This window comes from Pseudomonas sp. LB3P58 (assembly GCF_054897895.1).
Map to the genome: position 1 here is coordinate 5,563,414 of NZ_JBUBVE010000001.1, position 56,147 is coordinate 5,619,560.

At 60.6% G+C, this 56,147-nt stretch carries 54 protein-coding genes and 1 riboswitch (2 of these 55 only partly in view); of the genes, 24 read left to right on the forward strand and 30 right to left on the reverse strand.

Annotation, left to right across the window (positions count from 1 at the left end; all coding sequences use genetic code 11):
* The 3 genes from metK to ACYZTZ_RS25960 all read left to right on the forward strand — a co-directional run.
* Positions 1-953 carry the 3' portion of a methionine adenosyltransferase gene (gene metK / locus ACYZTZ_RS25950; protein WP_282380640.1) on the forward strand. The gene continues 238 nt to the left of window position 1, outside the view, so the window shows 953 of its 1,191 coding nt (coding positions 239-1,191); its start codon lies off the left edge, out of view; its stop codon occupies positions 951-953.
* 252 nt (positions 954-1,205) lie between these two features.
* Entirely contained in the window at positions 1,206-2,879 is a 1,674-nt protein-coding gene (gene ligB, locus ACYZTZ_RS25955) for an NAD-dependent DNA ligase LigB (protein WP_462000080.1), read from the forward strand.
* 99 nt (positions 2,880-2,978) lie between these two features.
* Positions 2,979-3,374 (forward strand): DUF1090 domain-containing protein, encoded by a 396-nt coding sequence (locus tag ACYZTZ_RS25960; RefSeq protein ID WP_008151994.1) that lies wholly within the window; start codon positions 2,979-2,981, stop codon positions 3,372-3,374.
* A gap of 3 nt (positions 3,375-3,377) precedes the next feature.
* Here the strand turns inward: ACYZTZ_RS25960 and ACYZTZ_RS25965 are convergent, their stop codons facing one another.
* Complete coding sequence (locus tag ACYZTZ_RS25965) at positions 3,378-3,827, reverse strand: c-type cytochrome (RefSeq protein WP_462000081.1); 450 nt, start codon at positions 3,825-3,827, stop codon at positions 3,378-3,380.
* Positions 3,828-3,955: 128 nt separating this feature from the next.
* Between ACYZTZ_RS25965 and mltA the strand changes: the two genes are divergently transcribed.
* The gene (mltA, locus tag ACYZTZ_RS25970; protein ID WP_462000082.1) at positions 3,956-5,140 is read left to right on the forward strand and encodes a murein transglycosylase A; all 1,185 of its coding nucleotides are present in this window, start codon (positions 3,956-3,958) and stop codon (positions 5,138-5,140) included.
* A 146-nt stretch (positions 5,141-5,286) separates the two neighbouring features.
* Here mltA and ACYZTZ_RS25975 read toward each other — a convergent pair whose 3' ends face one another.
* Complete coding sequence (locus tag ACYZTZ_RS25975; RefSeq protein ID WP_462000083.1) at positions 5,287-5,670, reverse strand: MAPEG family protein; 384 nt, start codon at positions 5,668-5,670, stop codon at positions 5,287-5,289.
* 40 nt (positions 5,671-5,710) lie between these two features.
* Positions 5,711-6,544: an EamA family transporter gene (locus ACYZTZ_RS25980; RefSeq protein ID WP_095127118.1), complete on the reverse strand. Its 834-nt coding sequence runs from the start codon at positions 6,542-6,544 to the stop codon at positions 5,711-5,713.
* Between the two features lie 219 nt (positions 6,545-6,763).
* Here ACYZTZ_RS25980 and ACYZTZ_RS25985 point away from each other — a divergent pair, with 219 nt between their 5' ends.
* Positions 6,764-7,933: an MFS transporter gene (locus tag ACYZTZ_RS25985; protein WP_462000714.1), complete on the forward strand. Its 1,170-nt coding sequence runs from the start codon at positions 6,764-6,766 to the stop codon at positions 7,931-7,933.
* Positions 7,934-8,117: 184 nt separating this feature from the next.
* Complete coding sequence (locus ACYZTZ_RS25990; RefSeq protein ID WP_462000084.1) at positions 8,118-9,383, forward strand: cation:proton antiporter; 1,266 nt, start codon at positions 8,118-8,120, stop codon at positions 9,381-9,383.
* On the opposite strand, the gene ACYZTZ_RS25995 is transcribed toward ACYZTZ_RS25990, so the two are convergent.
* Together ACYZTZ_RS25995 and ACYZTZ_RS26000 are read right to left on the reverse strand one after the other, a co-directional pair.
* The gene (locus ACYZTZ_RS25995) at positions 9,384-10,271 is read right to left on the reverse strand and encodes a formate/nitrite transporter family protein (RefSeq protein WP_046045262.1); all 888 of its coding nucleotides are present in this window, start codon (positions 10,269-10,271) and stop codon (positions 9,384-9,386) included.
* Between the two features lie 173 nt (positions 10,272-10,444).
* Complete coding sequence (locus ACYZTZ_RS26000; RefSeq protein ID WP_033060418.1) at positions 10,445-10,849, reverse strand: acyl-CoA thioesterase; 405 nt, start codon at positions 10,847-10,849, stop codon at positions 10,445-10,447.
* Between the two features lie 198 nt (positions 10,850-11,047).
* Positions 11,048-11,150: riboswitch (S-adenosyl-L-homocysteine riboswitch) on the forward strand.
* Between the two features lie 23 nt (positions 11,151-11,173).
* Between ACYZTZ_RS26000 and ahcY the strand changes: the two genes are divergently transcribed.
* From ahcY to ACYZTZ_RS26020, 4 genes are all read left to right on the forward strand, one after another.
* The gene (gene ahcY, locus ACYZTZ_RS26005) at positions 11,174-12,583 is read left to right on the forward strand and encodes an adenosylhomocysteinase (protein ID WP_008152012.1); all 1,410 of its coding nucleotides are present in this window, start codon (positions 11,174-11,176) and stop codon (positions 12,581-12,583) included.
* Positions 12,584-12,672: 89 nt separating this feature from the next.
* Positions 12,673-13,518: a methylenetetrahydrofolate reductase [NAD(P)H] gene (gene metF / locus ACYZTZ_RS26010; RefSeq protein WP_462000085.1), complete on the forward strand. Its 846-nt coding sequence runs from the start codon at positions 12,673-12,675 to the stop codon at positions 13,516-13,518.
* A gap of 197 nt (positions 13,519-13,715) precedes the next feature.
* Positions 13,716-14,531, forward strand: a complete 816-nt coding sequence (locus ACYZTZ_RS26015; RefSeq protein WP_462000086.1) for a substrate-binding periplasmic protein — start codon at positions 13,716-13,718, stop codon at positions 14,529-14,531.
* Positions 14,532-14,754: 223 nt separating this feature from the next.
* Complete coding sequence (locus tag ACYZTZ_RS26020) at positions 14,755-16,638, forward strand: DEAD/DEAH box helicase (protein WP_462000087.1); 1,884 nt, start codon at positions 14,755-14,757, stop codon at positions 16,636-16,638.
* A gap of 139 nt (positions 16,639-16,777) precedes the next feature.
* Here the strand turns inward: ACYZTZ_RS26020 and ACYZTZ_RS26025 are convergent, their stop codons facing one another.
* The 3 genes from ACYZTZ_RS26025 to ACYZTZ_RS26035 all read right to left on the reverse strand — a co-directional run bounded on the left by ACYZTZ_RS26025 (position 16,778) and on the right by ACYZTZ_RS26035 (position 19,963).
* Positions 16,778-17,371 (reverse strand): YceI family protein, encoded by a 594-nt coding sequence (locus ACYZTZ_RS26025; protein WP_033060424.1) that lies wholly within the window; start codon positions 17,369-17,371, stop codon positions 16,778-16,780.
* A gap of 32 nt (positions 17,372-17,403) precedes the next feature.
* Positions 17,404-17,955 (reverse strand): cytochrome b, encoded by a 552-nt coding sequence (locus tag ACYZTZ_RS26030; protein WP_462000088.1) that lies wholly within the window; start codon positions 17,953-17,955, stop codon positions 17,404-17,406.
* Between the two features lie 262 nt (positions 17,956-18,217).
* Positions 18,218-19,963, reverse strand: coding sequence for a flavin monoamine oxidase family protein (locus tag ACYZTZ_RS26035; protein ID WP_462000089.1), 1,746 nt, complete (start codon positions 19,961-19,963; stop codon positions 18,218-18,220).
* Positions 19,964-20,185: 222 nt separating this feature from the next.
* Here ACYZTZ_RS26035 and ACYZTZ_RS26040 point away from each other — a divergent pair, with 222 nt between their 5' ends.
* Both ACYZTZ_RS26040 and ACYZTZ_RS26045 read left to right on the forward strand, forming a co-directional pair.
* Positions 20,186-21,592, forward strand: coding sequence for an adenosylmethionine--8-amino-7-oxononanoate transaminase (locus tag ACYZTZ_RS26040; RefSeq protein ID WP_462000090.1), 1,407 nt, complete (start codon positions 20,186-20,188; stop codon positions 21,590-21,592).
* A 146-nt stretch (positions 21,593-21,738) separates the two neighbouring features.
* Positions 21,739-22,458: a 16S rRNA (uracil(1498)-N(3))-methyltransferase gene (locus ACYZTZ_RS26045; RefSeq protein WP_462000091.1), complete on the forward strand. Its 720-nt coding sequence runs from the start codon at positions 21,739-21,741 to the stop codon at positions 22,456-22,458.
* A gap of 104 nt (positions 22,459-22,562) precedes the next feature.
* Here ACYZTZ_RS26045 and ACYZTZ_RS26050 read toward each other — a convergent pair whose 3' ends face one another.
* Entirely contained in the window at positions 22,563-23,465 is a 903-nt protein-coding gene (locus ACYZTZ_RS26050) for a transporter substrate-binding domain-containing protein (RefSeq protein WP_462000092.1), read from the reverse strand.
* Positions 23,466-23,572: 107 nt separating this feature from the next.
* A complete protein-coding gene (locus ACYZTZ_RS26055) occupies positions 23,573-24,814 on the reverse strand; it encodes a D-amino acid dehydrogenase (RefSeq protein ID WP_462000093.1) in 1,242 nt (413 codons plus the stop codon).
* Positions 24,815-24,921: 107 nt separating this feature from the next.
* Between ACYZTZ_RS26055 and ACYZTZ_RS26060 the strand changes: the two genes are divergently transcribed.
* The gene (locus ACYZTZ_RS26060; protein WP_462000094.1) at positions 24,922-25,830 is read left to right on the forward strand and encodes a LysR family transcriptional regulator; all 909 of its coding nucleotides are present in this window, start codon (positions 24,922-24,924) and stop codon (positions 25,828-25,830) included.
* 5 nt (positions 25,831-25,835) lie between these two features.
* On the opposite strand, the gene trhA is transcribed toward ACYZTZ_RS26060, so the two are convergent.
* Positions 25,836-26,453: a PAQR family membrane homeostasis protein TrhA gene (gene trhA, locus ACYZTZ_RS26065; RefSeq protein ID WP_415758773.1), complete on the reverse strand. Its 618-nt coding sequence runs from the start codon at positions 26,451-26,453 to the stop codon at positions 25,836-25,838.
* Positions 26,454-26,591: 138 nt separating this feature from the next.
* Here trhA and ACYZTZ_RS26070 point away from each other — a divergent pair, with 138 nt between their 5' ends.
* Positions 26,592-27,506, forward strand: a complete 915-nt coding sequence (locus tag ACYZTZ_RS26070; protein WP_462000095.1) for a LysR family transcriptional regulator — start codon at positions 26,592-26,594, stop codon at positions 27,504-27,506.
* A gap of 111 nt (positions 27,507-27,617) precedes the next feature.
* Here the strand turns inward: ACYZTZ_RS26070 and madM are convergent, their stop codons facing one another.
* The 11 genes from madM to ACYZTZ_RS26125 form a co-directional block, all read right to left on the reverse strand.
* Positions 27,618-28,382, reverse strand: a complete 765-nt coding sequence (madM, locus tag ACYZTZ_RS26075; RefSeq protein WP_046045247.1) for a malonate transporter subunit MadM — start codon at positions 28,380-28,382, stop codon at positions 27,618-27,620.
* A gap of 1 nt (position 28,383) precedes the next feature.
* On the reverse strand, positions 28,384-28,800 hold the full coding sequence (madL, locus tag ACYZTZ_RS26080; RefSeq protein ID WP_150658388.1) for a malonate transporter subunit MadL: 417 nt from the start codon (positions 28,798-28,800) through the stop codon (positions 28,384-28,386).
* Positions 28,801-28,865: 65 nt separating this feature from the next.
* Complete coding sequence (mdcH, locus tag ACYZTZ_RS26085) at positions 28,866-29,777, reverse strand: malonate decarboxylase subunit epsilon (protein WP_462000096.1); 912 nt, start codon at positions 29,775-29,777, stop codon at positions 28,866-28,868.
* Complete coding sequence (locus ACYZTZ_RS26090) at positions 29,774-30,394, reverse strand: malonate decarboxylase holo-ACP synthase (RefSeq protein WP_462000097.1); 621 nt, start codon at positions 30,392-30,394, stop codon at positions 29,774-29,776. Before ACYZTZ_RS26090 ends, mdcH begins: the two co-directional genes overlap by 4 nt.
* On the reverse strand, positions 30,388-31,191 hold the full coding sequence (mdcE, locus tag ACYZTZ_RS26095) for a biotin-independent malonate decarboxylase subunit gamma (RefSeq protein WP_462000098.1): 804 nt from the start codon (positions 31,189-31,191) through the stop codon (positions 30,388-30,390). Before mdcE ends, ACYZTZ_RS26090 begins: the two co-directional genes overlap by 7 nt.
* A complete protein-coding gene (locus ACYZTZ_RS26100; protein ID WP_462000099.1) occupies positions 31,188-32,039 on the reverse strand; it encodes a biotin-independent malonate decarboxylase subunit beta in 852 nt (283 codons plus the stop codon). Before ACYZTZ_RS26100 ends, mdcE begins: the two co-directional genes overlap by 4 nt.
* Positions 32,032-32,331 (reverse strand): malonate decarboxylase subunit delta, encoded by a 300-nt coding sequence (locus tag ACYZTZ_RS26105; protein WP_046045241.1) that lies wholly within the window; start codon positions 32,329-32,331, stop codon positions 32,032-32,034. The genes ACYZTZ_RS26100 and ACYZTZ_RS26105 overlap by 8 nt, the downstream gene beginning before the upstream one ends.
* Entirely contained in the window at positions 32,331-33,206 is an 876-nt protein-coding gene (locus ACYZTZ_RS26110) for a triphosphoribosyl-dephospho-CoA synthase (protein ID WP_462000100.1), read from the reverse strand. Before ACYZTZ_RS26110 ends, ACYZTZ_RS26105 begins: the two co-directional genes overlap by 1 nt.
* Positions 33,206-34,876, reverse strand: coding sequence for a malonate decarboxylase subunit alpha (gene mdcA, locus ACYZTZ_RS26115; protein ID WP_462000101.1), 1,671 nt, complete (start codon positions 34,874-34,876; stop codon positions 33,206-33,208). Before mdcA ends, ACYZTZ_RS26110 begins: the two co-directional genes overlap by 1 nt.
* A 415-nt stretch (positions 34,877-35,291) precedes the next feature.
* Positions 35,292-35,732 carry a hypothetical protein gene (locus ACYZTZ_RS26120; RefSeq protein WP_111452973.1) on the reverse strand — a complete coding sequence of 147 codons (441 nt, stop codon included), beginning with the start codon at positions 35,730-35,732 and terminating at the stop codon, positions 35,292-35,294.
* Positions 35,695-36,324 carry a transcriptional regulator gene (locus tag ACYZTZ_RS26125; RefSeq protein ID WP_462000102.1) on the reverse strand — a complete coding sequence of 210 codons (630 nt, stop codon included), beginning with the start codon at positions 36,322-36,324 and terminating at the stop codon, positions 35,695-35,697. The genes ACYZTZ_RS26120 and ACYZTZ_RS26125 overlap by 38 nt, the downstream gene beginning before the upstream one ends.
* Before the next feature lie 305 nt (positions 36,325-36,629).
* Here ACYZTZ_RS26125 and ACYZTZ_RS26130 point away from each other — a divergent pair, with 305 nt between their 5' ends.
* Positions 36,630-37,007: a DUF6124 family protein gene (locus ACYZTZ_RS26130; protein ID WP_462000103.1), complete on the forward strand. Its 378-nt coding sequence runs from the start codon at positions 36,630-36,632 to the stop codon at positions 37,005-37,007.
* A 114-nt stretch (positions 37,008-37,121) separates the two neighbouring features.
* Here the strand turns inward: ACYZTZ_RS26130 and ACYZTZ_RS26135 are convergent, their stop codons facing one another.
* The 6 genes from ACYZTZ_RS26135 to pilG all read right to left on the reverse strand — a co-directional run bounded on the left by ACYZTZ_RS26135 (position 37,122) and on the right by pilG (position 47,114).
* Positions 37,122-37,577, reverse strand: coding sequence for a chemotaxis protein CheW (locus ACYZTZ_RS26135; protein WP_462000104.1), 456 nt, complete (start codon positions 37,575-37,577; stop codon positions 37,122-37,124).
* Complete coding sequence (locus tag ACYZTZ_RS26140; protein WP_462000105.1) at positions 37,570-43,476, reverse strand: Hpt domain-containing protein; 5,907 nt, start codon at positions 43,474-43,476, stop codon at positions 37,570-37,572. Before ACYZTZ_RS26140 ends, ACYZTZ_RS26135 begins: the two co-directional genes overlap by 8 nt.
* Positions 43,477-43,528: 52 nt before the next feature.
* Positions 43,529-45,586 carry a methyl-accepting chemotaxis protein gene (locus ACYZTZ_RS26145; RefSeq protein ID WP_462000106.1) on the reverse strand — a complete coding sequence of 686 codons (2,058 nt, stop codon included), beginning with the start codon at positions 45,584-45,586 and terminating at the stop codon, positions 43,529-43,531.
* 156 nt (positions 45,587-45,742) lie between these two features.
* Positions 45,743-46,276, reverse strand: coding sequence for a chemotaxis protein CheW (locus ACYZTZ_RS26150; RefSeq protein WP_415758761.1), 534 nt, complete (start codon positions 46,274-46,276; stop codon positions 45,743-45,745).
* Between the two features lie 10 nt (positions 46,277-46,286).
* Complete coding sequence (gene pilH / locus ACYZTZ_RS26155; RefSeq protein ID WP_008068134.1) at positions 46,287-46,652, reverse strand: twitching motility response regulator PilH; 366 nt, start codon at positions 46,650-46,652, stop codon at positions 46,287-46,289.
* Between the two features lie 57 nt (positions 46,653-46,709).
* A complete protein-coding gene (gene pilG, locus ACYZTZ_RS26160) occupies positions 46,710-47,114 on the reverse strand; it encodes a twitching motility response regulator PilG (protein WP_008152601.1) in 405 nt (134 codons plus the stop codon).
* Positions 47,115-47,349: 235 nt separating this feature from the next.
* On the opposite strand from pilG, the gene gshB reads away from it, so the two are divergent.
* The 7 genes from gshB (at position 47,350) to ACYZTZ_RS26195 (ending at position 53,355) form a co-directional block, all read left to right on the forward strand.
* Complete coding sequence (gene gshB, locus ACYZTZ_RS26165; RefSeq protein ID WP_046045233.1) at positions 47,350-48,303, forward strand: glutathione synthase; 954 nt, start codon at positions 47,350-47,352, stop codon at positions 48,301-48,303.
* A gap of 77 nt (positions 48,304-48,380) precedes the next feature.
* Complete coding sequence (locus tag ACYZTZ_RS26170) at positions 48,381-49,277, forward strand: energy transducer TonB (RefSeq protein ID WP_462000107.1); 897 nt, start codon at positions 48,381-48,383, stop codon at positions 49,275-49,277.
* Between the two features lie 180 nt (positions 49,278-49,457).
* Positions 49,458-50,030 (forward strand): YqgE/AlgH family protein, encoded by a 573-nt coding sequence (locus ACYZTZ_RS26175; protein ID WP_046045231.1) that lies wholly within the window; start codon positions 49,458-49,460, stop codon positions 50,028-50,030.
* Positions 50,030-50,467, forward strand: a complete 438-nt coding sequence (ruvX, locus tag ACYZTZ_RS26180) for a Holliday junction resolvase RuvX (RefSeq protein WP_005792259.1) — start codon at positions 50,030-50,032, stop codon at positions 50,465-50,467. Before ACYZTZ_RS26175 ends, ruvX begins: the two co-directional genes overlap by 1 nt.
* Before the next feature lie 84 nt (positions 50,468-50,551).
* Positions 50,552-51,055 (forward strand): bifunctional pyr operon transcriptional regulator/uracil phosphoribosyltransferase PyrR, encoded by a 504-nt coding sequence (gene pyrR, locus ACYZTZ_RS26185; RefSeq protein WP_008152613.1) that lies wholly within the window; start codon positions 50,552-50,554, stop codon positions 51,053-51,055.
* A gap of 27 nt (positions 51,056-51,082) precedes the next feature.
* The gene (locus tag ACYZTZ_RS26190; RefSeq protein ID WP_462000108.1) at positions 51,083-52,087 is read left to right on the forward strand and encodes an aspartate carbamoyltransferase catalytic subunit; all 1,005 of its coding nucleotides are present in this window, start codon (positions 51,083-51,085) and stop codon (positions 52,085-52,087) included.
* The gene (locus ACYZTZ_RS26195) at positions 52,084-53,355 is read left to right on the forward strand and encodes a dihydroorotase (protein WP_008152614.1); all 1,272 of its coding nucleotides are present in this window, start codon (positions 52,084-52,086) and stop codon (positions 53,353-53,355) included. Before ACYZTZ_RS26190 ends, ACYZTZ_RS26195 begins: the two co-directional genes overlap by 4 nt.
* Positions 53,356-53,451: 96 nt before the next feature.
* Here ACYZTZ_RS26195 and ACYZTZ_RS26200 read toward each other — a convergent pair whose 3' ends face one another.
* Positions 53,452-53,883 (reverse strand): NINE protein, encoded by a 432-nt coding sequence (locus ACYZTZ_RS26200; protein WP_462000109.1) that lies wholly within the window; start codon positions 53,881-53,883, stop codon positions 53,452-53,454.
* A 250-nt stretch (positions 53,884-54,133) separates the two neighbouring features.
* Between ACYZTZ_RS26200 and ACYZTZ_RS26205 the strand changes: the two genes are divergently transcribed.
* On the forward strand, positions 54,134-54,754 hold the full coding sequence (locus tag ACYZTZ_RS26205) for a C40 family peptidase (protein ID WP_462000715.1): 621 nt from the start codon (positions 54,134-54,136) through the stop codon (positions 54,752-54,754).
* A 103-nt stretch (positions 54,755-54,857) separates the two neighbouring features.
* Here the strand turns inward: ACYZTZ_RS26205 and ACYZTZ_RS26210 are convergent, their stop codons facing one another.
* The gene (locus ACYZTZ_RS26210; protein WP_462000110.1) at positions 54,858-55,892 is read right to left on the reverse strand and encodes a type IV pilus twitching motility protein PilT; all 1,035 of its coding nucleotides are present in this window, start codon (positions 55,890-55,892) and stop codon (positions 54,858-54,860) included.
* 55 nt (positions 55,893-55,947) lie between these two features.
* Between ACYZTZ_RS26210 and ACYZTZ_RS26215 the strand changes: the two genes are divergently transcribed.
* Positions 55,948-56,147, forward strand: the 5' portion of a protein-coding gene (locus ACYZTZ_RS26215; RefSeq protein ID WP_429533151.1) for a YggS family pyridoxal phosphate-dependent enzyme. Its footprint extends 487 nt past the window's final position; the window shows 200 of its 687 coding nt (coding positions 1-200); it begins with the start codon at positions 55,948-55,950; the stop codon falls past the right edge of the window.

Genomic DNA, 56,147 nt, shown 5'->3' on the forward strand with positions numbered 1-56,147 from the left:
ACAGCTCCGATGTCGGCTTCGACGGCGCCACTTGCGGCGTGATGAACATCATTGGCAAGCAGTCCCCTGACATCAACCAGGGTGTCGACCGTGCCAAGCCTGAAGATCAAGGCGCCGGCGATCAGGGCCTGATGTTCGGCTACGCCAGCAACGAAACCGACGTGCTGATGCCAGCACCGATCACCTTCTCGCACCAGCTGGTTCAGCGCCAGGCCGAAGCCCGTAAATCCGGCCTGCTGCCTTGGCTGCGCCCGGATGCCAAGTCGCAAGTGACTTGCCGTTACGACGGCGGCAAGGTTGTCGGTATCGACGCCGTTGTACTGTCGACCCAGCACAATCCTGACGTGTCCTACAAAGACTTGCGCGAAGGCGTGATGGAGCTGATCGTCAAGCACGTACTGCCTGCCGAGCTGCTGTCCAAAGACACCCAGTTCCACATCAACCCGACTGGCCAGTTCATCATCGGTGGCCCGGTTGGCGACTGCGGCCTGACCGGTCGCAAGATCATCGTCGACAGCTACGGCGGCATGGCCCGTCACGGCGGCGGCGCGTTCTCCGGTAAGGATCCATCGAAGGTTGACCGTTCGGCCGCCTACGCGGGTCGTTACGTGGCGAAGAACATCGTGGCAGCCGGCCTGGCCGAGCGTTGCGAGATTCAGGTTTCCTACGCAATTGGTGTTGCTCAGCCGACTTCGATCTCGTTGAACACCTTCGGCACCGGCAAGATCAGCGACGACAAAATCGTCAAACTGGTTCGCGAAGTGTTCGACCTGCGTCCATATGCAATCACCACCATGCTCGACCTGCTGCACCCGATGTACCAGGAAACCGCTGCGTACGGCCACTTCGGTCGTACCCCGGCAACCAAGACTGTGGGCGAAGACACTTTCACCACCTTCACCTGGGAAAAGACCGACCGCGCCGATTCCTTGCGCGCTGCTGCCGGCCTGTAAGACTTCCCCGGCGGTACCAAAAGCCCTGCACGGCTCGCCGTGCGGGGCTTTTTATTGCGCGAAAGTCGAAAGATCGCAGCCTCGTTCCACTCGACAGCTCCTACAGGGATATGTGTAGGAGCTGTCGAGTGGAACGAGGCTGCGATCTCTTGATCTTCCTGCCTCTCGAAACACACCGAAAAACATCCTCGCTACCGACACCCGAATGCTGACTAACCTTGAAAGCACTCTCCCTGAGCAAGGACGCTCACGATGCTTCTGCGCCTGTTTTTCTGTTTTTTCCTGACCTTTCTTTGCCTGAGTTCAAACGCTGCCGAATGCCCCGACTGGCCACCCGCACGCGCCCTGGACGAAATCACGTCACTGCAGAAACAAATCGACCTCTGGGACGACAGCTATCACCGGGGCGGCCGTTCATTGGTCGCTGATGAACTCTATGATCAGTCCCGTGCGCGATTGACCGAATGGCGCACATGCTTCGACCTGGACCAAACCGCGGAACCGCTACGTACCGCGGGCGGCACGATGCCTCATCCCATCGCCCACACAGGCCTGGGAAAACTCCACGATGGTCGCGCCGTCGAAGCCTGGCTAAAAGGACGAAGCGATGTCTGGGTTCAGCCCAAGATCGACGGCGTGGCGGTGACGCTGATCTACCGCAAAGGCCTGCTAATTCAAGCAATAAGCCGCGGTGACGGGATAAATGGCCAGGACTGGACGGCTTCGGCGCGCCAGATCGCCGCCATCCCCCAACAATTGCCACAACCGCTGGACCTGCTGCTGCAAGGTGAACTCTATTGGCGCCTGACCGACCACGTACAGGCCCGTGCCGGCAGCCTCAATGCACGCGCCACAGTGGCCGGCTTGATGGCTCGCAAAAAGTTAAGCACTGAGCAAGCCGCCGGGATCGGCCTGTTTGTCTGGGACTGGCCCCAAGGCCCGGCCAGTTTGCCCGCCCGCGTCGCAGCCCTGGATGAGTTGGGCTTTCCGATCACCGCAGCTTACAGTCACTCGATCAAGGTATTTGCCGACGCTGAACGCTGGCGCGATCACTGGTATCGCTCGCCCCTGCCCTTCACCAGTGATGGCATCGTCCTGCGCCAGGATCAGCGCCCACCCGCCGAGCGCTGGCAGGCTAAACCGCCTTATTGGAGCGTCGCCTGGAAATACCCTTTTGCCCAGGCCCTGGCCGAGGTGCGCAAAGTCCATTTCAAGATTGGACGGACCGGACGAATCACCCCGGTACTGGAATTGACACCGGTAATGCTCGATGACCGGCAGATCAAGCGAGTCAGTGTGAGCTCGTTGCAACGCTGGGAGACGCTGGATATCCGGCCCGGAGACCAGGTCGCCATCAGCCTGGCAGGCCTGACCATTCCCAGGCTTGACGGTGTCATGCTGCGCAGCACCCAACGCGCTGAATTGAGCGTACCGCTGGCGGAGGACTTTCATCATTTGAGTTGCTGGCAGCCGACACCGGGGTGCGAAAGCCAATTCCTCGCCCGACTGACCTGGCTCAGCGGCAAGCAGGGACTGGCCCTGCCCCATGTCGGTCCTGGCACTTGGGAGAAACTTTTCGAAACAGGCCGCCTGAATGGCCTGCTGGATTGGTTGACCCTCGATGCTCAAGAGCTTGCTAACATTGACGGCTTCGGCGAACGCAGCAGCGCTCGTCTTTTGAACAGCTTCAATAGTGCCCGACAACGCCCTTTCGCTCGCTGGCTCAAAGCCCTGGGTTTACCGCCGACCGGCCAGGCGCGGCTCGCCGATTCATGGCAGGAACTGGCACAACGAAATATCGAACAATGGCAGGCAGAAGCCGGCATCGGCCCGGGACGCGCAGCGCAATTGAGCGCATTTTTCCGCGACCCGCAGGTCCTGGCCTTGAGTGAAACATTACGTGTTGCGGGGATTGACGGTTTTTAGCGGCCGGCGATGCCCGCCAACCCGGGAACCCAATGGTGCCGCCGGGCTCAAACACCCCATCGCCACATCGACCCGATCGCTTTTTCACATGGAGCTTTTATGAAACTTCTTTCACCGCTCGCCCTGTTGACCCTTTGCAGCGTGCTGGCCGCTCCACTGATGGCCGCCGAAGAAGCTCCAGGGCTGACCGGCTGCGCCGCAAAGAAGCAGGGCATCATCAATCAGATTGAACTGGCCAAGTCTCACGGTAACGCCGATCAGCAGGCAGGCCTTGAAACGGCACTGAGCGAAGTCACGGCTCATTGCACCGATGCTTCCCTGAAGAAAGAACGGGAAAACAAGGTGCTCGACGCCAAGCACGAAGTCAGCAAGCGTCAGGCTGATCTGGACAAGGCCATGAAGAAAGGCGACGCCGAGAAGATCAACAAGCGCAAAGACAAACTCGCCGAGTCCCGCAAGGAACTGCAGGACGCACTTGATGAGCTGGATAAGTAAGGATCAGTGATCCCGAAACTCTTTATGGCAAGCACTGCAGGCATCTTCGACCTTCTGCACCGCCGGCCCCAGGTTACTGGCCTTGTAAGGCTGAACCTTGCTGGCAATCACCAAGTCACCGGTGGCGGCTTCAAGGGTGCGAGCCATGTCCTGAAAGTGTTCCTGTTTCTGCCAGACATCGCTCTTGGCACTGGTGTGATCTTCTTCGCGCACCTGCGGAAAATGTTTCCAGGGTTCACGGGACAATGCATCGAGCTTCACGGCACCGTCAGCGAATTTCGGACCGTCAAACGGGATGCGGCCACGCAACATGCCGCCCAGGTCTTCGCCGGTCTTGAGCATTTGCTTGAAGATCGTCTTGCGCTGGCCCAGCGGCGAGTTGGGGTCGACACCACCGCAGGCAGACAACGTCAGGCAGGCCAGCAATACAACAGAAAGTCTTTTAAGAGTCATGGTGGCTTCAAGTCACGGGAAACGGCGGCCAGTATCCTCGCGTCATCGGCAAAGACCAATAGCCCTATTATCAATACGGGTTGTTTGAGCGCATGGAGCACTCAGGCAACCGACAAAGGAATTACTCCATGAACAGCCGTTTCAAGGCATGGCGTCACAACCTCGCCTGGACCCTTCCGATGGTGGCCGTGCTTGCGGGCTGCACCGGTGGCGACAACAACCAACCGAAAACCCACGCCCTGGCCACCTACTCCAGCGCCACGTGGGAAGCACTTCCGACGGTGTCCGACAACGACCTGGTCGCCGGCTTCGGTTCGTGGCGCAGCGCCTGCACCCGACTCAAAGCCGACCCGGTGTGGGGCTCGACGTGTGCGGCTGCCGCCAACGTGCCGCAAACCGCCAGCGACATTCGTGGCTTCCTCAAGCAGAACCTCGACGTTTACGGCCTGCGCGCCGCCAATGACAATCCCAGCGGCTTGATCACCGGCTATTACGAGCCGGTCTACCCCGGCAGCCTGACCCAGACCGACGTGGCGAACATCCCGGTGTACGGTGTGCCCGAGGACATGATCATCGTCTCTCTGGACAGCATTTATCCGGAACTCAAAGGCAAACGCCTGCGCGGACGACTCGAAGGTCGCGTGCTCAAGCCTTACGACGATGCGGCCACGATTGAAACCAAAGGGGTCAAGGCACCGGTTGTTGCCTGGCTGACCGATCCGATGAACCTGCAATTCCTGCAAATCCAGGGTTCGGGTCGTATCCAGCTCGATGATGGCCGCCAGTTGCGCATTGCCTATGCCGACCAGAACGGTCACCCGTATCGACCGATCGGCCGCTGGCTGGTGGACCAGGGCGAGCTGAAAAAAGAAGAAGTGACCATGGGCGCCATCAGCCATTGGGCCAAGGCCAATCCGACGCGCATTCCGGAACTGCTGGGCAGCAACCCCAGCTACGTATTCTTCACCCGCAATCCGGACAGCAATGAAGGACCTCGCGGCTCGTTGAACGTACCGCTGACCGCAGGCTATAGCGCGGCGGTGGATCGCAAAGTGATCCCGTTGGGCAGCCTATTGTGGTTATCGACCACTAAACCGGACGGTACCGCACTGGTACGCCCGGTTGCCGCTCAGGACACCGGCGGCGCAATTGCCGGCGAAGTCCGTGCGGACCTGTTCTGGGGCACCGGCGAGGCGGCCGGGCAATTGGCTGGCGACATGAAACAGCAGGGGCAAATCTGGATGCTCTGGCCTAAAGGCGCAGCCCTGCCTCAAGTGCCGCAGGTGGCTGATGCGGTGAAGACCAGCCCCTGATATCTGTATCGGCGGTTAAATAGCAATCGCGAGCAGGCTCGCTCCCACATTTGGATCTCCAGTGAACACAGCATACGTGTACGACCGAGATTCAATGTGGGAGCGAGCCTGCTCGCGATGAGGCCCTCACAAACACCGCCGTATTTTCAGACAGAAACCACAAAGAAACTGACGATCAACCCCATCCCCACCAACCACATCAGCGACCGCAAAATTGCCCAGTCCGCCAAATAGCAAATGATGTACAGCAGCCGACTGGTAATGAACAACACCGCCAGCACATTGATCGTCACCAGTTCGGCATTGCCGGCCAGGTGCGCAACGATCACCGCCGCCGCGAACGCGGGAATCACTTCAAGACTGTTCAGATGCGCCGTATATGCGCGGCGACCCAAACCATTCAGTGACTCGAGAAAGTCACGGGGGTCATGGTTGTCTTTCAGCCTGAACCCGCCACAGGCCCTGGCGATGCCCGTGCAGATATAGGGCAGGAAAATCGCGATCAAAATGCACCACAGAGCAACCGTCATATCGCAATCCCTTCTTCAAGTTTCAAGAGTCGAGCTCCAGTCAAAACTTCATCACCAGTATGCCGATCAGCACCAGCCCACAGGCTAAGAGCCGTGGCCTGCCGAAAGGTTCTTTCAGGTAACGCATGCCGAACAGCACCACCAGAATTACGCTGATTTCGCGCAATGCCGCCGCTTCGGCAATCGAGCCCAGCTGCATGGCCCACAGCACCAGAGCGTAGCTGAACAACACGCAAAACCCGACCGCCAACCCCAGTCGCCACTGTTCACGCCAGAACAACATGAAGGCCGGTCGCTTACGCACCAGCGCCAGTAACGGAAACGGCCAGGCGCTGAGCAACGTGACCCACACCAGGTAATCCAGCGGATGCGACCAGCGCCGCAACGCCTGACCATCGATGAAGGTGTAGCAGCCGATGCACAGGCCGATCAACGCCACCACCGGCAGCATCGACCACGGCAATCGCGCTCCGCCGCCGCCCTGCCAGAGCAGGCAAAGCATGCCGAACGGGATCAGCAGAATCCCGAAGATCTGCTGGTTCGTCAGCACTTCCCCGGCAAAAATCAGCGTCAGTGCCAGCACCACAAGCGGCGACAAGCCACGCATCAGCGGATAGACCAGCCCGAGATCACCAACCCGATAGGCCTGGATCAGCAAATAGCGATAGAGCAATTCAAACGCCGCCGACGCCAGAATCCACGGCCAGATGTCCAGGGGTGGCAGCGCCACGAACGGCAGCATCAGCGCGACAAACAGCATTGCCACGCTGTCCATGCAGGCCACCACCAGCAGCCGTTCCGCACTGAATTTGATCAGGGTATTCCACGCTGCGTGCAACAGCGCCGCTACTAACACCAGTGCTGTTGCAAGCACGGCACACTCCTTTATTTATTTTTGTTCCCTGCGGGAAGCGCCCAGATAATTGATTCGCCATATGTCAGCAGCTGTTTATACTGCAAGCGACCACGCCGCACTCAGTTGCGCACAGACTAATTCCAATAATTTTTTGCCACCGTCCGCTCTCGTCGAGAACGGGCGTCGGCATGCGTATGCCTGATCAGAGCGTCAAGACTACCGACAGAGATCATGCGCATGCCACTCGCCTTGCTTGCCCTCGCTGTTGCCGCGTTCGGCATCGGCACCACTGAATTCGTCATCATGGGCTTGCTGCCCGATGTCGCCCGCGACCTCGCCGTGAGCATCCCCCACGCGGGCCTGTTGATCACCGGCTACGCCCTGGGCGTGGTGTTCGGTGCGCCGATCCTCGCGGTCGGCACCGCCAACATGCCGCGCAAAGCCACGCTGCTGGGCATGACGTTGATGTTCATCCTCGGCAACATTCTTTGTGCATTGGCGCCGAACTACGCCACGCTGATGGCCGCACGCGTGGTCACCGCGCTCTGCCACGGTGCGTTCTTCGGCATCGGTTCGGTGGTTGCTGCCGGTTTGGTGGCACCGAACAAACGCGCCCAAGCAATTGCGATGATGTTCACCGGCCTGACCCTGGCCAACGTGCTGGGCGTGCCTTTGGGCACTGCACTCGGGCAATACGCCGGCTGGCGCTCGACGTTCTGGGCGGTGTCGGTAATCGGCGTGATTGCCGCGATCGCGCAGTGGGTCTGGTTGCCGAAGGACATCGCCATGGACAAGGCCAACCTCGCCAGCGAGTTCAAAGTGCTGGGCAAGGTCAACGTGTTGTTGGCGCTGGGGATGAGTGTGCTGGCGTCGACCAGTCTGTTCAGCGTGTTCACTTACATTGCCCCCATCCTGCAAGACATCACCGGCGTCAGCCCGCATGGAATCACCATCATGCTGCTGCTATTCGGGGTCGGGTTGACCGCGGGCAGCATGCTCGGCGGTCGCCTGGCTGACAGTCGATTGCTGCCGTCACTGGTGGGCATGGCGATGGCCGTGCTCGTCGTGCTGGCCGCGTTCACACAGACCAGTCATTCGGCAATTCCAGCGGCGATCACGCTGGTGCTTTGGGGCATCTTCGCATTTGCCCTGTGTCCGATTTTGCAATTGCTGATCATCGATCAGGCCCATGAAGCGCCGAATCTGGGCTCAACGTTGAACCAAAGCGCGTTCAACCTCGGCAACGCGGCCGGTGCATGGATTGGTGGACTGGTCGTCGCCAGTGGTGCGGATCTGGCGGACTTGCCGTGGACCGGCGCGCTGGTCAGTGGCTTGACGGTGCTGACGGCGCTTTTCTACATCTATCTGCAACGTCGCGGTGTCGCTGCGGTCAATGTGTCCGGCTGAATAACTGCACTGCTGCTGACACCGCCATCGCGAGCAAGCTCGCTCCCACAGTTGATCGATGTGAACACAACCTTTGTGTTCGGCACAGACCCTGTGGGAGCGAGCTTGCTCGCGATGAAGCTGACGCGGTGAACCTGCCGAATACTCCATCTCTATCTACCACCTCCTAATCCAAGGACCCCGGATGCTTGAACTTGTCGCTGCGTTTATCTGCCTCACCACACTCCTCACCTACGTGAATTTCCGCTTCATCGGCCTGCCCCCGACCATCGGCGTCATGGTCACCGCGCTAATGTTTTCCCTGCTGCTGCAAGGCTTGAGTTTCATCGGCTACCCCGGTCTCGAAGAACGTGTGCAACAGCTGATCGGCCAGATCGACTTCGGCGATCTGCTGATGAACTGGATGCTGTCCTTCCTGCTGTTTGCCGGCGCCCTGCACGTCAACCTGAATGACCTGCGCAGCCATCGCTGGCCCATCGGTTTGTTGGCAACCTTCGGCGTATTGATCGCCACCGCCGTAATCGGCAGCCTCGCCTATTACATTTTTGCCCTGTTCGGCTGGCACGTGAGCTTTCTCTATTGTCTGCTGTTCGGCGCGCTGATTTCCCCCACCGACCCTATCGCGGTGCTCGGTGTGCTGCGGACCGCCAACGCCTCCAAGCCACTGAAAACCACCATCGTCGGCGAGTCGCTGTTCAACGATGGCACCGCTGTCGTGGTGTTCACCGTGTTGCTGGGCATCGCGCAGCTCGGCGAAACCCCGACCGTCGGCGCCACGGCCATGCTGTTCGCCCACGAGGCGATTGGCGGCGTGCTGTTTGGTGGGCTGATCGGTTACCTGGTGTACCTGATGATCAAGAGCATCGAGCAGCATCAGATCGAGGTGATGTTGACCCTGGCGCTGGTGATCGGCGGCTCGGCCATGGCGTCGGAACTGCACGTCTCCGCTCCGATCGCGATGGTGGTCGCGGGCCTGATCATCGGCAACCTGGGCCGCAATCTGGCGATGAACGACATGACTCGCAAGTACCTGGACGGTTTCTGGGAATTGCTCGATGACATGCTCAACGCCCTGCTGTTCGCCCTGATCGGCATGGAGTTGTTGCTGCTGCCGTTCAACTGGTTGCACGTACTGGCGGCGAGTTTGCTGGCGCTGGCGATTCTGCTTTCGCGCCTGCTGACGGTGGCGCCGGCCATCGTGCTGCTGCGGCGTTGGCGTACGGTCCCGCGCGGGACGATCCGGATTCTGACCTGGGGTGGTTTGCGCGGGGGTGTTTCGGTGGCACTGGCCCTGGCCTTGCCGTTGGGTCCGGAGCGTGACTTGCTGCTGAGCATCACCTACATCGTGGTGCTGTCGTCGATCCTGTTGCAGGGTTTGAGCATTGGCAAACTGGTCAAGCACGTGACCAAGGATGAGCCTGCGCCAGCGGCACAGGCCGAACATCACTGACTACTTTTTGGTCTTCTGCGGGTCGGGCTCAGGGCCTTGATCCGTAGACTTCTTCGGCGGCCCGCTCTCGCTTCGAATCTGTGCATGGCTGATCAGCGCGAAGATGAAGCTGCCGCCGATGATGTTCCCCGCCAGCGTCGGCCCGGCGAACACCAGCCAGAAATCCTTCCACGGCAACTCACCGGCAAACACCAGATACGAGACCTCGGCCGAACCGACCACGATGTGGGTGAAATCCCCCAGCGCCATGAGGTAGGTGATGAGGATGATGATCCACATCTTCGCGCTCTCCATGGACGGAATCATCCAGACCATGGTGGCGATCATCCAGCCCGACACAATGCCTTTGGCGAACATCTGGCTGGCGTCGTTCTCCATGATCTTGCGCCCGATATCGAGGAAGGCCAGGTCGGTCTTGCTGTCGAAAATCGGCAGATTCAGCATCACATACGCCACCAGCAACGTGCCGCAGAGGTTGCCCACCAGCACCACCGACCACAGGCGTAGCAACCGACCGAAATTGCTCAGTGTGGGTTTGGTCATGATCGGCAGCACCGCCGTCAGGGTGTTCTCGGTGAACAACTGCTGACGGGCGAGGATCACCGCGAGAAAGCCTGCGCAGTAACCGAAACTGGCAATCACCTTGAAGCCTTCGCCGTCCGGCAGACGGGAATTGAGCAGCCCCATGGCCATCAGCGACAGGCCCATGGTCAGGCCGGCGGCCAGCGCCGACCACCACAAGGCGGCGACACTGCGCTCGAGTTCCTGATCGCCCTGGGTGCGGATGATTTCGTGCAGCACCGCCGCTCGCGGCGGCTGGCTCTTTTCGACGTCGTGCTGTTCTTCAGGCGAGAGGTTCGGGGTCTTGCCGTCTTTTTGCGCGTCCATAAAGCTCCTGAACCCGTGGCGTGTCATGTAGGTACGACACGCAGGGTTCAGGTTACGTTCTGTAGGAGCTGCCGAAGGCTGCGATCTTTTGATTCTGATTTTCAGCGGACAGTGACATCACCAGGATCAAGATCAAAAGATCGCAGCCTTCGGCAGCTCCTACCGGGCTCGCATTACTCGCTGGCGACATCATCCTTGAACTGGTCTTTGACGTACGTGATCTCGGTCCGGCCGTGCGGCGCAGGCAAGCCGTCTTCGCCCAGATTGACGAAGACAATCTTCTCCACCGTCAGGATGCTTTTGCGGGTGATCTTGTTACGCACTTCGCACTTCAGGGTGATGGAGGTGCGACCGAACTCGGTGGCGGTGATGCCCAGTTCGATGATGTCGCCCTGGCGCGAGGCGCTGACGAAGTTGATCTCGGAAATGTACTTGGTGACCACACGCTGATTGCCCAGCTGGACGATGGCGTAGATCGCCGCTTCTTCGTCGAGCCAGCGCAACAGGCTGCCGCCGAACAGCGTGCCGTTGGGGTTGAGGTCTTCGGGTTTTACCCATTTGCGGGTGTGGAAATTCATATTCACTCCTGAGCGTCTTGCCGAATGATGGTGGGCATCATGGCAGAGCCCGACCTAGAGCTCTATCAAGCATCGGCTATGGCCTCGATTACCGTTCAGACATTGACCAACAGAAACGCTTTGGAAGTATCGCTCACACGGCTATAATCGCCACCGTTTCAAAACGGTAACGTTCCATTGATACCGTTTTCCCGCCACCTGTCCGAGGGGCGCTGCAGCAGGTTCGACCTGTCAGGCTCGGATGGGGCGTTGCTTGACCGTTATCGGTCAGACACTAAACGCACAACGGCGCCCATTCGCATACATTACGAATGGAGGCTCATCATGAGCGCTGTTATCACGCCTGCAGATTTTAACGATTACAAAGTTGCCGACATGTCCCTGGCTGCCTGGGGCCGTCGCGAAACCATCATCGCCGAATCCGAAATGCCGGCCCTGATGGGTCTGCGCCGCAAGTACGCCGGTGAGCAGCCGCTCAAAGGCGCGAAGATCCTCGGCTGCATCCACATGACCATTCAGACCGCCGTGCTGATCGAAACCCTGGTTGCCCTGGGTGCCGAAGTGCGCTGGTCGTCCTGCAACATTTTCTCGACTCAAGACCAGGCCGCTGCCGCTATCGCCGCTGCCGGTATCCCGGTTTTCGCCTGGAAAGGCGAAACTGAAGAAGAGTACGAGTGGTGCCTGGAGCAAACCATCCTCAAAGATGGCGCGCCTTGGGATGCCAACATGATCCTCGACGACGGCGGCGACCTGACCGAGTTGCTGCACAAGAAATACCCGGCGATCCTGGACCGCGTCCACGGCGTCACCGAAGAAACCACCACCGGCGTTCACCGCCTGCTGGACATGCTGGCCAAGGGCGAGCTGAAAATCCCGGCCATCAACGTCAACGACTCGGTGACCAAGAGCAAGAACGACAACAAGTACGGCTGCCGTCACAGCCTGAACGATGCGATCAAGCGCGGTACCGACCACCTGCTGTCCGGCAAGCAAGCGCTGGTCATCGGTTACGGTGACGTGGGCAAGGGCTCGGCCCAGTCCCTGCGTCAGGAAGGCATGATCGTTAAAGTCTCCGAAGTCGACCCGATCTGCGCCATGCAAGCGTGCATGGACGGCTACGAGCTGGTTTCGCCGTTCATCGACGGTATCAACAACGGTACTGAAGCAAGCATCGACAAAGCGCTGCTGGGCAAGATCGACCTGATCGTGACCACCACCGGCAACGTCAACGTTTGCGACTCGAACATGCTCAAAGCCCTGAAGAAGCGCGCTGTTGTCTGCAACATCGGCCACTTCGACAACGAAATCGACACTGCTTTCATGCGCAAGAACTGGGCATGGGAAGAAGTGAAGCCACAGGTTCACAAGATCCACCGTACCGGCCCTGGCGCATTCGACGCTCAGAACGACGACTACCTGATCCTGCTGGCCGAAGGCCGTCTGGTTAACCTGGGTAACGCAACCGGTCACCCAAGCCGCATCATGGACGGTTCGTTCGCCAACCAGGTTCTGGCTCAGATCTTCCTGTTCGGCCAGAAGTACGCCGACCTGTCGCCAGCCCAGAAAGCCGAGCGCCTGACTGTTGAAGTACTGCCGAAGAAACTCGACGAAGAAGTGGCCCTGGAAATGGTTCGCGGTTTCGGCGGCGTTGTGACTCAACTGACCAAGACCCAGGCCGACTACATCGGCGTGACCGTTGAAGGTCCGTTCAAGCCGCACGCTTACCGCTACTGATTGGACCCGGCGGGCTTTGCGCCCGCCGATCCTGACCAGGCGGACCGGCCATCACCGGCCCGCCTTTTGCGATTGCAAAGGGTATTCCCATGTCCGAAGACCGTCGCTACAGCTTTGAGTTCTTCCCTACGAAGACCGACGCTGGGCATGAAAAACTGATCGCCACTGCCCGTCATCTGGCGACCTATAACCCTGACTTCTTCTCCTGCACCTACGGCGCTGGTGGTTCGACCCGTGATCGCACCCTCAACACCGTGTTGCAGCTCGAAAGCGAAGTCAAAGTCCCTGCCGCACCGCATTTGTCCTGCGTTGGCGACAGCAAGGACGACTTGCGCGGCCTGCTGACCCAATACAAGGCGGCCGGCATCACCCGTATCGTTGCCCTGCGCGGTGACCTGCCTTCCGGCATGGGCATGGCCAGTGGTGAAATGCGCCACGCCAATGACCTGGTTGAATTCATTCGTGAAGAAACCGGCGATCATTTCCACATCGAAGTCGCCGCCTACCCGGAAATGCACCCGCAAGCGCGCAATTTCGAAGACGATCTGACCAACTTCGTGCGCAAGGCCAACGCTGGCGCCAACAGTGCGATCACCCAGTACTTCTTCAACGCCGACAGCTACTTCTACTTCGTCGAGCGTGTACGGGCGATGGGCGTGAACATCCCGATCGTTCCGGGGATCATGCCAATCACCAACTACAGCAAGCTGGCGCGCTTCTCCGATGCCTGCGGTGCGGAAATCCCGCGCTGGATCCGCAAGCAGCTGGAAGCCTACGGCGACGACACCCAGAGCATTCAAAGCTTTGGTGAGCAAGTCATCACCGAGATGTGCGAACGCCTGCTGCAGGGTGGCGCTCCAGGGCTGCACTTCTACACGCTGAACCAGGCCGAACCGAGCCTGGCGGTGTGGAACAACCTGAAGTTGCCGCGCTAAAAGCAAGATCAAGAGATCGCAGCCTCGTTTCACTCGACAGCGCCTACAGGGTACGCAATCCCCTGTAGGCGCTGTCGAGTGAAACGAGGCTGCGATCTTTTGCTTTTAACGCCCTTTTATTGTGCAGCAACACTCTGAGTTAGAGCTTCTGGATCCCGTTTCTGGCTCTTTCCGGTTTCTCGTCGTAATCTCAAGCCATGCCTTTGATCACGCAGTTACTGACCGTGTTTCTTTTTACTTGCCTGAGCTTCGCCGCTCGGGGCGAGAAGCTGCGCATTGTCACTGAGCCCTGGGCGCCGTACGTGTATGAGCAAAACGGCAAATCCCTGGGACTGGACTACGAAACCACCGCCATCGTCTTCAAACGCCTGGGCATCGAAGTGGATTGGCAGTTCCTGCCGTGGAAACGCTGCCTGTCGATGCTCGAAACGGGCCAGGCAGACGGCGCGCTGGACATCTTCCACAGTGATGAGCGCGACGCCACCCTGCTCTACCCCGGCGAGCCGCTGTCAGAAGTGGAGTTCGTGATGTTCTACGCCAATGAGCGGCCCCACCCTTTTCACACCCTGGCCGACCTGAAAGGGCTGACCATCGGCACATCCCCAGGCTACCTGTACAGCCAGGACTTCAGCGAATCGACCCTGTTCACTCGCGAACCGGCGCCGACCCATGAAGCCAACTTCGGCAAACTGGTGCGCGGGCGTATCGACCTGCTGATCACTGATCGCAGGGTTGGTCAGCACTTGCTCGACGAATTGGGCATCCGCGACAAGATTACCGAGAACCCGACCGTCATCAGCCACCAGAGCCAGTTCCTGGCAGTGCGCCGCAACGCCGGCATGGACTTGTTGGTGCAGCGCTTCGGCGCCGAACTCAAACGCTTCAAGCGCGAGCCCGCGTACGCTGAACTGAGCGCCCGTTATGGCGCCGACCCGGCGGCCGAGGTAAAAACCACCAGAGCCACCGCCGCCAACGGAAAAACCGTTGAGCAGCAGGAAAGCGGCGCGCAGTGATTGCTCTGTTATACTCCGGCCTTCCCGCCAGGCTCACGCCCGGACGCTCGGACTTGTTCAAGGCATCTCGACCCCGCTACAGCGCAGCTTCTCAGCCCGCGCGAGCACTCCAGATGAGCCTTCTTGGCCGAGCAGGACCGGACGGGATTGCGTTCCTCATAAACGCCATTCGCGCCAGGCAAGACTCCCATTGGGCCAAGCCCTAACTAAAACAGGATTACTCATGTCCTTTGCTTCCCTCGGTCTCTCCGAGGCTTTAGTCCGCGCCATCGAGGCAGCGGGCTATACCGAGCCTACTCCGGTGCAACAGCGGGCCATTCCCGCCGTGTTGCAAGGTCGCGACCTGATGGTCGCGGCTCAGACAGGTACTGGCAAAACCGGCGGCTTCGCCCTTCCGATTCTGGAGCGGTTGTTCCCCAACGGTCACCCGGACAAATCCCAGCGTCACGGCCCGCGCCAACCGCGCGTACTGGTCCTGACCCCTACTCGCGAACTCGCGGCTCAAGTACACGAGAGCTTCAAGGTCTATGCCCGTGACCTGAAGTTCGTCAGCGCCTGCATCTTCGGCGGCGTCGGCATGAACCCACAGGTTCAGGCCATGTCCCGCGGTGTTGACGTGCTGGTGGCCTGCCCTGGCCGCCTGCTCGACCTCGCCGGTCAAGGCAGCGTCGATTTGTCCCACGTGGAAATCCTCGTGCTGGACGAAGCCGACCGCATGCTCGACATGGGCTTCGTCCATGACGTGAAAAAGGTCCTCGCCCGTCTGCCGAGCAAACGCCAGAACCTGCTGTTCTCGGCGACTTTCTCCAAAGACATCACCGACCTCGCCGGCAAGCTGCTGCACAACCCGGAACGCATCGAAGTCACGCCGCCGAACACCACGGTCGAGCGTATCGAACAGCGCGTATTCCGTCTGCCAGCCAACCACAAGCGTTCGCTGCTGGCCCACCTGATCACCGCTGGCGCCTGGGAACAGGTGCTGGTGTTCACCCGCACCAAACACGGCGCCAACCGTCTGGCCGAGTACCTGGACAAACACGGCCTCAGCGCCGTTGCGATCCACGGTAACAAGAGCCAGAACGCTCGCACCAAAGCCCTGGCCGACTTCAAGGCTGGTGAAGTGCGCATCCTGGTCGCCACCGACATCGCCGCTCGCGGCCTGGACATCGATCAGTTGCCACACGTGGTCAACTTCGAACTGCCAAACGTCGACGAAGACTACGTTCACCGTATCGGCCGTACTGGCCGTGCCGGTCGTTCGGGCGAAGCGATCTCGCTGGTTGCTCCGGACGAAGAAAAGCTGCTGAAAAGCATCGAGCGCATGACCAAGCAGAAGATTGCCGACGGCAACCTGATGGGCTTCGATTCCAGCGCTGTAGAAGCCGAGAAACCTGAAGTTCGCGAGCGTCCGGATGTGCGTAACCCGCGCAACCCACGTGGCCCGCGCGGCGACGGTCCGAACGGCACCGGCGGTGGCGGCGGTCGTAAAGACAAAGGCAAGGACAAGGGCGGCAAGGAAAAACCTGCAGCCACTGGCCGTGGTGATCGTCCGGCGCGTGAACACAAGCCACGTGAAGGCACTCCGGCTCGCGAGCAACAGCGTCCAGCGCCACGCGCTGCTGCTGCAGACCGAGCTCCGGACGAGTTCCTGGACGACGATATCGATAACTTCGGTAACCGCGTCGACTACGTTCCCCAAGCCAAACCGGCTCAGGGCCGTGGCCGCCGTCCGGGTGCTCCGGCACAAGGCACGACAGCTGGCGCAGGTGCTCCGCGCACCGGCGGCGCCAAGCCTCAGGGTCGTCAAAGCGGCCCACGCAGCAGCGATGGCGCCACCACCGGCACTCCGCCGGCCAAGCGCAGCGGCCCACGCAACGGTGCTCCACGTGACGGCCAGGCCCGTCGCGAAGAGTCCCGCAACCGCCGCCCGGCCCGCACCGACGAGCAGCCGCGTTCGGAACCGGCCGTGCAAAACCCGCGCGGCCCGGCACCGAAGATCATTCACAAGGAGTCGAAAACCGATCGTTTCCCGACTCCTGAGCAACTTGATCAACTGCCAGGCCGTCCGCGCGGCGAGAAACCAGCGTTGCTGACCCGCAATCGCTGATTTAACGCAGTAACAAAAAATGCCCCTGATCTCACGATCCGGGGCATTTTTGTTTGTGCTGCGAACTGCTTCTGTAGGAGCCTGCGATCTTTATAAGATCAAAAGATCGCAGCCTGCGGCAGCTCCTACTGTCTCAGCATTACTTCGCTTTCACACCTTCAAACGTCACGTACAGCTCGACCGCGTCGGACTGTGGGCCCAGGTCTTTCTGCTTGCCGAAATCGGAGCGCTTGAGGTTGGTGGTGCCTTCGAAGCCAGCACGGTAGCCGCCCCACGGATCCTTGCCTTCACCCAGGAAAGTGGCCTTGACCACGATCGGCTTGGTCACGCCCGCGATAGTCAAGTTACCGCTCACGTCAGCAGTGTCTTTGCCAGCGGCGTTTTTGCCGGTGGATTTGACGCTGGTGGAAACAAACGTGGCTTTAGCGAATTTGCTCGCGTTCAGGAAATCGCCGCTGGCGATGTGCTTGTCACGTTCGGCGTTGTTGGTGAACACGCTGGCGGTGTTCACATTGAACTCGATCTTGCTGTCTTCTGGCTTGGCAGCGTCGAAGCTGAACTTGCCGTCGATATCCTTGAAGGTACCGGTGATGAAGCTGTAGCCCAGGTGGCTGATCTTGAAGTCAACGAAGGCGTGCTGGCCTTCCTTGTCGACGACGTAGTCAGCCGCCATCACGTTGGCGGACAACAGAGCAGAACCGATTGCCAGAGCGGCGAGAGTCTTTTTCAACATGCTTTCTATTCCTTGGGAGTCGAGGTTGAACGTCAAGCTTTGCGCCCCAGCATTCGAGTGAGGGTCGCATCACGATCGATAAAGTGGTGCTTCAGTGCTGCCAACGCATGGAGACCGGAAAAAATTACCAGCACCCACGCCAGGTACAGATGAATCACACCGGCGGTGTCTGCCTGATCCGGTAGTCCGGAAATCAATGCAGGGACTTCAAACAGGCCAAACACCGGAATCCCGACACCTTCTGCGGTGGAAATCAGGTAACCGGCAATCATCACAGCGAACAGACTGAGATACAGGAACGAATGGCCGAGCTTGGCGCCAAGGCGCGTCATGCGGCTATAGCTTTCAAGTGCGGGTGGCGGCGGGCTGATAAAACGCCACAGGACCCGTAGGACCATGACGGCTAACAACACCAGGCCAATGCTCTTGTGCAAGTCGGGCGCGTCTTTGCGCCAGGTGCTGTAGTAGTCGAGACCGACCATCCACAAGCCCAACGCAAACAGACCGAAGACCGCCAGCGCCACACCCCAGTGCATGAAGATGCTGACCCAACCGTAGCGCGAAGAAGAATTACGTAGCTGCATTGCCCAAATCCTGTGAGAACTGCGAACAAGACTATCGAGTTATCTATCGAGTTAAAGCGGAAAATTTCGCTTTGAAATATCGAGAAATACGATCAAGAGTCTGAAATAGGTGAGTTAAGGAAAGATTAAAGACCCATGTGTAATAAAAAATGACGTCCAACTAAAGAACACCTGCGCCATAAGGTTTATTCGATTCTTGATTTTGGTTTTCTTCGGGCATAAAAAAACGCGGCATTTCTGCCGCGTTTTTTAGTCCCAAAGCTTACTGCGCTTTGGTATCCGTTGCCGGAGTCGCAGCAGGTTTGGCCGCTGGCTTCTTGGCCGGTTCAACTTTCTTCGCCGGGGCCTTTTTGGCCGCAGGTTTTTTCGCCGCAGCTTTGGCCGGGGCTTTTTTGGCGGGTTCGGCTTTCACCGGTTCCGCTGGTTTCGGTGCTTCGACCGGCGCTGGCGCTGGGGCCGGCGCAGGTGTTGGAGCCGGTGCCGGAGCAACCGGAGCCACTGGCTCTGGCGCTTTGACCGGTGCCGGTTTGTCGTCAGAACCAATGAACAGGTTGGTGAAGAAGTTGCCTTTCTTCGCCGCCACCGCGCCGGCCGCCGCAACGGTCGCTGCCGGAACAACTTTCGCCGGTTCAAACGACTTGCCGGCCGCCAGGTCTTCTACCTGACTGGCTGCCCGCTGACCGGTGCGCAATGCACCTTCCAGCGTGCCCGGGTACAAGGTGTCGGTGTGTTCGCCAGCAAAGGTTACACGCTGAATCGGACGCTCCCACAGACGCCAGTACTTGCTGATCTGGCCAGGACCGAACGCCAGGTAAGCGCCGCCCATCGATGGGTCGGTGCTGTAGCGGCGGATCTCATAGCCGGTGAACGAACCGCGCGCCTGTGGATAAAAAGCGTGCAGGCGAATCAACACCTGATCGGCCATCTGCTTGTCGCCGAAAGCCTGCATCACCCGGGCGTTGTCGCCGGAAATGTTGATCACCACGTTGGCGCCGCCCTTCAGCGCCGGCTCAACCCACAACATGCCCAGACCGGCGTTGCTGTAGATCTCGCCGGTCATGCGCGCCTTGCTTTCCCACACTGGCGTCTTGAACTTCAGCATGATCTGGTCGCGCCAGCCGTAGTTGGTGCCCTTGATCGCGCCCATGTGCTGGGCATCCAGCGACGGGGTCATCAGGATCTTGTTCAGTGCGCGCAATGGAACGGCCACGACGACGTAGTCAGCCTGATAGCCAACGCTGCCGACTTTGACGGTTACGCCATCCTTGTCCTGGGTGATGGACGAGACCGGGGAGCTGGTCTTGATGGTTTTCAGTTGTTTGACGAAAGCCTGGGCCAGCACCGGACTGCCACCCACCAAGCGCGAGGCGCGCAAGTCACGGTCAGCAACGCCACGGTAAACGCGGCTTTGCTGTGCGAAGTACAACAGCGACAGGCGCGATGGTTCGTCATAACGGGTACGAATCTCCTGATTCACCAACTGACGTGCCGTGGCCGGCAGATTCAGACGGTCGAGCCAGTTGGCCACGTTGATCTGGTCCAGGGCGAACAGTGTGCTGTTGGCCGCTGGGTTCTGCGGGTCTTCGATCGAGCGCGCCAGATCATCCAGAGTCTTTTCGTAGCGCTTGAGCGCGTCACTGGTAGCCGGCTGCTTGGTGGCCAGATCGGCGGCAGTGAAATACTCACCGTCAATCAGGTAGCCCGGGGTCCGCACGAACTCTGGGGCCGGCGTGGTGCTCAGTTTGAAGGTCGATACGTACTTGTTCAGAACCGGTTGGGTCTTGTCGTTGCCGATCCACTCACTGGTGGCCATGCCGGAGCGACCGCCCATGCCCGGTTTGGCTTCCAGCAGGGTGACCTGCCAGCCCTTGTTTTGCAGTTCGTAAGCCGCGGTGAGGCCAGACAGCCCTCCGCCGATCACGATCGCCGTTTTATCCTTGGCCAGCGCAGACACGCTGAACAGCCCCAACATCACCAGCGCACAGGCGCGCAGCCAACCAGCAGACATTCAGAGAACTCCGGAAATACACGAGGAAATAGCGGTTTTACGAGCCAGACGGCCCAAAGAACCGCGAAGAATACGTCAGCCATCAAAAGGCCGCCAGCGACGTCTATCCACCTATACAAAGTAGCTCAATCCACACAATGGGTTGTCCCCACGTCGCGCATTGCATAGGCTTGCGCGATTGTTTGCCCGCGCACGTCGCGAGCCGCCTCGAGGAGACTGAAAATGGGCCTGAATAATCAGTGGATGCAACGCGATCTCGCGGTGTTGTGGCATCCCTGCACCCAGATGAAAGACCACGAACAGCTGCCGCTGATCCCGATCAAACGCGGTGAAGGCGTCTGGCTGGAAGACTTCGAAGGCAAACGCTACCTCGACGCCGTCAGCTCCTGGTGGGTCAACGTGTTTGGCCACGCCAACCCGCGGATCAACCAGCGCATCAAGGACCAGGTTGATCAGCTGGAGCACGTAATCCTTGCTGGTTTCAGTCATCAGCCAGTGATCGAGTTGTCCGAGCGCCTGGTGAAAATGACGCCGGAAGGCCTGACCCGATGCTTCTACGCCGATAACGGTTCGTCCTGCATCGAAGTCGCGCTGAAAATGAGCTTTCACTATTGGCTCAACCGCGGCCAGCCGAACAAGAAGCGCTTCGTCACCCTGACCAACAGCTACCACGGCGAAACCATGGCGGCGATGTCGGTGGGCGACGTGCCGCTGTTCACCGAAACCTACAAGGCGCTGCTGCTGGACACCATCAAGGTGCCGAGCCCGGATTGCTACCTGCGTCCGGAAGGCATGAGCTGGGAAGAACATTCGCGCAACATGTTCGCCGCCATGGAACAGACCCTGGCCGAGAACCACGACACCGTCGCCGCAGTGATCGTCGAGCCGCTGATCCAGGGTGCCGGCGGCATGCGCATGTACCACCCGGTTTATCTGAAACTGCTGCGCGAAGCCTGCGACCGCTATGGCGTGCACCTGATCCACGACGAAATCGCCGTCGGCTTCGGCCGCACCGGGACGATGTTCGCCTGTGAACAGGCCGGCATCCGCCCGGACTTCCTCTGCCTGTCCAAGGCCCTGACCGGCGGTTACCTGCCGTTGGCGGCCTGCGTGACCACCGAAGATGTCTACAGCGCGTTCTACGACGACTACCCGACCCTGCGCGCCTTCCTGCACTCCCACAGCTACACCGGCAATCCGCTGGCGTGCGCGGCAGCCTTGGCGACGCTGGATATCTTCGAAGAAGACAACGTCATCGAGAACAACAAGGCCCTGTCTCAGCGCATGGCCAGCGCCACCGCGCACCTGGCCGATCACCCGAACGTTTCGGAAGTGCGCCAGACCGGCATGGTGCTGGCCATCGAGATGGTCAAGGACAAGGCCACCAAGGAAGCTTATCCGTGGCAGGAACGTCGCGGCTTGAAAGTGTTCCAGCATGCGCTGGAGCGTGGTGCTTTACTTCGACCGTTGGGCAGCGTGGTGTACTTCCTGCCGCCATACGTGATCACGCCTGATCAGATCGACTTTCTGGCCGAAGTGGCCAGCGAAGGCATCGACATCGCGACTCGTGACAGCGTTAGCGTGTCGGTGCCGAAGGACTTTCATCCGGGCTTCCGCGATCCGGGCTAAGTTATTTGGGATTCTGTGGCGTCCGGGCCGCCGCCTTCGCGAGCAAGCCCGCTCCCACAGTTGACCGCATTCCAATGTGGGAGCGGGCTTGCTCGCGAATGAAGTCGACACCGATTCAGATGATTAACACTTTCCAGAGACCCAAGATGAGACTGTCCCGCTTCTTTATCGACGCCCCCTTGAGCACCGGCGAACACGAATTGCCCGAGGCCCAGGCCCATTACATCAGCCGCGTGTTGCGCATGGCCGAGGGTGATGCGCTGCAACTGTTCGACGGTTCGGGCCAGGAGTTTCGCGCCACGCTGGTGGAGGTCGGCAAGAAGCGCGTCGTGGTGCAGATCGATGAAAGCTTCGCCGGGCAGGTTGAGTCGCCATTGTCGATCCATCTCGGCCAGGGCTTGTCCCGTGGCGAGCGGATGGATTGGGCGATTCAGAAAGCCACCGAACTGGGGGTGACTGAAATCACTCCGATCTTCAGCGACCGCTGTGAAGTCCGGCTGAAGGATGAACGCGCCGACAAACGCCTGATGCACTGGCGCCAGGTGGCGATCAGCGCTTGCGAGCAGTGCGGGCGTTCACGGGTGCCGGTGATTCATCCGCCACTGCTGCTGGCCGATTGGCTGAAGCAGACGGAGGCCGAATTGAAACTGGTACTGCATCCGGTGGCCGAGCCGCTGGTGAGCCATGCCAAACCTGGGACCTTGGCGTTTCTGATCGGGCCTGAAGGAGGGTTGTCCGACGCTGAAGTCGAGCAGGCCAAGGCTGGCGGTTTTCACGCCGCCCGCCTCGGCCCTCGCGTGCTGCGCACTGAAACCGCGCCGGTGGTGGCATTGGCGGTTGCCCAACAGCTTTGGGGTGACTTCTAGGGCCACTTCGCGAGCAGGTTCGCTCCCACATTGAAATGCATTCCCCTGTGGGAGCGAGCCTGCTCGCGAATGGCCGCGACGCAGTCTAGCGGTCGATCTGGCTGCTACTGAACCGGATCGCTCGTCGGCTTGACGATGATCGCCTTGAGTTCGCTGGTCATCGGGAACTCAAGGTTCAAGCCCTTCGGCGGGATCGGCTGTTCAAACCAGCGCTGGTAGATGCCATTGATCTCACCCGAACTGTACAGATCGGCGAGAGTCGAGTTCACCAACGCAAGAAACTGCGGATCATCCTTGCGCACCATGCAGCTGTAGATTTCCCGCGACTGCTCCTCACCCACTACAACCCAGTTATGCGGATCGCGGGCCTTGGCGCGTTCGCCGTAAAGCAGCGCGTCATCCATATAGAACGCCGCCGCCCGACCCGACTGCAGCATCTGGAACGCTTCGCCGTGGTCCTTGGCGCTGATCACGAACATATCGATCTTGTGATCGACGTTGTAGCTCTTCAGAAACCGCTCGTTGGTGGTGCCGGCGGTGGTCACGACGTTCTTGCCGCGCAGGTCGGCGAAGCTTTTGATGCCGCTGTCCTTCGCCGTGAGCAACTGACCCTTCACGTAGATAAACCCGTAGGAAAACGCCACTTGCTGCATGCGCTCGGCGGTCACGCCGGTGGAGCCGCACTCAAGGTCGACCGTGCCGTTCTGCACCAGTGGAATGCGCGTTTGCGAGGTCACCAGGTTGTACTTCACCTGCAGATCCGGCAGCTCGAGTTTTTGCTTGATGCGCTCGACAATCTTGCTCGCCAGGTCCACCGAATAGCCCATCGGCTGCCCCGTGTGATCACCCACGTAGGAGAACGGCACCGACGCGTCGCGATAACCCAGCGTGATGCTCTTGGCATTGGCGACCTTGTTCAGCGTGCCGGTCAGCGGCGCTTCGTTGGCCTGGACCTGACTGGCGAGCAGCAGGCCGAGGGTGCAGCCGATCAACGTGATTTTTTGCATTGTTATTCTCCGTTGTGGGTAGAGCGATTAGCGGCGGGCGGCGATCACGGTGATTTCCACCAGAACCTCTGGATTCGGTTGATGCTCATCAGTTTTTCCTTTTCAAGTCAGGCGACGCGGGGGGCGAGGCCCTGCATTTCGATTGAAGGTGTGCGCCGGGCGATCAACTCGCTGAGCACCCGGGCGCTGCCACAGGCCAGGGTAAAACCCAGGGCGCCATGGCCGAGGTTGAGCCACAGGTTGCGGTACGCCGTGGCCCCGATCAACGGCACGCCGCTGGGGGTGGCCGGGCGCATGCCGGCCCATTCGATGGCGGCATCGTAATCGCCGGCATTGGGCAAGGTTTCCTGCGCCTGGCGCTTGATCAGCGCCAGGCGTTTGGGGTCGAGCGCCGGGTCGAAACCGACAATGTCGACCATCGCCGCCACGCGCAGCTGTTCGCCGATGCGGGCGTAAACGATCTTGCGGTTGTAATCGGTGATGCTCAGTTCTGGCGCACGATGTTCGGCGCGGATCGGCAAGGTCAGGCTGTAGCCCTTGAGCGGATACAGCGGCAGGTTCATGCCCGGCAATGCCAGCGCCGGACTGCGATGACCGGCGGCAATCACCAGTTGCTCGACCGGCAGCACTTGCGAACCCATTTCGACGGCCTGCACCGCGCCGTCCGCGTGGCGAATGCCGGTGACCTTTTGGCCGAGTAAAAACTCGCAACGCCCCGACGCCTGGAGTCGAGCCTGCAGTTGCTGGCAGAAAGCATGGCAATCGGCGACCTCTTCGTCAGGGGTATAAATCGCGCCCACAAACGGCGCTTCGGCCAGTGCAGGCTCCAGCTGCGCACATTCGGCCCGCGACAGCACGTGCTGCTGTTGCGGATCGGCCAGGCCATGGCGAGCGTGTTCGAAACTCGCGGCTTCACGAAACGTCACCAGTTTGCCGTTGCGCCGCCAACCGAAACCGTCGAGGCGATCTTCGTCGCGCCAACCTTGCAGCGTGGACTGGCTCAGCAGCGCCAGACGCAGCAGGTGCGCACCGTTGCGCTGATTCACCGAACGACGGCAGGCCGCCAGGAAAGATGCCATCCAGCGCCATTGCGCCGGGTCCAGGCGCGGGCGCAGCTTCAACGGCGAGTCACCGCGCAACATCCAGCCTAGCGCCTGCAACGGTACGCCGGCATCGGCCAGCGGCGCGACGTAACGGTAGGACAACTGGCCGCCGTTGGCGAAACTGGTCTCGCTGCCCAGCGAATCCCGGGCCTCGATCAGCGTCACGTCGATGCCGTCGCGAACCAGTGCGTAAGCTGTCGTCAGCCCGATGACGCCACCACCGATGATGCAAACCCGCTGAGCCATGTCTGTCCTTAACCGTTGTTGAAACAGGCTTCAGGTTAGGACCAGGTGACAGGCGTTGAACAATGCTTAAAGATGCCTGACCCATAAACAAAGGTTATGGACTTGCCATGCGACTGCGACACATCGAGATTTTCCAGGCCATTCGCCAGACCGGTTCGGTCAGTGGCGCCGCGCAGTTGCTGCACGTATCGCAGCCGGCGGTAAGCAAAGTACTGCAACACGCCGAGCAGCAACTGGGCTTCCCGTTGTTCCTGCGGGTGCGCGGCAAATTGCAGGCTACGCCCGAAGCCCTGGAGCTTGAGCGCGAGGTCGACAAGGTCACCGAAAGCCTGCAAGGCGTGCGACGTCTGGCCCAGAGCCTGCGGCGCGAGCCGGGTCACAGCGTACGGATCGGTGCAATCCCGGCGCTGGCCCTGTCGCTGCTGCCGCCGGCCATCAACGAGTGGACGCAACGCTACCCAGACATTGTCTGCGAACTGTCCAGCGCCCACAGCCGTGAGCTGATGCAGAATTTGTTGATGCGTGAAGTGGATGTCGCGCTGACCTTGCAACCGCCGGATCATCCGGGCCTGAAGGCGCAAGTCCTGGCCTGCGGTGTTTTGGTGGCGCTGGCGCCGTTGGGCTATTGGACCGACGACGCCTTGAGCCAACCGTTGCCATTGATCGAACTGGCCGGTGCGCCGCTGATCGGCCTGTCCAGTGCCGACCCGTTGGCGGCCAGACTCGACAGCTACCTTGAAGCGGTCGATCCGCCGCCACGGGTTCGCATCGCGGTGCAGACCTATTCGCTGGCGCGGGCGATGGTTGAATCCGGTGCCGGACTGGCAGTAATCGATCCATTTACCGCACTCGGCGCGTCCCCCGCCACCACGGCGATTCGACCTGTGGCGCCAGCACTACCGATCACGTTGTATGCCGTCACTCGCGCCGACGAACCGCCGCCCCACACCCTGAGCGACTTGTTGCAGGTGTTCAGCCGACGGGCGCAGGCGCAGCTGGACCGCTTGATCCCCTAGAGGTCTCAAAGGACATAAAACAGAATCGCCACGAAGTGCAGCAAACTCCCGGCGATCACGAACAGATGCCAGATCCCGTGGGCATGGCGCAGGCGATGATCGAGGGCAAAAAAGATAATGCCCACGGTGTACAGCACGCCGCCCGACGCCAGCCAGGCGAAACCTGTACTGCCCAACGCTGCCAATAACGGTTTGACCGCCACCAGCACGATCCAACCCATCACCGCGTAAATCACGATCGACAGAATCCGCGCCTCCGAACGCGGTTTGATTTCTTGCAGGATGCCGATCAACGCCAGCCCCCAGACAATCCCGAACAGCGTCCAGCCCCACGGCCCACGCAATGTCACCAGACAAAAAGGTGTGTAGCTGCCGGCAATCAGCAGGTAGATCGAAAAGTGATCGACCTTCTGCATGATCGCTTTCTTGCGCCCACGCACGCTGTGGTAAACGGTCGACGCGCTGTAAAGCACCAGCAAGGTAAACCCGTAAATCGCCACGCTGACGATCTTCCACGGGCTGCCATCCATGCTGGCGATCACCAGCATCCACACCACTCCAACCACCGCTGCCACCGCCCCGACCAGATGCGTCCAGGCGTTCAATCTTTCCCCGTGATACATGTGTTGCTCACCTCAAGATTCGTTGCAACATCGCGTAAGGCTCACGCCTGAAGGTTAAAAGCGCAATGTTTCAAAACACAAATCCCCCAAGAACCCACATACGTGCACAATCGAGCCATTCGAATAAGAGTCTGCATCATGCTGATCGATGAAGAGTTGACCCTGAAAAAACTCGAGGTGTTCCTGGCCTTCATGCGCACCGGCAACCTGGCCCGTGCCGCCGCCGAATTGCAGACCAGCAATGTCAGCGTGCACCGGGCGATCCACTCCCTGGAAAGCGCCCTGCGCTGCCCGCTGTTCAAGCACGAAGGCCGCAATCTCACACCGCTGGAAAGCGCTTATGTGTTGGAAGAACGGGCGCAGAAGCTGATTCAGGACGTGGTCGAAACCGTGCGCCTGACCCGCGAAGCCGCCGGGTTCTCCGCCGAGCGCTTTAAGCTCGGTTCACTGTATTCGCTGACGGTGAAGACCGTGCCGCAGCTGATCATGGGCCTGAAGATCCGCCGCAGCGAACTCAACATCGACCTGATCCTCGGCTCGAACTTCGACCTGCTGTACAAGCTCAAGAACATGGAAGTCGACGCGATCCTGGTGTCGCTGGACGAGAGCGTCAACGACCCCGACTGCGAGCAGATTCAGCTGTTTTCCGACGACATCTTTCTCGCCACACCGGCTGATTCAAGGTTTGCTCAACGGACCGAGGTCGACCTTGCCGAAGTGCGCGACGAGACGTTCATTACGCTGACCCAGGGCTTTGCCACGCACCAGGACGGTAATCGGGTGTTCAAGCAGGCGGGGTTCGAACCGAAGGTGGCGATGCAGGTCAACGACATCTTCACCCTGCTGAGCATGGTCAGCTCGGGCGTGGGTTATGCGTTGCTGCCAGGGCGGATTGCGGCGGTGTATGAGAACCGGGTGAAGCTGATTCCGTTGCAGGAAAAGTATCGGTTGCAGCAGCACATTGGGGTGGTGTTCTTGAAGGCCAAGGAGCGGGATCCGAATCTGTTGGCGTTGCTGGCGGAGTGTCGGATGTATGCGAATCGCCAGAGCTGAGACTGCAGCGCGCCCTTCGCGAGCAGGCTCGCTCCCACAAGGGAACGCATTCCAATGTGGGAGCGAGCCTGCTCGCGAAGGCGTCGGTACAGTCAGCGATTATCTACCGGCTTACCCCACAATCCCGCGAACAATGAAGTACAGCAGCGAAGGCCCCAGCAAGCACCCAAGCCCGGTGTGGAACGTCGCGGTCAACGCGCCATAAGGCACCAACCGCCGATCCGTCGCCGCCAACCCGGCCGTCACACCACTGACAGTACCCGCCAACCCACCAAACACCATCGCCGAGCGCGGGTTATCCAACCCCATCCAGCGTGCGGCCATCGGTGTGCCGACCATCACAAAAATCGCCTTAATCAACCCGGTGGCAATCGACAACGCCACCACATCCGAACTGGCACCAATCGCCGCCCCGGTCACCGGCCCGACGATGTAGGTCACCGCACCCGCGCCGATGGTGGTCATGCTGATCGCATCGCGATAACCGAACGCCCAGGCCATGCTCGCCCCGACAATGAACGGCAGGATCGTGCCCAGCAGCAGCGCAATCACGCCGATCAAACCGGCCTTTTTCGCTTCGGTAGCCTGCACTTCGAACGCCGTGGCGACGATCGCAAAGTCCCGCAGCATGGCGCCGCCCATCAGACCGATGCCGGAAAACAGCGTCAGGTCTGCCAGGCCTTTTTGCCCGCCAGTCATGGTGCCGCCGACCCAGGCCAGAACAAGCCCGATGACGATGGCAATCGCCGAACCGTGAATCCGTCCGAACGTCAGGCGCTTGGACAACACCACCGACACCCACATGATCACGCCGACGAAGGCGAACGCGGTGACCAGACTGTTAGTGGCCAGACCCTTCTCAATGAGTTCCCACATATCAGCGACCTCCTACTGGAGTGCCGACCGGCGTTATGTCCGCCGGTTCATCGGGCAACGGTTCGCCTTTATGAGTCCGGCTGATCAGGGCAATGGTGCAACCGCAGATCACTACCGAACCGATTGCCGCCAGCACCGCCACCGGACCACCGTGCAGGGCGGTGACGACGTTCTGTTGCGCGGCCATCGCGACCACGACGGGAATGTACATGGCGCCCCAGAAACCGACGCCCATCTCGCAATCCTTGGTCATGCCACCGCGTTTTTGCATCCACAACCGCGCGCAGATCAACAGGATCATCGCGATCCCGACGCCACCGACGTTTGATTTCACGCCCAGCAACACGCCGAGCATGTCGCCTACGATCACCCCTGCCAGCGTACAAATCGCCAACAGCGCCACACCGTAAATAATCATTGTTGTTGTCCTCAAAGTGCATCGTCGAATGTTGTTTTTGTTGTTCGAAGGCCTGAGTCGGTGTTCTAGGGTTGGCGGCTTCCCTCCTCACGCAACAGCGCCTGCAAGGTATCGAGCCGCGCACCGTCGAAGGCAATCACGGTGCCCTGCTCGAACACCCGGCGCGCCAGCCCGGTCAGCACCGCACCGGGCGGCAGTTCGATCTGTAGACGTACGCCGCGCTCGTAAGCGCTTTGTACCGTGCCGCGCCAATCCACCACGCGGCACATGTTGAACGCCAGGTCGTCGCGCAAGGCTTCCGTGTTGATAACGGGCCGGGCGCGACTGCCGCTCAGGTAGCCCAGCGTCGGTGTTTTCAGCTGCACCTTGGCGAAGGCTTCGGCCAGGGTTTTCGCCGGTGTTTCCAGCAGCGGGCAGTGGGACGGCACGCTGACGGCCAGACGTTTGGCCAGACCTGCACCGCGACTTTTCGCCAACTCGGCGACCGCTTTCATCGCGCCATCGCTGCCGGCAATCACCACTTGGTTATCGGCGTTGATGTTGGCCAGGTAAACCGGCGTGGCATCGCTGTGAACTTGCGCCAGCAACTCTTCCACAGTGGCCAGATCCAGACCGATGATCGCGGTCATGCCATAGCCTTGTGGATAAGCCTGCTGCATCAGCTCACCGCGCAGGCTGACCAGATGCAACGCATCGCTGAAACTCAAGGCGCCGGCGACCACCGCTGCCGGGTAGGCGCCGATGGACAATCCCGCCACGTAATCCGCCGTCATTAACAACTGGCGTGAAGCCGCGACGCCGGCGATCAGCAGGCAGAGCTGAACAGCCCTTGTCGACTTCAACGACTCGGCAGAATCCAGCAGCAATGTATCTTCGCCAAGCACTTCACTCGCCTCGATCACCGTCTCGCGAGGCAAACGATGGAGCATGCCCGGCTGCTGCGCGCCCTGGCCGGGGAACACCAGCAAACTGCTCACGCTGCTTGCTCCTGCGGGTTCCAGGGATTGGTGACCAGACAGGCTTCACTGGCGTTTTTTAGCAGCACCCGTTGCGAAGGACCGGCCCATTCGCGCAGGGCGACAGCGCCGAACGGTGTCTGCAATTGCATGTCCACCTTGCAGAAAGACGCATCAAACACCCTCAGCATTTCCTGTGCCTGAGAACGATCCAACGGCTGCGGTGTACGCAGGATCAAGTCGAGGTCGCTGCCCTCATGCAATGCCTGAAAACCGCTGGCCAATTCAAACCCGGCGCTGCCGCTGACACCCCACACCCACTCGCAGGAATCGAGCATCGGCCGCAGTTGATTGAGGGCGCGCACTGCCGGCAAGTCCCGATCAATCGAGACATGGCAAAGAGCTTCCGGCCGTACGTGACGCTGGATCGCATCGACCGACATCACCGTTGCATACCGCTGTTCACGCAAACGTCCACGCACGCCGACCGCGATGTGATCCGCCGCGCTCAACGCACGCCGAACCACCACCGGTTGACCCGCACCGATCGACTCGATCACCCACGAAGGTGCATCCGCAGGCAACTGCTCCGGAGTCAGCCCCCAGAGCAGGTCGTGGGCCAGAAGCGTGTTCACCACTGCTCTCTCAGCAATTGGCGAACCTGACTCGACGCCGCACGGTTGCTTGCGCCCAAGCGGCTGCTCAGGTCTCGGCCACGGGTGGCGACATCGCCAATCGCCTGATTCAGGCATTCAGCCACCCGCGTCAGATCCGCCGCCGTCGGCTGCTCGATCTGTTCCACCGACAAGGTTTCCCAGAGCAAACCAAGGCTCGCGTAACTGTCGATGTCATACGCCATCGGCGGCACGCTGGCGGCCAGTGCTTCGAGTTCTTCGACGCTGCGCAACGTCACCCGCGCCGCCGAAGCCTTACCCATCGCATGAACCATTACACCCGGATCTCGCAGGGCAATCAGCCGATTGGCCTGATACCCATGAGCGAGAAACGCCCCGGACATCGCCTTGCCCACCAGCAAACCGATCACGGCATGGCCGGCCAGTCGGGCGCGGGCATAACTGTCTGCCGCACCGGCCAAGGCCTGATGAATGCCGAGCGCTTCTTCGCGCCGACCGTAGGCCTGACTCGGCACGTCGACAATGGCGATCAAGGCGCGTTTCTGCGGTTTATCCAGATCCGCTGCGATGACTTCATCCACGGCTTTGGCCAGTCCCCAACCTTCCAGCAAACCGACCTCGCCATTGCGGGCGCGGACAAAACGGTTGTCGGGATCAGCCACCACCGCGATAAAACGAACGGGCTGGTCACCCAAGACACCGTCGGCAACCTTCAATGAACCGGGCAAACCGTCAACCGGTTTCGCGCCCGCACTCAAGGCGTTGAACCAGTTCAAACCTCTCAGGGAATACGAACTCATGAGCGCTCTCCTTGATACAGATCGCGAACCGTCGACGGCTCGATTTGCGGCTCGGCGTCCAGACGGGCCAGCCGTTGCAGGAACAGCTCGGCCTGACGGCTGCGTTGTTGTTCCGGCAACCCTTGCTTAAGCAATTCACTGACCTGCTGCTGAACCTGCGCCACGTCGTCAGCGACAAAACGATCCACCAAACCGCTGGCGAAACGTTGCTCGCCACCGGTCAGGCTCCAGATGAAGGGACGATCACGGGAGTCGTATTCCTCAAGCCCGGCTTCCTGTTCGATCACTTGCGGACCGTTCAGGCCAAGCCGTGCTTCTTGCGTCACCAACAAATAGCTGCATAACCCGGCGGCAATCGACATCCCGCCAAAGCAGCCGACGCTGCCCGCCACCACACCAACCACTGGCTGGTATTGGCGCAGATCGACAATCGCCGCATGAATATCGGCAATCGCCGCCAGCCCGAGGTTGGCTTCCTGCAAACGTACGCCGCCGGTTTCCAGCAGCAATACGGCGCGGGTTGGAATGCCTTTGCGGTTGTCCTCGGCGGCGAGTTCCAGCGCGCCGGCAATCTTCGCCCCGCCGACCTCGCCGAGGCTGCCACCCTGGAATGCACCTTCGATGGCAGCGATCACCACCGGCAAACCACCGATGCTGCCCTTAGCGATCACCACGCCGTCATCCGCTTGCGGCACCACGCCCTGGCGCGACAGCCATGGCGACATGACGCGTTGAAACGGGTCGAGCAATTCGCGGAAGGTGCCGGCGTCGAGCAAGGCTTTCGCCCGTTGCCGAGCGCCGAGTTCGACGAAGCTGTGCTTGTGGAGGAGTTCTGCGCTGTCACTCATGGCCGATCTCCTCAAAGCCTTGTTCCAGACGCAAGCGCACCACGCCCGGCGTCGCGCCGAAATCGTGGATATCGATCGCCATCGCCGGCGGTGTCTGACCGTCGAACATCCGCGCAAACAGATGCTGCCAGCGTTGTTCGGCGCCGTTGACCGAGGTCTGCACCTTGATCGTCAGTTTGCCGGCCTGACCCGGTTCGATCAGCACTTCCAGATCACCCGAGCCGACACAGCCCACCAGCGTCCGGCCGCGTGGCGGCTGCCCGGCGGGGAATTCAAAAGATAAGGTTTCCATCAGAAAGCTCCCTGGATGAGGCCGTCGCCAGACTCGATGCGGTCGATGAACAGGCAGGCTGCGAGCAAGTCGGCAGCACCGCCGGGCGAGGCATTCAACGCGATGAGTTGTTGGTCCAGCTCATGCAAACGGCGGCGGCCGGCGAGGCTGGCACTGCCGCCCGCATCGAGCACGGCTTGCGCACCGAGTTGCATGGTCTGCAGGCCTTGTTCGCCTGCGCGGTAGAGCACGCAGGTGTCGGCCAGATTCGTCATGATCGCCAGCAAGGCATCAAGCCGGGCGTTCTGCTCGCCATGACCCGCGGCGCGGCTGCGTTTGAGTTGTGGCAGTGCGCGCTGGATCACTGCCGGGAAGCCGAGCTGCGCTTCTTCACGGGCACCGCGTGCGCCATAACGCTGAGCGACTTGCGCGCCGTGGCTCAGAGGACGCGGCGCGTAACGGTCGTCGAGCAAGGCCAGACGTGCCGCACGTAAAGTGATCGAGCCTGCAGCCGTGGATTCGGGTTCCAGTGCAGCCGACGCGACCAGCAGACCCAAGGCCCAGATGGCGCCGCGATGGGTATTTACGCCGCCCGTGGTGGCGAGCATCACTTCCTCCCCTTCACGACCGATCAAGCCAATGGCTTCGCGCAGCGGCACACCGACTTCGCCGAACTCGATGGCGGCTTCCGCCATTTCCTTGAACGCAGGCCACAGGGACAGCGCCGAAGCGTGCATCAGCCCAAGGTGCAAATCGGTGTGAGCGCCATTGCCGCGACGGTCGACCAATGCCGGTTTCGGCGACAGGTCCGCTTCGTCGATCAGCACATCGACGGCCAGATCCGCCAACTGCTCAGCCAGGGACAGGGTTTTCGGTTGCAGGTTGAATGCGTGCATTACCAGCTCCTGAACTTGGCGGGCGGGTTGTAGAGGCCACCGGACCACTCGACCAGATCGGCCACGCTTTTCGCCGCAAGCAGTTCGCGGGTGGCGTCGGTGCGGCGGATGCCGAGGTCTTCGGGCAAGGCGATCAGGCCTTCGCGGCGCATGCGCGCGGTGTCTTTCGGGTTGTGACGCAGACCGATAACGGTGACTCCGGCCACGGCCGCGATCATCGCCTGACGTTCTTCCAGCGAACGCGCCTTGTACAGATAGGCGATGCCTTCTTCGGTCAGCAGGTGGGTGACGTCGTCGCCGTAGATCATGATCGGCGCCAGCGGCATGCCGCTTTTCTTCGCCACTTCCACCGCGTCGAGGGTTTCGACGAAGGTCGGTTTGCCGCCCTCCTGGAAGGTTTCGACCATTTGCACCACGAGTTTCTTGCCGCGTTCCAGCAGCGCTTCGGGCGCATCGTCGTGACGCATGTCGAGCCAGGCCGGTGTGCCGTGACGACGGCCGCGCGGGTCATGGCCCATGTTCGGCGCACCGCCGAAACCGGCCAAGCGGCCGCGCGTCACGGTGGAGGAATGGCCGTCGCCGTCGACTTGCAGGGTCGCGCCGATGAACAGGTCTACCGCATATTGTCCGGCCAGTTGGCAGAACATCCGGTTGGAACGCAGGGAGCCATCGCGGCCGGTAAAGAACACGTCGGGACGGGCGGCGATGTAGTTTTCCATGCCCAGTTCGGTGCCGAAGCAATGCACGCTTTCGACCCAACCGCTTTCGATCGCCGGGATCAGAGTCGGGTGCGGATTGAGCGTCCAGTTGCGGCAGATCTTGCCTTTAAGGCCGAGGGATTCGCCGTAGGTCGGCAGGATCAATTCGATGGCCGCGGTGTTGAAACCGATGCCGTGGTTCAGGGACTGGACGTTGTGTTTTTCGTAGATCCCGCGGATCGCCATCATCGCCATCAGCACATGCACAGGCTTGATGTGGCGCGGGTCGCGGGTGAACAGCGGCTCGATGTAGAACGGCTTGTCAGCCACCACCACGAAATCGACCCAGGACGCGGGAATGTCGACGCGAGGCAGGTCAGTGACATCGTCCACCAACTGATTGACCTGGACGATGACGATGCCGTCGCTGAAGGCGGCCGGTTCGATCAATGCCGGGGTGTCTTCGGTGCTTGGACCGGTGTAGATGTTGCCGGCGCGGTCGGCCATGAAACCGGCCGAGAGCACGACGTTGGGAATCAGGTCGACCACCAGTCGCGCATAAAGCTCGATGTAGGTGTGAATCGCACCGATTTCCAGCAGGCCATCTTCCAGCAACTGACTGATGCGCAGGCTCTGGGTGCCGGCGAAAGAGAAGTCGAGCTTGAGGGCGATGCCGCGTTCAAACAGGTCCAGATGCTCGGAGCGTCCGACGCTGGGCATGATCATGTGCAGATCATGCAGCTTCGCGGGATCAGCCTTGGCCAGGGAGCGGGACAGGAAATCCGCCTGCTTCTGGTTATTGCCCTCCAGCACCACACGGTCGCCGGGCAGGATCAATGCCTCCAGCGCCGCAACGATTTTGTCGGTGGGCAAGACCACACCGTCGGCGAAACCCCGTACCAGCTCGAGACGCCGCTGCTTTTCGCCGCGCCGCCGCGTCCATCGCGAGTCGGGGGATATTGTTGTTGTCATGACCACTCCACGGGTTCGCTGTCGTGGGAGTCACCTTAGGAGTGTTGGGTGGGGGGCATCAATCAAGCAGAGAGACGGATCGTTACGGTTAGGGTAATGGTTTGAAATGTTGGGTGGCTGTTAGATCCACCCCTCACCCTAACCCTCTCCCCAGAGGGTAGAGGGGACTGACCGAGGTGTTCTTGGAGCTACATCGACCTGAAAAACCGAGTCGAACTCAGGTTACGAAAATCATGAAGATCTGCTCCCTTTCCCCCTCTCCCCCGTGGGGAGAGGGCTGGGGTGAGGGGTGGATTTCCAACACACCTAGTTTTTATGTTGAAACAGCTGTCCTGAGAAAGCTCCACAGCAATCATCGACAAGTCCCAAAAAAGGACCAATCAGTCCCTTTTTGGGACACTCTGCGTGGGAGCGATCAGGTCCGCGATGAACTGAAGGACGCCATCTGCTCCTGCACTCGAATCAGAAGCTGTTCAGCACTTTCCAACAGCTGCGCCAACAACGCCGGATCTTCATCCATATAGCCTTCGTACTCCGCCAGGTTTCGTCGCTCATGACACAGGGCGAATAGCCGAACCTGTACTTTGCCAATATCAGCGGTATGAACCAGGCACTGAAACACCAGATATCGCTTGTCTGAACGGTAGCCGCACAAGCGAAGAGCCGTCAGTGCAAGGGCATGGGCAGCGTTGTAAGCCAGGTCGAAACGACTCGCGAAGGAAAGCGAAGACGTTTGCGCGTCTTTCAATCGATCCACAGCCGAACGCATGAGCCCTTCGCATTCTTTGCGATCCGGCGGCTCAGCTTTCAGTCCACCGCTACGTAACAGATTCTCCAGGTTCTCGTTGCTGCCCATCCTTGGACTCCAAAGGGTTTCCCCCCATCAGATTGATCTTGTCCTGCTGCGCTACCCGCACGACGAAGCTATTTTCAGCCGCCAGTTTTGCGGCCCAGTCGTCGGGGGTGTAGAGCGTCGGGTTGAGGGTGCGGCCCAGTTGCTCTTCCATAGGCATGAGCCGCTCCATCACTTCACTGTAGTGCAGGCCCTCGCCGATCAGCATGAGATCAATGTCACTGGATGCGTTTGCCTGATCCTTGGCGATAGAGCCGTACACAAATGCCCAAGTGATCTGTTCGGCAAAGGGTTGGAGCGCCTGACGCAGAGGCTCGGCAATACCAAAGGTTTTGCGGGCGATGCCCAGCAGTTCGGCATAGATCGGGCAGTCGGGATTGGCTTGATAGTGGGTCTGGTTGCCCTGACGAACCATGGTCAACACGCCTGCCCGCTGCAACCGATCCAGCTCGCGCATGAGGCTGCCTTTACCTACTTGAGCCCAGCGAGCGATCTCGTTGGCGTAAAAACTGCGGTCGGGTTTGCCGAACAACAAGCCCAGCACTTTTTGCTGAGTAGTCGTGAACAGGGCTTCGCTGAGGGAAAGGTTTTTCACAGTGGCAACCGATGAGTCCCAAAAAGGGAACGATAGGTCCCTTTTTGGGAATCTTCAACCTGTCGCGAGCCGAATGGGGATTTGTGTTTAAAAGTTTCTCCGCAGGACGGCTGAGAGGCTACGCAGTCTGGCGTCGCTGCCTACAGCAATGCCGGAACCCGCCGACTGGTCCGGTTTTGCGTTGATCTTTATCGTTTGTGTGTCGCTGCACATCCAGTGACTGGGACTGGAAACCCCAAAAAAAGGGCGCAAAAGCGCCATTCATAACGAATGGGCCAATTCCAATCTGTAAGCGGAAACTCATGATGTCCAAGGTAACGCCCAACTCAGCAGATAACACTGACACCGATTCCCAAGCATCCCTCGAAGCCGAAAAACTCAAGGAAGCCGCCGACCGCGTCTTTTCCTACTACTTCCCGCCCCATGAAAAACCGGGCAAGCGCCGCAAACATCACCTCTTCAGCGTCTCCCCCGATATCGACACCGAAGCCCTTCTGACCAATGCCTCCGAAGACCTGCTGTCCATCAGCGCCATTGCTGCTGACTTGGCGGACGATGTGGAAGGCTCACGCCGCTCTGTAGCCTTGGCGCTCAGCCGCATGGCGGATGGGGTGCAGTTGTTGGTGGAGCGGGCGCTGGATCATCATGAGTCGTTGCAGATGAAGGCTCGGGCCGGGGTTTAGCAGTGAAGTATTCGGTGAATTAACGGCCGCCATCGCGAGCAGGCTCGCTCCCACAGGGGTTTTGTGTACGCCGCAAATCCAATGTGGGAGCGAGCCTGCTCGCGATGGGGCCAGTCAGACCAACCCTGCACTCACAAGTAACTCCTCCAACGCCAACAAATTCGGCACTTTGGCCACTTGCTCTCCCACCTGCACCGCCGCCTGTTCCAGCGGACACAACGGCACATCCACATAGCTCAACTGGCTATCAAGCTTGTAAGACCGCGGAATCCCCTGCACCAGCAACGCAATAAATTTCAAATCGGGCCGCCCGCCGAGGGCATTGAGGATGACAATCCGCGCCCGCTCACCGATGACGATTTTCTGCCCACACGCCGACTCGAAACTCAGCAACGGAATCTGCCGGTTCCGCCACATGACCCGCCCGAGGTACCACGGCGGAGTGTCGAGGTCGAAGGCGCTGGGCTGGTAATCAATAAGCTCCGCAACCGCGACGTTGGGCAGGATCAGGTTGCGGTCAGCCAAGGGCAGCAGCAGGCCGGTGAGGTTGCTGGTGCGATGCTCAAGCATGGGTTTTACTCCACAGGGTGATGCTTTCGAGCAGCACCGATTCCTGGTACGGCTTGCCGAGGTAGTCGTTAACGCCGATGGCCATGGCACGGTCGCGGTGTTTCTGGCCGGTGCGGGAAGTGATCATGATGATCGGCAGGTGTTGCAAACGTTCGTCGGCGCGTACCTGAGTCGCGACTTCAAAACCGTCCATGCGCGGCATTTCGATGTCCAGCAGCATCAGGTCGGGCATGTGTTCTTCGAGCAGCAGCATGGCATCGACACCGTCCTTGGCGGTCAGCACATTCATGCCGTGACGTTCCAGCAGACGGCTGGTGACTTTGCGCACGGTGACCGAATCATCGACCACCAACACCAGCAATGGCTTGTGCGGCTCAACCTCCGCCTCCTGAGTCGCTGACTGTTGCGGCACGCGGGCCTGCATCGCGCGGATCGGTGCCAGCAAATCGAGAATCAGCACCACCCGCCCATCGCCGAGAATCGTGGCCCCGGACAAACCCTGCACCGCCGCGAATTGCGGGCCGAGGCTTTTGACCACGATCTCGCGAGTGCCGGCCATGGAGTCGACTTGCACCGCGATGTGCCGCTCGTTGCACTGCACCAGCAACACCGGCAACGGCAGGCTCTGGCCCAGCAGTTTCGGGCGGTGGCTGGTTTTCAGCAGTTCGCCGAGGTAGCACAGTTCATAGTGTTGCCCGGCGTATTTGTAGGTCGGTGGATCGAGCCGGTAATGCCCTTCAAGTTCGTTGGGCAGCACGCGAACGATGCCGTCGATGGTGTTCAGCGGGATTGCGTACTGATCATCAAAGCACTGCACCATCAGCGCCCGGTTGACCGACACGGTGAACGGCAGGCGTATGCGGAAGTGCACGCCCTGCCCCGACACTGAGTCGATGCTCATGCTGCCGCCAAGCTGCCGGACCTCTTCATGCACCACGTCCATGCCGACGCCGCGTCCGGAAATCTGGGTGATTTTCTCGGCGGTGGAGAAGCCCGGTTGCAGGATGAATTGCAGGACATCGCGGTCGCTGATGTCGCTGTCCGGGGCCAGCAACCCGCGTTTGATCGCCTTGCTCCGCACCGCGTCCAGCGGCACGCCGGCACCGTCGTCGCGGATGTCGAAAATGATGTCGCCGCCCTCTCGCGACAGGTCGAGAGTGATTCGACCCTGAGCCGGTTTACCCGCCGCGATACGCACCTCGGCGGATTCCAGGCCATGATCCACGGCGTTGCGCAGCATGTGTTCCAACGGCGCGGCCATGCGTTCGAGGACGTTGCGGTCCATCTCGCCTTCGGCATTGCCGACGATAAATTCCACGTCCTTGCCCAACTCGCCGGAGACCTGGCGGACGATCCGCTTCAAGCGCGGCAGCATCCGTTCGAACGGCACCATGCGCGTGCGCATCAGGCCTTCCTGCAATTCGGTGTTGATGCGGCCCTGCTGCTGCAGCAGGTTTTCCGCGTCCTGATTGCGTCGGTCGAGGGTTTCCTTGAGGTCGAGCAAGTCGGAGGCGGATTCGAACAGCGCGCGCGACAGTTGCTGCAACTGCGAGTGGCGGTCCATTTCCAGCGGATCAAATTCTTCGTAGCCCAGGCGTTCGGCGTCGACTTGCTGACGGCTGAGAATCCGCCCTTGGGTTTCGGTGTCGAGCCGGCGCAATTGGTCGCGCATGCGCTCGATGGTGGTTTCCATCTCGCTCAGGGTCACGCGCGCATCGTTGACCTGTTGTTCGATCCGACCACGGAAAATCGACGTTTCGCCGGCCAGGTTGACCAGGTCGTCGAGCAGCTCTGCCGAGACCTTGACCATGTCCGCGCCGGCATCGGGTTGCGGTGCCGGCGTCTCGACTTTCGGCGTTGCGCACGCCACGGCTGGTGCCGGTGTTTCGGGCACGGCCGGATGACTGAAATTCTTGATCGCGTCGATCAGTTGATCGGCGGGCGGCAATGGCTGACCGGCACGGGTCGCGTCGAGCATCTGCGCCAGCCGGTCGTGGCTGCTTTGCAACAAGCCGAACAACGCGGCGGTGGGTTGCAGCACGCCAGCCGAGAGGCCTTCGTAGAGAAATTCCAGCTCATGGGCGAGGTCGCCAATCGGCGCGATTTCCACCATCCGCGCGCCACCCTTGAGGGTGTGCAGGTCACGCAACAGGGTTTCCACTTCCTGACGATTCGACGGCTCGGCCTGCCAGCGCACCAGCGCCGCGCCGGAGTTTTCGATGATGTCGAAACCTTCCTCGAGGAAGATCTCCAGCAGCTCCGGATCATGGCCAGGCGAATCCTCGGCCCGTGCCGGTTCGACCGTTTCAACAGCGCTGGCGTTGCCCTGGCGAAACTCGCGAATGGCCTCGATCAGCTCACCCGGATCGCCCAATGGCCGCTGGTTCTGCAACTGATCAAGCAACTGCGCGAGCCGGTCATGACTGTGTTGCAGCAGGTGCGCCAAGGCTTCGCTGTAGGCGTAACGGCGGTCCACCAGCCCTTCGTAAAGGTTTTCCAGTTCATGAGCCAGATCACCGACCGGCTCGACCTCGGCCATCCGCGCGCCGCCCTTGAGGGTGTGCAAATCTCGCTGCAAGGACAACAACGGCGCGGCGTTGTCCGGGTCGCTCAGCCAGCGTTGCAAGGCCTGGCCGGCGCTTTCGAGGATATCCACCGCCTCTTCGAGGAAGATCGAAACGATCTCATCGTCCAGCTCAACCTGGGTCGCGGTCTGTTCCAGTTCGGCCGTGGCGCTGCCCAGTTCCCGGATGCTCAACGTGCGGCTGCCATCGCTGCGAATCAGGCCCATCGCCGACGGATCCAGGCTCTCATCGAGCAACCCGCGCAAGGCCCGGATGCGCTCCGGTTGCGGACTGACTTCCTGGCCGGCGGCCAGTTCGTCGAGCATGTTGATCAGCGCTTCATGGGCACTTTGCGCCTCGCGGAAAAACGCCTCGCTGACTGCCAGGCTGCTTTCTTCCACCGCACCATAGAGATCGAGCAACGCTTCGCAAAGCTCATCCACCGGATGCAGGTCAGCCAGGTGGGCGCCTTCGCCCAAGGTGGTCAATTCATCCAACAGCGCGCTGAGTTCCTGACGCTCGCCGGGATGTTGCTGCCAGCGCTGCAACAGGCTTTCGGCGTCGAGCAGGATGTCCATGCCTTTCGCGAGGAAGTTATTGATCAGTTGCGGATCACGCTTTATGCGCAACCCGCTATTGGGTGCACTCAGGAGGGTTTCCAGACGCTGGGCCAGCAATGCCTGGGTTCGTTCGATCAAGGAGCGGGCGCCGGGAATCTCCGTCAGTGGCTCAGTCTTGAGCTGTCGTAGCCCGAGACGGAACAGTCCTTCGGCTTCCAGCAACAGTTCTACTTCGTCCAGGTCCAGGGCGATCAGGTGCGCCTTGTACTCCCGGGTCAGATGATCCAGTGGCTTCGCCAGCTCGGCGATCGGCAATACGCCAGCCATCGAGGCGCTGCCCTTGAGGGTGTGCAACGCCCGCTGCAACTCGTCGCTGGCCTGCAACGGCACGTGCTCGGCGGCTTGATCGAGGAAGCGGTTGAGGCTGCCCAAATGGGTTTCGGCTTCGTTGCGGAAGATCTCAAGCAGCAGCGGATCGAGGGCGGCGACGTCCTGTGCGTCCTCGTCGGGTATCGGCTCGTTGCCCTTGGCCAAGGCGTGGGCGCGTGCGGCCAATTGGTCGACATCGTTGCGCTGGCGCTGGGCATGGTGGGCAAACTCGGCCACCAGTTCCGGCAGCAGATTCAGCGCATCGCCCAGCAGTTGTTGCACCGCCGGCCCCGGCGGAACGCTGTGTTCCAGTACGCGGTTGAGCAGGTTTTCCACCGCCCAGGCCAGTTCGCCCAGCACCAAAGCGCGGACCATCCGGCCGCTGCCCTTGAGCGTATGGAAGGCCCGGCGCAGTTCGCTCAAGGCCGACTTACTCTCGGGATCGGCCGACCAACGCGGCAGGTACTCCCGGAGGATTTCCAGGACTTCATCGGTTTCTTCGAGGAACACTTCCCGCAGCTCATCGTCCACCGGTTCTTCACCGGCGGGCGGCGGCAACAGGCTTCCCGGGGTGGTCAGGGCGGGCGGATTGACGGAGGACACAGGGCTGGCCAATACATCGGCCAGTGACTGGACGGTCTCAGGGTCGTCGAGTTCCTGCAGATCCTGCATGACCTGCGCTTCACTCGGGCTGAGCACATCTTCAAGCACCGGCACCTGTTGCTCGATGGGGAAAAAGCCGAGTGCGGCCAGGCTTTTTTCCGCGACGTCGAGCAACTTTTCGCCCGGCGCTTCGGGGTCGTCGCTGAGGCGCTCCAGGTAATACTCGATGCTGGTGATGACGTCGGCCAGGCTGTCCAGTTCCTGCCAGCCGGGATGATCCGGATCGAGCAGCAGGTGCTCGCGGATGAAGTGGTTGCACGTTTCGATCAGGCTCGCCGCACGGCTCAACGGAATCATCGCCAGCGCACCGCGCACTTGGGTCAGCAAGGCCGGCAATGGCTGCAAGTGCTGGCGGTCCCAGTCGGCGTCGATGTAGTCGACGATCATGTCCTTGGCCTGTTGAAGGCAGATGCGCGCTTCCTTGATCACGATCTGATGGATCTGGGTCAGGTCGGTGGTCGGCAGGCGGCTGTCTTCCTGGCTTTCCGGCTCGACGGTGCCGACCATGCCGGCGAGGGTCGCTTCGACGTAGAGCAAGGCACCGGCGACGTCCATCAGGATCGCGTCGTTGGGCTCACGCTGGCCCTGGGCGAGGCTCAGCACCACCGCCAGTTGGTCGATGATGACCTTGCGTGGCTGGCCGAAACCGAGCACCGCCAGGGTGTCGGCGATTTGCCGCAGTGGCGCCAGCAGGCTTTCGAGGTCCGAGGTGTGTTGGCGGTCGCTGCGCACGAACAGGTCCAGGCGCTCCTTGACCCGCACCAGCTCTTCACACAAAGCGGCCAACACCGAGCGCATGGCATCGCGGTCGGGACCGGCCAGCCGTGCTCGTTCTTCGTCGACCATCGCGCTGTCAGGTAGCGCGTCGTCCAGTCCGTAGCGATCTTTCATGGTCAGCATCTGCCCGGTGGGATGTTCGGCCTTGGCAATGTAGAACAGCAAACTCTTGAGTAACTCTAGCGGCGCTGGCTGATTGATTCCGGGCATGCCCTGTTCGAGCAGGCGCTTCAGTTCTTTGTCGGCCTCCTTGAACAGACTGCGCAACGCCGGACTGTTAGCGATCGAGCCGCCGCGCATGCCTTCGACCAGCGCCGAGGCGACTTGCCACAACGGGCTCAAGGGCGCGTTGCCGCACAGCCCTTCGAGGCGCGCAAAAACTTTGGTCAGGTAACCGAGATTGGTTTCGCCGTCCTGCTCACGCAGCAATCCGACCAGGGCCATCTGCAACATCTGCCGCAACTTGCGCAGCACGTTCGGTAAATCCGTCGGCTCCAGCAGCGCCAGCGACTCTTCGTCCAGTGGCGGCAGGTCCGGCAATTGCGGGCTGAACAGGCTGGTTTCCGACAACAGGCTTTCGCCACGGGCGCTGCGCAGGTCGTTGATCAGTGGCAACACGACCAGCGGCAGGTCGCGGCGCGCACCTTGCACCCGGTCGAGATAAATCGGCAACTGCCCAAGGGCTTGCAGCAACAGGTGGAGCGTCTCATCTCGATGACTGACGCGGTTCTGTTGCAACGCCGTGGTCAGATGCTCCATCTCTTCGGCGAGCAGCGCCGCGCCGTAGAATTCGACCATCTGCAAACTGCCGTGAACCTGATGGATGCACGCCAGGCATTCACTGAGCGCATGCGTCGCCTGCGGGTCATCAAGCAACGTTTCAATCGCCTGGTGAGCCACTTTCAGCGTTTCGGCAATCTCGCCTTTGACCCACTCGAGGGCCACATAGTCGTGCCGATCACCCATAACCACTCCAAATCACTGCTCTACTCAAAAAAAGCATTCGCTCGCAGGCGTTTCACACTTTATCCGCAACCTCAGCCTTGGCGGCCGGCAAGGTGAAACCGGACACCGAACGCCGCAGTTGGCTGGCCATTTTCGCCAGGTTGCCAATGCTCTCGGCGGTGGCGGTGGAGCCGGACGAGGTCTGCGTGGTGATCTGCTGGATCACGTTCATCGTCAGCGAAATCTGACCGGCCGAAGACGTCTGTTGCTGCGCGGCGTTGGAAATACTCTGGATCAACGCGGCGAGGGTCTTCGACACGCCTTCGATTTCTTCCAGGGCCACTCCGGCATCCTGCGCCAGACGAGCGCCACGCACCACTTCGGTGGTGGTCTGCTCCATGGAAATCACTGCTTCGTTGGTGTCGGTCTGAATCGCCCGCACCAGGGTTTCGATCTGCCGGGTGGCGGCGGACGAGCGCTCGGCCAGCCGCTGGACTTCATCGGCGACCACCGCAAAACCGCGCCCGGCATCACCGGCCATGGAGGCCTGGATCGCCGCGTTGAGCGCAAGGATGTTGGTCTGGTCGGCAATGTCATCGATCAGGCTGACAATGTCGCCGATCTCTTGAGAAGACTCGCCGAGGCGTTTGATGCGCTTGGCGGTGTCCTGAATCTGCTCGCGAATATTGTCCATGCCGTGGATGGTGTTGTGCACCACCTCGTTGCCCTTGTTGGCGATTTCCACCGAACGCTCGGCCACCGCCGACGATTCGGCGGCGTTGGCCGAGACCTGATCGATGGACTGGGCCATGTCGTTGATCGCGGTGGAGGCTTCGGCAATCTGCTGCGCCTGATGCTCGGAAGCCTGGGCCAGGTGCATGGCGGTGGCCTGGGTTTCCTGCACGGCGGCAGCGACCTGGCCAGCGGTGAGGTTGATGGTCGCCACCAGATCACGCAATTGGTCCACGGAATAGTTGATCGAGTCGGCGATGGTCCCGGTGAAGTCTTCGGTCACCGAGGCGGTCACGGTCAGGTCGCCGTCCGCCAGGTCTTCGATCTCGTCGAGCAGGCGCATGATCGCGTTCTGGTTGCGCTCGTTCTTTTCGGCCGTTTCGCGCAGCTGACGGTTGGTTTCCCGAACCATCACCAGACCAATGAGGATGATCGACATCAGCGCCAACAGGCCCAGCACGTAGCCGCCAATGGTATCGGTGTTGCGCCCGCCGGCCAGGTTTTCGAAACCGCCGGCCAGGTGCGAGGCTTCCTCGAGCAGGGTCTGCGACAGGGTGAAAATATTGGTCGCCGATTCACGGACCTTGAACAGCTCCGGCGAGGTTTCGAGGATTTCATCCACCGAACCCGAGACGAATTCGAACAGCTCGGAAATCTCGATCAACCGCGCGCGCGCATCGCGGTCTTCAACCTGGCTGACTTTCAGTGACGGATTGCCCTGGAGCATGCCGTTGAGCACCTGGCCGAATCGCGCCGCATCACGACCGAAGGCGTCGGCGGCCTGCTGCGAGTTTTCATCACCGGACAGCACGGTGTTCACCGCACCGAGAATCCGCTCAGCCAATAGCGACTGGCGCTGCGCCATGGCCACCTGCGCGGCTGGGGCACCGCGCTGGAGGAGCGTTTCGACGACTTTTTCGTACTCGACCTGCAACTGCGGCACGGTTTCGGCCAGGGTCGCGGCGACTTGATGCAGTGAAAGCACGGTCTGTTCGCTGGAGAGGATCGCGTCGGTATTTTTCAGCAGGCGTTCCCAGTCCAGTTGCACGGCACGCATTTCCGGGCGCACGGTGGACGGCGCCGGCGGCAGGCCGGTGGAGGGATCGCCTTTCTTCAGATAGCCCCAGCGTTGGGCAAAGTCATTGCGCGCATCGCTCAGCAGCTTGAACGCCGCTGCCTTGCCGGCAGCGGCTTCGGTCGCGTTCTTGGCAATGCGCTGGGACAGCACGCGCAGCTCACCGGCGTGGCCGATGTACTGTTTGTCGTACGTGGCCTGGGTGTTGAGGTACGCGAAGTTGGCGAACAGCAGCATGATGAAGACGATCAGCGCGATGAACAGCGCGATGATCTGTGACCGGCTGCGCGACCCTTCTGGCTTGCCTGTTTTTGCTTTTATCATCGGTCCTCGCCTGTTAACCAGCATCTGTGAACCTTGCCGAGAACCCTGTGGGAGCGGGCTTGCTCGCGAAAGCGGTCATTCATTCAACATCAATGCTGACTGACCCACCGCCTTCGCGAGCAAGCCCGCTCCCACATTGGATCTGCGTCACTCCAGTTACAGTGCGACGTGCATAAAGCTTTGTGACTGCACCAACGCAAACGGGCTGAACACTTGCCAGGTCTGCTCACGCTGAAACCGGCCTTTGATGAACGGTGCAATCGGGCCGCTCAAGGTATCTACCGGTTCCAGGCTGTCCTGGGCAAAGTGCTGCAAGCCGAAAACCTCATCGACCATCAACCCGGTAAACACCTCGTTATGCTCCACCACCAAGACCCGGCGCTGCTTGCGCACGGCTGACAACTCATGCCCGAAGAAGCCGCACAGGTCGATGATCGGCAACAGACGCCCGCGCAGATTGGCCACCCCCTTGACCCAGGGTCTGACCCCCGGCAGCTGGGTGAACCGAGGCTCGTGCAACACTTCGCTGACCTCGCCCATCGGCGCGACGTACCAGTGCTCGCCCAAGCGAAAACCGATGCCGCTCCAACTGTCTTGTCGGGTCGGCTGGGACGGCAAGTCCGCCGCCAGCAGACGACAACGCTGGTCGATCTGCAGCAGCAGTTCGAAAGCCGTCAGCGACTCGGTCATGGCCGGACGATCAACCGGCCAGCACGTTGTTCAGGGTCTTGATCAGGGTTTCTTCGTCGACCGGTTTGGTCAGGTAATCCTTGGCGCCCTGGCGCGTGCCCCAGACCTTGTCGGTTTCCTGATCCTTGGTGGTAATGATGATCACCGGGATGTGCCCGGTTTCCGGGTCTTTGGTCAGCTGACGGGTCGCCTGGAAACCATTGAGGCCCGGCATGACGATGTCCATCAGAACGGCGTCAGGTTTTTCCTGACGGGCCAGGGCCACGCCGTCGGCGCCGTTTTCGGCTTTCAACACTTCATGACCGTGCTTTTCCAGCATGCCGGTCAGTTTGTACATTTCGGTCGGCGAATCATCGACGATCAGAATACGTGCCATGGTCTTCCCCATTCTTGTCGACGCCGGGCCCGCTGGCCGAGCGTCACTGTGCGTGTCCTACTGCGGCAAAACGGCGGCGAAGCCCGGTACATGGGCCTGGATCGCGTTCAGCAGTTCTTCCTTGCTGAAAGGCTTGGTCAAAAACTGGTCGGAGCCGACGATGCGCCCCTTGGCCTTGTCGAACAGCCCATCCTTGGACGACAGCATAATCACTGGCGTGGACTTGAACGCACTGTTGTTCTTGATTAAAGCGCAGGTCTGATAACCATCCAGACGCGGCATCATGATGTCGACAAAGATGATGCCGGGGTGATTGTCGGCAATCTTGGCCAGAGCATCGAAACCATCGATGGCGGTGATCACTTCACACCCCACGTTCTTCAACAACGTTTCGGCGGTGCGGCGAATCGTTTTCGAATCGTCGATCACCATGACCTTCAAGGCGCTGGAATGCTGTTCCATAAATGCTCTGCCGTCGCCTTTGCGAATCAAATTGTCCGTTTTCGGGTTACCAGCGGCTCGAAACCCTTGATGTTCAAGGGTCAGCGCGACTTGGCAGCCTTTTTAGCACAGTCTCCAAAACCAATCTATCGGCCAACCCTGGCAGTGGTTTTTCCTTGACCGGGAACACGCTCAGCGCCACTCTGACGCCACTTTTGCAGGTCACTGCGACCCACCCAATTTCGAGGAAAAACCCATGAGCGTTCGCGTCGGGATTGTCATGGACCCTATCGCCAGCATCTCCTATAAAAAGGATAGCTCGCTGGCCATGCTGCTGGCCGCACAGAAACGCGGCTGGGAACTGTTCTATATGGAACAGGGCGATTTGTACCAGGCCGAAGGCGAAGCGCGGGCGCGGATGCGGCCGTTGAAAGTCTTCGCCAACCCGGAAAAATGGTTCGAACTCGACGCCGAGACCGACGCGCTGCTGAGCGATCTGGACGTGATCCTGATGCGTAAGGATCCGCCGTTCGACATGGAATTCGTCTACTCCACTTACCTGTTGGAGCAAGCCGAACGCGCTGGCGTGCTGGTGGTCAACAAGCCGCAAAGCCTGCGCGACTGCAACGAAAAGCTGTTCGCCACGCTGTTCCCGCAGTGCACGCCGCCGACCATCGTCAGCCGTCGCCCGGACGTACTGCGTGAATTCGCCGATCACCACGGCGACGTGATCCTCAAGCCGCTGGACGGCATGGGCGGCTCTTCGATCTTCCGTCACACCGCCGGCCACCCGAACCTGTCGGTGATCCTCGAAACCCTGACCCTGCACGGCAAACAGCAGATCATGATTCAGGGTTACCTGCCGGCAATCATCGATGGCGACAAGCGCATCCTGATGATCGACGGCGAGCCGGTGGATTACTGCCTGGCACGAATTCCTGCCGCCGGTGAAACCCGTGGCAACCTCGCCGCCGGTGGCCGTGGCGAAGCCCGTCCGCTGACCGAGAAAGATCGCTGGATCGCCGCACAAGTCGGCCCGACCCTGCGCGAAAAAGGCCTGTTGTTCGTCGGTCTGGACGTGATCGGCGAGCATCTGACGGAAATCAACGTCACCAGCCCGACCTGCATTCGCGAGATTGATAACGCGTTCGGCACCGACATCGGCGGCCTGCTGATGGATGCCATCGATCAGAAGCTCAAGGCCCGTTGATATAGAACAGCCAAGAAACGACCAACATTGCGTTATCATCCGCGGCCTGTGAAAAACGCGATGTTGGTTTTTTTGTCATGACGCTCCCGTCCGATCTGCCCGCTGAACTCGCCCATCGTGGCGTGCGCCCGGCTGATCGCCTCGGTTTTACCCTGTTTCTCGCGGCGCTGATTCACCTGGCCTTGCTGTTGGGCGTCGGTTTTACGATGGTCGAACCCAAGCAAATCAGCAAAACCCTGGAAATCACCCTCGCCACCTTTAAAAGCGAAAAGAAGCCTGAGAAAGCCGATTTTCTCGCTCAAGAGAATCAGGAAGGCAGCGGCACCCTGGATAAAAAGGCAATTCCCAAGACCACCGAGGTCGCGCCTTTCCAGGACAACAAGGTGCAGAAAGTCACGCCACCGCCAGCGGCCAAGCCTCAAGTGGAGGCCGCACCGAAGGCAGCCGTGACGACCGTCGCGCCCAAGCCGAAAAAGGCCGCGGCCAAAACCGAAGAACCCAAACCCGTCACCAAACCCGCCGTCGCCGCGCCGACGTTCGACAGTGAACAGCTGTCCACCGACATCGCCAGCCTGGAAGCGGAACTGGCCAACGAACAACAGTTGTATGCCAAGCGCCCGCGAATCCACCGCCTGAGCGCCGCGTCGACCATGCGCGACAAGGGCGCCTGGTATAAGGACGAGTGGCGCAAGAAGGTCGAGCGCATCGGTAATCTGAATTACCCCGACGAAGCGCGACGCAAGCAGATCTACGGCAATTTGCGCCTGATGGTTTCGATCAACCGCGACGGCTCGCTCTTTGAAGTGCTGGTGCTGGAGTCATCCGGACAACCGCTGCTGGATCAGGCGGCGCAGCGCATCGTGCGGCTGGCGGCGCCGTTTTCACCGTTTACCGGGGATTTGTCGGATATCGATCGTCTGGAAATCATCCGGACCTGGAAGTTTGCCCGCGGGGACAGACTCTCCAGCAACTGACACCCCACAAATCCCTGTGGGAGCGGGCTTGCTCGCGAATGCGGTCAATCATTCAACATTGATGTCGACTGACACGACGCCTTCGCGAGCAAGCCCGCTCCCACATTTGACCTGTGCCGACTGCCAAATTGCGCCATCCTCAGCTTGTCAGTTCGCCCCTCCAACGCCACACTAGCGCTCATGAAGAACGTCAGCCCCAGCTACCTCAAGCATCAATTCCTGATCGCCATGCCTCATATGGTCGACCCGAACTTTGCGCACACCTTGACCTACATCGTCGAGCACACGGCCAATGGTGCCATGGGGCTAGTGGTCAATCGTCCGCAAGACCTCAACCTGGCCGATATCCTCGAGCAATTGCGCCCCGACATCGAACCGCCGGTGCTCTGCCAGCATGTGCCGATCTTCATCGGCGGCCCGGTGCAGACCGATCGCGGTTTTGTCCTGCACCCCTCGGGGCAGAGTTATCAGGCCACCGTTGAGCTTGATGAGAAACTGGCCTTGTCGACCTCCCAGGACGTGCTGTTCGCCATCGCCGACGGCGTCGGTCCGGCGAAAAGCCTGATCGCCCTCGGATACGCTGGCTGGGAAGCCGGGCAGCTGGAAGCCGAACTGGCCCAGAACGCCTGGCTGACCTGCCCGTTCGATGCCGATATTTTGTTCAACACCAGCAGCGAACTGCGCCTGGAAGCAGCGGCCAAGCACCTGGGTGTCAACCTCAGCCTGCTGACCAGCCAGGCGGGACACGCCTGATGGCCCTGCGCCTGATTTTGGGTTTCGACTACGGCACCAAACAGATCGGCGTTGCGGTCGGCCAGGTGATTACGGGCCAGGCCCGCGAGCTGTGCACCTTGAAGGCACAAAACGGTATTCCCGACTGGAATCAGGTCGAAGCCCTGATTAAAGAGTGGAAACCCGATGCCGTGGTGGTGGGCCTGCCCTTGAACATGGACGGCACGCCGAGCGACATGTGCCTGCGCGCCGAGAAATTCGCCCGCCGCCTCAACGGCCGCTACAACCTGCCCTTCTATACCCACGATGAACGCCTGACCACCTTCGAAGCCAAGGGTGAACGACGTGATCGTGGCGGACAAAAGGGCAGCTACCGCGACAACCCGGTGGACGCCATCGCCGCCGCCCTGCTGCTGCAAGGCTGGCTCGACGAAAACACCGCACTGTTCGAATCCTGAAGAGCCGCAACACGCGTCTCTACTTAGCGACAACCCGAGCCACCTCTCTAGCAGAACCCGGCTCGGGCCCAAGAAGGAGCAACCATGAGCCTGCCCAATCCCGCCGAACTGATCAGCCAGATGGCGACCCGTCTCAAGGCGCACCTGGAACACCGTGGCATCAGCGAGCCGCGCTACATCGGTATTCGTACCGGTGGCGTCTGGGTCGCCCAGGCGTTGCTCGATGAACTGGGCAGCGACTCGCCCCTCGGCACCCTGGACGTCTCCTTCTACCGCGACGACTTCAGCCAGAACGGCCTACACCCACAAGTGCGCCCGTCCGCCCTGCCGTTCGAGATCGAAGGCCAGCATCTGGTGCTGATCGACGACGTGCTGATGAGCGGCCGGACCATCCGCGCCGCCCTTAATGAGCTGTTCGACTACGGCCGCCCGGCCAGCGTGACATTGGTGTGCCTGCTGGACCTGGACGCCGGCGAGCTGCCGATCCGCCCGAACGTGGTTGGCGCGACCCTGTCGCTGGCCGCCCACGAACGGGTGAAACTGTCCGGCCCGGAACTCAAGCTCGAACTGCAAGACCTCGCCCTTTAATTCGCCCTATTGAGAGTCCCCCTCGCGATGACGCCTCTAGAAACCAAGCGCCCGCTGCAGCTCAATGATCAGGGCCAGCTGCGCCACTTCCTCTCGCTCGACGGTTTGCGCCGCGAGCTGCTGACGGAAATCCTCGACACCGCCGACTCGTTCCTCGAAGTCGGCGCCCGGGCGGTGAAGAAAGTCCCGTTGCTGCGCGGCAAGACCGTGTGCAACGTGTTCTTCGAGAACTCCACCCGCACCCGCACCACCTTCGAACTGGCCGCCCAGCGGCTGTCGGCGGACGTGATCACCCTGAACGTGTCCACGTCGTCGGCGAGCAAGGGCGAAACCCTGCTCGACACCCTGCGCAACCTGGAAGCCATGGCCGCCGACATGTTTGTCGTGCGTCACGGTGACTCCGGCGCGGCGCACTTCATCGCCGAACATGTCTGCCCGCAAGTGGCGATCATCAACGGCGGCGACGGCCGTCACGCCCACCCGACCCAGGGCATGCTCGACATGCTCACCATCCGTCGGCACAAGGGCGGCTTCGAAAACCTTTCGGTGGCTATCGTCGGCGACATCCTGCACTCGCGTGTGGCGCGCTCGAACATGCTGGCGCTGAAAACCCTCGGCTGCCCGGACATCCGCGTGATCGCGCCGAAAACCCTGCTGCCGATCGGCATCGAGCAATACGGCGTGAAGGTCTACACCGACATGACCGCAGGCCTGAAAGACGTCGACGTGGTGATCATGCTGCGCCTGCAGCGTGAACGCATGACTGGCGGCCTGCTGCCGAGCGAAGGTGAGTTCTACCGCCTGTTCGGCCTGACCACCGCGCGCCTGGCCGGGGCCAAACCGGATTGCATCGTCATGCACCCGGGGCCGATCAACCGCGGCGTGGAAATTGAGTCGGCAGTGGCCGATGGCCCGCACTCGGTCATCCTCAATCAAGTCACCTACGGCATCGCGATTCGTATGGCTGTGCTGTCCATGGCCATGAGCGGGCAGACTGCCCAGCGCCAATTCGAGCAGGAGAACGCCCAGTGAAGCTCAGCATTCTCGGCGCCCGCGTCATCGATCCGGCCAGTGGCCTGGATCAAGTTACCGATATCCATATTGAAGCCTGCAAGATCATTGCCCTTGGCGCCGCGCCGGCCGGTTTTGTCGCCGTCGACACCCTCGACGCCAAAGGCCTGGTCGCCGCCCCTGGGCTGGTTGACCTGAACGTCGCCCTGCGCGAACCGGGCTACAGCCGTAAAGGTTCAATCGTCAGCGAAACCCGCGCCGCCGCGGCCGGTGGCGTCACCAGCCTGTGCTGCCCGCCTAAAACCAAACCGGTGCTGGACACCTCGGCCGTGGCCGAACTGATCCTCGACCGCGCCCGCGAGGCCGGCAACACCAAGGTGTTCCCGATCGGCGCCCTGAGCAAAGGCCTGGACGGCGAACAGCTGGCCGAACTGGTCGCCTTGCGCGATGCCGGTTGCGTAGCCTTCGGCAATGGCCTGGACAGCTTCCGCAACACCCGCACGCTGTGCCGGGCGCTGGAATACGCCGCAACATTCGACCTGACGGTGATTTTCAACTCTCAGGACCATGACCTGGCCGAAGGTGGCCTGGCCCACGAAGGCCCGACCGCCAGCTTCCTCGGTTTGCCGGGCATTCCCGAAACCGCCGAAACCGTGGCCCTCGCACGGGATCTGCTGCTGGTCGAGCAAAGTGGCGTGCGTGCGCACTTCAGCCAGCTCACCAGCGCCCGTGGCGTCGCCCTGATCGCTCAGGCCCAGGCTCGCGGCCTGCCGGTGACGGCCGATGTCGCCCTGTATCAGCTGATCCTGACCGACGAAGCGCTGATCGACTTCAGCAGCCTCTATCACGTCCAGCCGCCGCTGCGCACCCGCGCCGACCGCGATGGCCTGCGTGAAGCGGTGAAATCCGGTGTCGTCTCGGCGATCTCCAGCCATCACCAACCCCACGAGCGGGACGCCAAACTGGCGCCGTTCGGGGCCACCGAACCGGGCATCAGCAGCGTTGAACTGCTGCTACCGTTGGCAATGACGCTGGTGGAAGACGGTTTGCTGGATCTGCCGACGTTGTTGGCGCGATTGAGCACCGGACCTGCCGAGGCGTTGCGCCTGCCGGCGGGCAAACTGGCGGTAGGTGGACCGGCGGACATCGTGCTGTTCGATCCGGCGGCGTCGACTGTGGCTGGTGAAACCTGGCTGTCCAAAGGCGAAAACTGCCCGTTCATTGGCCACAGCCTGCCGGGCGTGGTGCGTTACACCTTGGTGGATGGACGCATTAGCCACCAGGCTTAAGACCGCGTCGCTGCAATCGCGAGCAGGCTCACTCCCACAAGGACCGCATCAACCCTGTGGGAGCGAGCCGGCTCCGGGCGGCGATCCGACGATGACTTACTGGAAAGCGCCTCGATTCTGCGCATTGCGAATCGATACCTGGTCATTCAGCGTCCAGAAGTCATACAGCACCCCCAGAAAGAACAACCCACCCGTCAACAGATACAGCAATCCGCTGATCCACTTCCCCTGATACATCCGGTGTACGCCGAACACCCCAAGAAACGTCAGCAGAATCCACGCTACGTTGTATTCGATAGGCCCCGCGGTGAACCGCAGGTCTGCTTCACGGTCCATGGCCGGGATCAGAAACACGTCGATCAGCCAACCGATACCCAACAAACCGAAGGTGAAGAACCAGATCGTCCCCGTCACCGGCTTGCCGTAATAGAAGCGGTGAGCGCCGGTAAAACCGAAAACCCACAGCAGGTAACCGATCACTTTGCTGTGCGTGTCTTGATGCGGAACGGGCTGTTGATAGGTGTTCATGAAGGACCTCGATTCACACGATAGATAAATATTCTTTAAATCTTTGTGACTTTTTTACAGGTTGCCGACGTATGGCAAATGCTACCTTGTGTCCCGTGAAAGCCTTGTACCACAAGCGTTGTGTCCGACAATCGCGTCTATTTTCCGCTTATTTGGTTCCGTTGACCCCAAGGTTGAATCGACCAACGGCCTCGGAAGGGCCAAAAAAGCTGTTATAAAGTTGCGCGCTAACTTATATGAGCCTTGCCTAATGCGTCCATTTTTCAAGACATGGCTAACCATTTGCCTTTTGATGCCACTGGCCGCCCACGCCACCAATCGTGAGCAACGTCTTCCTAACGTTAATGGTTACACCCAAAAATCCCATGTTTCTGCTCCTTCGAGCAAAAACAAACAGACCGTAAAACGCGCCCCCCTGCTGAGCAGCAGCAAAAGCGGCCTGGTTCCGCCGATGGCGACCAAGGAAAGCAGCAACGTGCTGAGCCGCGCCGTAAACGTCCTCGGTACTCCTTACCGTTGGGGCGGCAGCAGTCCAAGTAAAGGGTTCGACTGCAGTGGCTTGGTGAAATACGCGTTCAACGACGCCACGTTTGACCTGCCGCGCACTTCCAACGCCATGGCCAGTGGTCATGGGGAGAAAGTCGATCGCAAGGATCTGAAGCCTGGCGACCTGATTTTCTTCAACATCAAGAGCCGTCGGGTCAATCACGTTGCCATCTACCTGGGCAACGACCGCTTCATCCACGCACCACGTCGTGGCAAGTCGGTGACCATCGACACGCTGAAAAAACCCTACTGGGAAAGCCACTACGTGGTTGCCAAGCGGGTTATGCCGAAAGAGAAGAACGCCATACAGGTTGTTCAACGCTGATTTGAAGCAAGATCAAAAGATCGCAGCCTGCGGCAGCTCCTACACGGGACTATGCATTTCCCTGTAGGAGCTGCCGCAGGCTGCGATCTTTTGCTTTCAAGCCTCAAAAACCATCCGGCGTGCGCGCCTTCTCCCGCGCATGCTCGCGGCTGATCAAGCCCTTGTTCACCAGCTCCTTCAAGCACATATCCAGCGTCTGCATCCCCAGCCCCCTCCCGGTTTGAATCGACGAGTACATCTGCGCCACCTTGTCTTCGCGGATCAAGTTACGGATCGCCGACGTGCCGAGCATGATTTCGTGGGCCGCGATCCGCCCGCCGCCGATCTTCTTGACCAACGTCTGCGACACCACCGCCAGTAACGACTCGGACAGCATCGAACGGACCATCGACTTCTCGTCCCCCGGAAACACGTCCACCACCCGATCGATGGTTTTCGCCGCCGATGTCGTGTGCAGCGTGCCAAACACCAGGTGACCGGTTTCGGCGGCGGTCAACGCCAGGCGAATGGTCTCGAGACTCCGCATCTCCCCCACCAGAATCACGTCCGGGTCCTCCCGCAGAGCCGAGCGTAGAGCCGTGGCGAAGCTGCGCGTATCACGATGGACTTCACGCTGGTTGATCAAGCATTTGCGCGACTCGTGGACGAACTCGATCGGGTCTTCGATGGTGAGGATGTGCTGATGGCGATGGGTGTTCAGGTGATCGATCATCGCTGCCAAGGTGGTGGATTTGCCGGAACCGGTCGGACCGGTCACCAGCACCAGCCCTCGCGGCGCTTCGGTAATCTTGCGAAACACTTCCCCCATACCGAGGTCGTCCATGCTCAGGACCTTGGACGGAATGGTCCGGAACACCGCGCCAGCACCGCGATTGTGGTTGAACGCGTTAACCCGAAAACGCGCCACGCCGGGCACGTCAAAGGAGAAGTCGGTCTCCAGGTGCTTCTCGAAGTCCACCCGTTGCGTGTCGTTCATGATGTCGTAGATCAGCGCCTGCACCTGCTTGTGGTCCAAGGCCGGCAGGTTGATGCGCCGCACATCGCCGTCGACCCGAATCATCGGTGGCAGGCCGGCAGACAGATGCAAGTCGGATGCGCCCTGTTTCGCGCTGAAACCCAGCAGCTCAGTGATATCCATAGCGTTCCTCAATTCCAGTAGAATGCCGCGAACCTTCAGCCGCCGGCGCCTCTTGATGTCCACGATAGCAGACAACATTGCTCAGGTTAGTTCACGCATCCACGCTGCCGCCCTTGCCGCAAAACGCGACGAAGACAGTGTCCAGCTGCTGGCTGTGAGCAAGACCAAGCCCGCCGAGGCCCTGCGCGAAGCGTATGCCGCCGGGCTGCGCGACTTTGGCGAGAACTACCTGCAGGAAGCCCTGAGCAAACAGCT

What these genes read in the sequence shown, in the direction of transcription:
- ligB (WP_462000080.1), top strand. Translation starts at nt 1,206, where the DNA reads ATGCTTCTGCGCCTGTTTTTCTGTTTTTTCCTGACCTTTCTTTGCCTG.
- ACYZTZ_RS25960 (WP_008151994.1), top strand. Translation starts at nt 2,979, where the DNA reads ATGAAACTTCTTTCACCGCTCGCCCTGTTGACCCTTTGCAGCGTGCTG.
- ACYZTZ_RS25965 (WP_462000081.1), bottom strand. Translation starts at nt 3,827, where the DNA reads ATGACTCTTAAAAGACTTTCTGTTGTATTGCTGGCCTGCCTGACGTTG.
- mltA (WP_462000082.1), top strand. Translation starts at nt 3,956, where the DNA reads ATGAACAGCCGTTTCAAGGCATGGCGTCACAACCTCGCCTGGACCCTT.
- ACYZTZ_RS25975 (WP_462000083.1), bottom strand. Translation starts at nt 5,670, where the DNA reads ATGACGGTTGCTCTGTGGTGCATTTTGATCGCGATTTTCCTGCCCTAT.
- ACYZTZ_RS25985 (WP_462000714.1), top strand. Translation starts at nt 6,764, where the DNA reads ATGCCACTCGCCTTGCTTGCCCTCGCTGTTGCCGCGTTCGGCATCGGC.
- ACYZTZ_RS25990 (WP_462000084.1), top strand. Translation starts at nt 8,118, where the DNA reads ATGCTTGAACTTGTCGCTGCGTTTATCTGCCTCACCACACTCCTCACC.
- ACYZTZ_RS25995 (WP_046045262.1), bottom strand. Translation starts at nt 10,271, where the DNA reads ATGGACGCGCAAAAAGACGGCAAGACCCCGAACCTCTCGCCTGAAGAA.
- ACYZTZ_RS26000 (WP_033060418.1), bottom strand. Translation starts at nt 10,849, where the DNA reads ATGAATTTCCACACCCGCAAATGGGTAAAACCCGAAGACCTCAACCCC.
- ahcY (WP_008152012.1), top strand. Translation starts at nt 11,174, where the DNA reads ATGAGCGCTGTTATCACGCCTGCAGATTTTAACGATTACAAAGTTGCC.
- metF (WP_462000085.1), top strand. Translation starts at nt 12,673, where the DNA reads ATGTCCGAAGACCGTCGCTACAGCTTTGAGTTCTTCCCTACGAAGACC.
- ACYZTZ_RS26015 (WP_462000086.1), top strand. Translation starts at nt 13,716, where the DNA reads ATGCCTTTGATCACGCAGTTACTGACCGTGTTTCTTTTTACTTGCCTG.
- ACYZTZ_RS26020 (WP_462000087.1), top strand. Translation starts at nt 14,755, where the DNA reads ATGTCCTTTGCTTCCCTCGGTCTCTCCGAGGCTTTAGTCCGCGCCATC.
- ACYZTZ_RS26025 (WP_033060424.1), bottom strand. Translation starts at nt 17,371, where the DNA reads ATGTTGAAAAAGACTCTCGCCGCTCTGGCAATCGGTTCTGCTCTGTTG.
- ACYZTZ_RS26030 (WP_462000088.1), bottom strand. Translation starts at nt 17,955, where the DNA reads ATGCAGCTACGTAATTCTTCTTCGCGCTACGGTTGGGTCAGCATCTTC.
- ACYZTZ_RS26035 (WP_462000089.1), bottom strand. Translation starts at nt 19,963, where the DNA reads ATGTCTGCTGGTTGGCTGCGCGCCTGTGCGCTGGTGATGTTGGGGCTG.
- ACYZTZ_RS26040 (WP_462000090.1), top strand. Translation starts at nt 20,186, where the DNA reads ATGGGCCTGAATAATCAGTGGATGCAACGCGATCTCGCGGTGTTGTGG.
- ACYZTZ_RS26045 (WP_462000091.1), top strand. Translation starts at nt 21,739, where the DNA reads ATGAGACTGTCCCGCTTCTTTATCGACGCCCCCTTGAGCACCGGCGAA.
- ACYZTZ_RS26050 (WP_462000092.1), bottom strand. Translation starts at nt 23,465, where the DNA reads ATGCAAAAAATCACGTTGATCGGCTGCACCCTCGGCCTGCTGCTCGCC.
- ACYZTZ_RS26055 (WP_462000093.1), bottom strand. Translation starts at nt 24,814, where the DNA reads ATGGCTCAGCGGGTTTGCATCATCGGTGGTGGCGTCATCGGGCTGACG.
- ACYZTZ_RS26060 (WP_462000094.1), top strand. Translation starts at nt 24,922, where the DNA reads ATGCGACTGCGACACATCGAGATTTTCCAGGCCATTCGCCAGACCGGT.
- trhA (WP_415758773.1), bottom strand. Translation starts at nt 26,453, where the DNA reads ATGTATCACGGGGAAAGATTGAACGCCTGGACGCATCTGGTCGGGGCG.
- ACYZTZ_RS26070 (WP_462000095.1), top strand. Translation starts at nt 26,592, where the DNA reads ATGCTGATCGATGAAGAGTTGACCCTGAAAAAACTCGAGGTGTTCCTG.
- madM (WP_046045247.1), bottom strand. Translation starts at nt 28,382, where the DNA reads ATGTGGGAACTCATTGAGAAGGGTCTGGCCACTAACAGTCTGGTCACC.
- madL (WP_150658388.1), bottom strand. Translation starts at nt 28,800, where the DNA reads ATGATTATTTACGGTGTGGCGCTGTTGGCGATTTGTACGCTGGCAGGG.
- mdcE (WP_462000098.1), bottom strand. Translation starts at nt 31,191, where the DNA reads ATGAGTTCGTATTCCCTGAGAGGTTTGAACTGGTTCAACGCCTTGAGT.
- ACYZTZ_RS26100 (WP_462000099.1), bottom strand. Translation starts at nt 32,039, where the DNA reads ATGAGTGACAGCGCAGAACTCCTCCACAAGCACAGCTTCGTCGAACTC.
- ACYZTZ_RS26105 (WP_046045241.1), bottom strand. Translation starts at nt 32,331, where the DNA reads ATGGAAACCTTATCTTTTGAATTCCCCGCCGGGCAGCCGCCACGCGGC.
- ACYZTZ_RS26110 (WP_462000100.1), bottom strand. Translation starts at nt 33,206, where the DNA reads ATGCACGCATTCAACCTGCAACCGAAAACCCTGTCCCTGGCTGAGCAG.
- mdcA (WP_462000101.1), bottom strand. Translation starts at nt 34,876, where the DNA reads ATGACAACAACAATATCCCCCGACTCGCGATGGACGCGGCGGCGCGGC.
- ACYZTZ_RS26120 (WP_111452973.1), bottom strand. Translation starts at nt 35,732, where the DNA reads ATGGGCAGCAACGAGAACCTGGAGAATCTGTTACGTAGCGGTGGACTG.
- ACYZTZ_RS26130 (WP_462000103.1), top strand. Translation starts at nt 36,630, where the DNA reads ATGTCCAAGGTAACGCCCAACTCAGCAGATAACACTGACACCGATTCC.
- ACYZTZ_RS26135 (WP_462000104.1), bottom strand. Translation starts at nt 37,577, where the DNA reads ATGCTTGAGCATCGCACCAGCAACCTCACCGGCCTGCTGCTGCCCTTG.
- ACYZTZ_RS26140 (WP_462000105.1), bottom strand. Translation starts at nt 43,476, where the DNA reads ATGGGTGATCGGCACGACTATGTGGCCCTCGAGTGGGTCAAAGGCGAG.
- ACYZTZ_RS26145 (WP_462000106.1), bottom strand. Translation starts at nt 45,586, where the DNA reads ATGATAAAAGCAAAAACAGGCAAGCCAGAAGGGTCGCGCAGCCGGTCA.
- ACYZTZ_RS26150 (WP_415758761.1), bottom strand. Translation starts at nt 46,276, where the DNA reads ATGACCGAGTCGCTGACGGCTTTCGAACTGCTGCTGCAGATCGACCAG.
- pilH (WP_008068134.1), bottom strand. Translation starts at nt 46,652, where the DNA reads ATGGCACGTATTCTGATCGTCGATGATTCGCCGACCGAAATGTACAAA.
- pilG (WP_008152601.1), bottom strand. Translation starts at nt 47,114, where the DNA reads ATGGAACAGCATTCCAGCGCCTTGAAGGTCATGGTGATCGACGATTCG.
- gshB (WP_046045233.1), top strand. Translation starts at nt 47,350, where the DNA reads ATGAGCGTTCGCGTCGGGATTGTCATGGACCCTATCGCCAGCATCTCC.
- ACYZTZ_RS26170 (WP_462000107.1), top strand. Translation starts at nt 48,381, where the DNA reads ATGACGCTCCCGTCCGATCTGCCCGCTGAACTCGCCCATCGTGGCGTG.
- ACYZTZ_RS26175 (WP_046045231.1), top strand. Translation starts at nt 49,458, where the DNA reads ATGAAGAACGTCAGCCCCAGCTACCTCAAGCATCAATTCCTGATCGCC.
- ruvX (WP_005792259.1), top strand. Translation starts at nt 50,030, where the DNA reads ATGGCCCTGCGCCTGATTTTGGGTTTCGACTACGGCACCAAACAGATC.
- pyrR (WP_008152613.1), top strand. Translation starts at nt 50,552, where the DNA reads ATGAGCCTGCCCAATCCCGCCGAACTGATCAGCCAGATGGCGACCCGT.
- ACYZTZ_RS26190 (WP_462000108.1), top strand. Translation starts at nt 51,083, where the DNA reads ATGACGCCTCTAGAAACCAAGCGCCCGCTGCAGCTCAATGATCAGGGC.
- ACYZTZ_RS26200 (WP_462000109.1), bottom strand. Translation starts at nt 53,883, where the DNA reads ATGAACACCTATCAACAGCCCGTTCCGCATCAAGACACGCACAGCAAA.
- ACYZTZ_RS26205 (WP_462000715.1), top strand. Translation starts at nt 54,134, where the DNA reads ATGCGTCCATTTTTCAAGACATGGCTAACCATTTGCCTTTTGATGCCA.
- ACYZTZ_RS26210 (WP_462000110.1), bottom strand. Translation starts at nt 55,892, where the DNA reads ATGGATATCACTGAGCTGCTGGGTTTCAGCGCGAAACAGGGCGCATCC.